Genomic DNA, 57,259 nt, shown 5'->3' on the forward strand with positions numbered 1-57,259 from the left:
GTGCGGCAGGTCCTTGAGGCGCTGGGCGGTGGCCACGCCCAGTTCGTCCAGCAACTCCCGGTGGTCGCCGAGGAGATGGCGCGAGGTGTCCATGCCGAGGATGCCCAGCTCGGCCCCGAGCCGCTCGACGTCGTCCAGGTCGGGCAGATGGGCGGGCGCGACCTCCGCCGGTGCGTCATCGCTCTCGCCCAGCGTCAACTGGCCCTGAGAGGCGCCCTTCTGGCCCTTCTGCAGTTCGGCGATGTGCAGCATCAGATCGCGTCGGTTGCGGCCGAAGGCGTCCAGCGCGCCGACCTGCGCGAGCCGTTCGGCGACCGGACGGGAGGGGCGGGCCCGCGACAGGAAGTCCTGGAGCGAGGTGTACGGACGGCCCGCGACGATCCGTGCGGCCTCGGCCTCGCTCATCCCGCGCACGTCGCTGAGCGCCAGCCGTACGCCGTGAGTGCCCTTCGGAACGCTCGGATCAGACACCAGTTCGATTAGATAGGCGGAGTCCGAGGCATTCACATCAAGGGGCAGGATCGGCACGCCCCTTCGCCGCGCATCCGCGAGCAGCAGCCGCTTCGGATACATCCCCGGGTCGTGCGTGAGCAGCCCCGCGTAGAAGGCCGCCGGGTGATGGGCCTTCAGCCAGGCCGACTGGTAGGAGGGCACGGCGAATGCCACGGCATGCGCCTTGCAGAAGCCGTACGCGCCGAAGGCCTCGATGATCTCCCAGGTCCGCTGGATCGCCTCGTGCGGGTAGCCGCGCCTGCCGGCCTCCTCCGCGAACCAGGCCCGCACCCGCCCGATCAGCTCGGGATTGGACAGCGCGCGCCGGGTGTAGTCGCCGAAGGCGAGCGAACAGCCGGTCATCACGTTCAGGATCCTGATGATCTGCTCATGGAAGACGACCACGCCGTACGTGTCCTCAAGGGCGTCCCTGAGGTCCTCGTGCGGGTAGTCGGGCTCCTGCTTGCCGTGCCGGGCCTTGATGAACGGATCGACCATGTTCGCCGCCACGGGACCGGGCCTGAAGAGCGAGATGTCGACCACCAGGTCGTGGAAGGTCTCCGGCTGAAGGCGCGCGATGAGGTCGCGCTGGCCGGGCGACTCGGTCTGGAAACAGCCCAAGGTCTGCGAGGACTTGATGAGTTGATACGTCTTGGGGTCGGCCGGCGGCACCTGTGCGGGGTCCTCCATGGCGATGTGTCGGCCGGTGGTGCGCTCGATCTCGGTGACGGCATGGGCGATCGCGGACTGCATCCGCACACCGAGCACATCGAGCTTGAGCAGGCCGAGATCCTCGACGTCCTCCTTGTCGAACTGGGACATGGGGAAGCCCTCGGTGCTGGTCGGCATGACCGGGGTGCGCCGAAGGAGCGAGGTGTCGGAGAGCAGCACGCCGCACGGGTGCATGGCGATGCCGCGCGGCAGCGCGTCCAGGGCCTCGACGAGGTCCCACATCTGCGGCCCGTACGCCCCCGGGTCGATGCCGCGCAGCTCCGGCAGTTCGGCCAGGGCGGCGCGGGCGTCGCGCGCCCGGATGTGCGGGAAGGACTTCGCGAGCCGGTCCACTTCGGCCGGGTCGAGCCCGAGCGCGAGACCTGTGTCGCGTACGGCATGACGGACGCGGTACGTCTCCGGCATCGACACGGTCGCGACCCGCTGCGGGCCGAAGCGGCCGAGGATCGCGCGGTAGACCTCCAGGCGGCGGGCGGATTCCACGTCGATGTCGATGTCGGGCAGCTCGGCGCGCTTGTCGGACAGGAACCGCTCCATGAGCAGGCCGTGTTCGACGGGGTCGGCGGTGGCGATGTTCAGGAGATGGTTGACCAGGGAGCCCGCGCCGGAGCCGCGTGCGGCGACCCGTATCCCCAAGTCCCTGGTGTCCTCGACGACTTGGGCGACCGTGAGGAAGTACGAGGCGAAGCCGAGCCGGTCGATCAGGCGCAGCTCGTCCTCCAGGCGGTCCCAGTACGCGTGCTTGCGGTCGTAGTGGCGCAGCACCATCCCCGCCGCGCACTTCGAGCGCAGCACCCGCTCCGGGGTGCGGCGGGAGGCCCCGACGAGGTCCGGCTCGGGGAAGTGGACACGGCCGATGCCCAGGTCGTCCTCGGGGTCGACCCGGCAGGCCGCCGCGGTGTCCTCGGTGACCGTGAGCAGTCGCTGTGCGGTGTTCTTCCGGTATCCGGCGGCCTCGGCGACCTGCTCGGCGATACGGGCCATCGCGGCGGACGGCTTGAGCCAGCGCTCGCCGGGGTCGAGCGTGCCGCGCCGGTCGATGGGGACGAGCCGGCGCGCGGAGTCGAGGACATCGGCGACCGGGCCCTGGCCCTCGTCGGCGTAGCGCACGGAGTTGGTGAGCACCGGGGTGATCCGCTGGTCGGCGGCGAAGCCGAGGGAGCGGGCGGCGTGCCGCAGGGAGCCCGTGCCGGTGCCGCTCAGCCCGTGCGAGACGACCTCGATCCGCAGCGCGGCGTCCCCGAAGCGCTCACGCCAGGGCGCGAGCAGCCGGGCCGCGCGGTCGGGGCGGCCCCCGGCCAGGGCACGGCCGACGTCGGAGGTGGGGCCGAGCAGGATCGTGAGGTGCTCGGCCGCTGCCGCGTCCCACGGCAGCAGCGGTCGCTGTGCTCCGGTGGCGTGTGCCGCCGTGACCAGGCGGCACAGCTCCGCCCAGCCGCGGGCGCCGTCCCGCGCGAGGAAGACCACGCGCTGGGCCGACTCGTCGACGAACGCGCCGCCGCGTACGGGGGTGCGGCGCCGCTCGGTCCGCTTCACTTCCTCGGCGGGGGTGGCCACGGCGAGATCCACCCCGAACAGGGGGCGCACCCCGGCCTTGCCCGCCGCCTTGGCGAACCGCACCGATCCGCCGAGGGTGTCCCGGTCGGTCAGCGCGATCGCGTCCATTCCGCGTTCGGCGGCCCGCTCGGCGAGCCGCTCGGGGTGCGAGGCTCCGTAACGCAGGGAGAACCCGGAGACGGTGTGCAGATGCGTAAAGCTGTGCATCCGTACCACCTCGCCACTGCTACCCCCTGCCTACCTGTCGACCACGCCCGCCTCGGTGACCTGGTCAGGCCACTGTATCGAACATTTTTGCGATTCGCCTGATGGCGCGCTGAGAGGAGGGGGAGCCCTTGGGGGAGGCGGTCCGGGGCGGGGTGCGGTGGTGCGCGGGGGCCGGGTGTGGGGCGGTGCTCGGGGCGAAGTGAGGGGCGGTGCTCCCGGTGGTGCTCAGGAGCCGTGAAAAGCCCCGCACCCCTGCCGGGAAGACAGGGGTGCGGGGGTCTCGGGGTGCCGGTGGTTCACCTGCGGGTCCTGCGGCGCCCTCCCGACCAGCCGGCGCCGATGCCCGCCACCTGGAGGGCGAGCAGCATCAGGCCGAGCAGCATGAGGTTCGTCGAGCTGAACACGTCGTTTCCGTCGAGGTCCGTCGCGTTGAAGAGGAACGCGAGGAAGAACAGCACTGCTGCGGCGATACCGAGCATGGCGGCCCCTCTGGTCGTCGAGCCCACCCCGGTGGTGCGGCTCGCTCTCCAGGACCGAGTTCCCCGCTTGGCGCCGACTACTTCAGGAGCCGTCTGAGCGCGTATCCGAACACCACGCGGCCCGCGCGGGCCGTCGCCTCGTCGAAGAGGCGGGGGAGCTTGGTGAGGCGCAGATCCTCGCGCCAGACGACGTACGAGCCGGGGCCGCGCACCGCCGGGTGGACCTCGATCTCGGCCCAGCCCGTCATCACCTTGCCCGTTTTGGTGAGGCGGCAGCGGGCCTCGGGGGACGGCGGCTGCCAGAGCGTGATCTCCATCGGGTCGTCGAAGCCGAGGGGGCCGAGGCCCGTGCGCGCGACGAAGCGGGTGCCCTCGCGGTTGGGGCCGTCGGTGAGCAGTCTCGTGCGCGTGAACGGGACCAGGGCCGCGTGGCGCTCCCAGTCCGTGACACGGCGCCAGGCCTCGGCGACGGGGAGCGTGCTGCGCTGGGCGATACGGAATTCGGGCACGGCGGGATCGTAGGGCCTCGGCCGCCGGGAACGGGTGTGGCTGGCCGCGGGGTCCGTACCGGGTCCCGACCTCAGATGTTGCTCAACAGGCGAATAAAAGATGTGCGCGCGGCCCGCACCACCGTGGATGATCGCTGAACTTGCTTGCCGTACAAGGGAACTGGGGTGGCGAATGGTGCGCTCGGCGCGCTCTGTGTACGTCTCCGCCCTGGCGGCGACCGTGCTTGCCCTGGCCGTGCTGTCGGCCTGCGAGGACGGGGCGGAAGGACGGCAGCGGGACGGCGGGCCTGCGAAGGTGAGCAAGGAGCAGGCCGTCGAGGTCCTTCAGCGGGTCGCGCGGCGCGCCCCCGCGGGCAGCGCACGGGAGTTCTGCAAGTCCGTACTGCAGCGGCAGGCGTGCGAGGACGCCTGGGAGGAGTCCGTACGGCAGCGCTGCCTGAAGCCGGGCGGCATGCCGCGCGTGCTCCGCGGCGCGGCCGTTCCGGACACGCGGACCTCGGACGGCGGGCAGGTGCTGCTGGTCGAGGGGCGTACGGCGGGTGGCGGCAGATACGTTTCGGAGTTCTTCGTCACCGCTCCGGAGGGCAGGCCGGTGGCATCGCTCGGGGTCTTCTGGTCGGGGCTCGGCCTGGGCAACTCCCCGTTGGGGGAAGGGGTTCAGGTCCTTCCCGGCGCGGAGTGTGCGCGGGACTGAGCAGCGCGCAGGCCGGACGGGGCTGGGCGTGCGCACAGGGCGGACGGTGCTGGGCGTGCGCACAGGGCGGAGGAGCCGGGCCGCACGCGCCGCCGCCACCGCTCCCTGAGGTGGGGGAGGAGCGGTGGCGGCGGGGCCGGCTCCGGGGGCCATGTCCCGTGGCCCCCGGATTCTGGATGCCGGAGCAGAGGTGCAGCAGAGGTGGGGCGGGGGTGGAGCAGGGGCCGGTCAGCGGCTGTGGCGGCCCGTCGAGGCGCGGCGGCGGACCGTGCCGAACAGCAGAGCCGCGCCGACGGCGAGCACACCCGCGCCGCCCATCGCGATGTACGGGGTGGTCGAGTCGCCACCGGTCTCGGCGAGGTTCTCGCCGGCGGTCACCGGCTGGTCGGCGGAGCCGGCCGCCTCGGGGGCGTTGGCCTCGGGCGCGGCGGACTCCTCGGCGCCGGTCTGCGCGTCCTGGTCGCCGTGGCCGTTGTGCTCGACGGTCGACTGGTCCTGGCCGTCGCTGATCTGCTCGTCGCTGGGCGCGGAGGCCTCGGCCGCCGGGGCCTGCTCGTCCGAGCCGCCCGAGCCCTCCGAGGGCGAACTGCCGCTGCCCGCCGAGCCGTTGTCGGCGCCGAAGACCACGTCGGAGCAGGTGTAGAAGGCCTCGGGGGAGTCCGAGCGCTGCCAGATCGAGTAGATCAGGTGGCGGCCGGACTTCTGCGGGATGTTCCCGGAGAAGACGTAGTCGCCGTTCTCCATCTTGGGGTCGGTGACCTTGGCGAACGGCGTCGCCTCCAGGTCCGACCACTTCAGCGGCTTCGACGGGTCGTAGCCGTCCTTGGTGATGTACAGCTCGAACGAGCCCTTGTGCGGGGCCGTGCCCTTGTAACGGAAGGTGTGGCTGCCCGAGGAGAGCTTCGAGGACGGCCAGTCGCCGCGGGCCAGGTCGAGGCCCTTGTACTTGTCGTTGCCCGCGCTGCACAGCTTGCCGTCGGGGATGATCTCCTTCGACTTGCCCGCGGCGTTGGCGATGTTGACGCCGTTCCAGTCGTAGAAGGCCTGGACGCCGGAGGCGGCGACGGCGGCCTTGCACGCGGCCGAGTCCGGCGACTCCGGACCCTCCGCGTAGCAGGCGGCGACACGGCTCACCGGGTCCGTCATCGAACCGTGCGCGGCGGCCGGGGATATCGCCAGCGCGGTCAGCGCGAGCGGGGCGACACCGGCGGCTGCGGCGTAGGCGACTTTGCGGCGAGCGGTCATGTGTGGATCTCCTTGAGCGACTTCTGGGGGGTGCGTGGGGGATACGGGGCGGGTACGTACCGTCGGTGCGGCCCCCCGAACAACTGCTGCACCGCCGGGTCGAACCCGCCCCGGCGAGACACGAAGCTAGCCCGTGAGATCCACGATTTCGCCTGCTGAGGCGGCCTGAAGGTGATCCTTATGGTCGCTTTAAGGAATCGATCAGAGGCGGTTAAGTGCGCGCCCGTGATGTCCGGTTCGGCGGAGCTGATCAGCGAGTGCGGCCTCGATCAGGGCGGCGTGCTACGCCCGTCGGGCGGCGAGACAACCCCTCGGCGGAGCCGAGGGCGGCAGCCGCACCCGAGCGGTCGTCTGATATGAGTTTGCGAGGTATCGCATCAACCGGGGGAAGCATGCGTTTGAGACCAACTGCCATCAGTGTGCTTGGTGTTGGCGTGAACTGGGAGTTCACGAAATCCGATCGCCGGTTGGCGCAGCAGCTCATGGACTTCCTTGCTGACAAGCGCGTCCTCACGATCGGGTGGGGCCGCCCCGAGAGCGAGGCCGGTGCGTGCCTCGCTTCCGCGGCCGACTGTCGTATGAAGCTGTCGGAGTACCTCGATCAGATCCAGAAGCCGAACAGCGACCTGCGCACCTGGGTCAGAGCCATCCGCCAGGCGTTCACCGATTTCATCGAGGCCGGCGGACACGATGGCGGCCGCTTCACGGACGAAGGTTCCGTTGGGCTCGATGGCCTGTTCAATCAGGCACTTCGCGACTTGCGCGAGCGGGTCCGCTGCGAAACGGATCTCGTTGCGAAGCGGTACAAGCTCATCGGGCTCGACCTGCCCCCGGAGTGTGAGCGGGCCTGAAACCATGCTGGTCGCACTTGTGCCCTCTGTATGGCAAGGGCCAACTCGCTCAGGGAAGAAGGGTTTTTGGGCCGGTGGAGTGGATCACTCTTGCTGCGACGTGCCTGGGGGCGCTCATCGGCGTCGGATCCACCTTGCTGGCGGAGCGGCTGCGTGCGTCCCGGGAGGAATCTCAGCGTCGGCAGGGCCTGCGACAGCAGCTGTATGCGGATTTCCTGGCTGCCCTCTCGCGCGTGGCCGATGACCTGTATGCGCTCGCGAGCAGCCCCGATCGCAATGAGCTGCCTGTTCGGGCGAGCGAGGCGTGGCGCCGAGGTGATTCCTATCCGCTCCGCTACCACATGACGATCTCCGCACCCGCAGGCATGGTCACCGCGTCGGACGCCTGTTTCCGCCGGCTGCGCGACTTCCGAGACGTCGTGGCGAATGGCGCTGTGAGCGGCACACCGGAATTTCGGGCAGCCCAGGCTGCCTACGACCAGTCGCTGACCAGGCTGCGCGAGCTGATGAGAACCGACCTCGGCCTTGCCGGTTGAGCAGCCTCACCCCACCCACCGATACCGCCGCTCCGGCCGCCCCGTCCCCCCGTACTTGAGGGTGACCTCCGCCCGCCCCGTATCCGCGAAGTACTCCAGGTAGCGGCGGGCGCTGACGCGGGACAGGGAGCCGGCCTGGGCGCATTCCGTGGCGGACAGGCCCGGTGGGTGGTCGCGCAGGACGCGTTCCACCAGTTCCGCGGTGTGCGCCGCGAGGCCCTTGGGGAGTTCGCGCGAGCCCGGCGGGCGGGTGCCGAAGATCTGGTCGACGTCCTCCTGGCGGGCCTCGTCCAGGGTGTCGAGCCGGGTGCGCAGGGCCGCCACATGCCGCAACTGCTCCTGCAGCGCCGCCTGGTTGAAGGGCTTGATCAGGTAGTGCAGCGCGCCCGCGCGCAGCGCGGAGCGGATGATCTCCGCGTCCCGTGCGGCCGTGATGAAGAGGGCGTCGACGGGAGGGCGGGAGGGGTCCTGCTCCTCCGCGGCACGCAGCTCCCGCAGGACCGAAATGCCGTCCATGTCCGGCAAGTACACATCGAGCAGGACCAGATCGGGGCGCAGTCGCTCGGCCGCGCGCAGGGCCTCCGCACCGTTGTGGGCCACGCCCACCACGGTGAAGCCCTCCATCGCGGCCACATAGCGGCTGTGCAGCTTGGCCACCATGAAGTCGTCGTCGACCACCAGGACGGTCGTGGGAGAGGGGTTCCGCGCGTTCATCGGCGCAGGTTAAGCACGCGACCACAACGACCACAACGTCCGTTGCTTGCGGAAGAGAGACAGCTTGTTAACGCGCAGGCAACATGTGGGCCACCTCACAACCCTTTAACAACCCCTTACAGACCGACAGGTGGTGGCACACGTGCGTCTGCGCACTCCCCTCGCCCTGCTCGGGGCCGCGCTCCTCGTCCTCGGGGCCCCGCCGCTGCTCTCGGCGGGCAGCGATGCCGATGACGGCACCAAGATCCCCAGGCTGCGCTTCATGGTCCCCAACACCCCCGGCGGCGGTTACGACGTCACCGCGCGGACCGCCGCCAAGGACGCCGAGGACGCCGGACTCACGCACGGCATCGAGGTGTTCAACATGCCCGGCGCCGGCGGCACCGTGGGCCTGGCCCGGATCGCCGAGGACAAGGGCAACGGCAAGCTCGCCATGTCCATGGGCCTCGGCGTGGTCGGCGCCGCGCGCTCCAACCACTCGCCGAAGACCCTCGCCGACACCACCCCGATCGCCCGACTCACCCAGGAGCAGGACGTCGTCGTGGTGGCCAAGGACTCCCCGTACAAGACGATCGACGATCTCGTCGGCGCCTGGAAGAAGAACCCGGGCAAGCTGCCGGTCGGCGGCGGCTCCTCGCCCGGCGGACCCGACCACCTCGCGCCGATGCTGATGGCGCAGGCCGCCGGGATCGCGCCCAAGGACGTCAACTACATCCCGTTCGACGGCGGCGGCGAACTGCTCGCCTCGATCCTCGGCAACAAGGTCGCCTTCGGCGTCTCGGGCGTCGGCGAGTACCTGGACCAGATCAAGTCCGGTGAGCTGCGGCTGCTCGCCGTGACCGGACCCGAGCGCGTACCGGGCCTCGACGGCCCGACCCTCATGGAGTCCGGATACGACGTGAACTTCACCAACTGGCGCGGCATCGTCGCCCCGCCCGGCCTCGACGAGGACGAGCGGAAGAAGCTCATCGAGTTCTTCGAGGAGCTCCATGACTCGCCCGAGTGGAAGAAGTCGCTGAAGACCAACGGCTGGGACGACGCCTTCCTCAGCGGCGACGAGTTCGGCGACTTCCTGGAGAGCGAGGACAAGCGCGTGGTGTCCGTACTGAAGGAGCTGGGGCTGTGACCACCACCATCGAACCCCCGAAGCCGGCGGAGCCGCGCAAGTCCTGGCTGCGCGAATACTCCGAACTCGGTGTCTCCGTCCTTCTGTTGGCGCTCGGCGTCCTCGTCCTCACCGACGCGCTGACGATGGAGGTGGACATCGAGCAGCGCGGCCCGATCGGGCCGAGGACCGTGCCGATCGTGGTCGGCATCGGACTGCTCGTCATCGCCATCCTGCTCGCGATCGACGTGCTGCGCGGCGGCCGCGGCGAGGCGGAGGGCGGTGAGGACATCGATCTGTCCGAACCGGCCGACATGCGCACGGTGTTGCTGCTCACCGGCGTCTTCCTCGGCTTCGCGGTCCTCATCGGCCCGCTCGGCTTCCCCATCGCCGGAGCGCTGCTCTTCTGGGGCGCGGCCTTCGCGCTCGGCTCACGGCGGATCGACCGCGACCCGCTGATCGCGGCAGTGCTCTCCGTCGTCACCTACGCCGTCTTCAACAACCTGCTCGGAGTCCCGCTCCCCGGCGGCCCGCTGATCGGAGCGCTGTGACATGAACGCTCTCAACTCCCTGATGGACGGCTTCGGTACGGCCCTGACGCCCATCAATCTGCTCTGGGCCGCCATAGGCGTGCTGCTCGGCACGGCGATCGGCGTGCTGCCCGGCATCGGCCCCGCGATGGCCGTGGCGCTGCTGCTCCCCGTCACGTACGGACTCGACCCGACCGGCGCGTTCATCATGTTCGCGGGCATCTACTACGGGGCGATGTTCGGCGGTTCGACCACCTCGATCCTGCTCAACACCCCCGGCGAGAGCGCCGCGGTGGTGGCCGCCATCGAGGGCAACCCGATGGCCAAGTCCGGCCGCGGCGCACAAGCCCTCGCGGCCGCCGCGATCGGGCACTTCGCGGGCGGCATGGTCGGCACGATCCTGCTCGTCGCGCTCGCGCCGAAGATCGCGGACCTCGCGGTGGACATCGGTGCGCCGGACTACTTCGCCATCATGGTGCTCGCGTTCATCGCCGTGACCAGCGTGCTCGGCTCGTCCCGTATCCGCGGGCTCGCCTCGCTGCTCATCGGTCTCACCATCGGCCTGGTCGGCCTCGACCAGATGACCGGACAGCAGCGTCTGACCTTCGGCTCGCTCCAGCTGGCCGACGGTGTGGACGTGGTGATCGTCGCGGTCGGCCTCTTCGCCATCGGCGAGGCCCTGTGGGTGGCCGCGCATCTGCGGCGCGGGAACCCCGAGGCGATCCCGGTCGGCCGGCCCTGGCTCGGCAAGGCGGACGTCAAGCGGTCCTGGAAGTCCTGGCTGCGCGGTCCGGTGATCGGCTTCCCGTTCGGCGCGATCCCGGCCGGCGGCGCGGAGATCCCGACCTTCCTCTCGTACGTCACCGAGAAGCGCCTGTCCAAGCACAAGAACGAGTTCGGCAAGGGCGCCATCGAGGGGGTGGCCGGACCCGAATCGGCCGCCTCCGCGTCCGCGGCGGGCACGCTCGTCTCGATGCTCACGCTCGGCCTGCCCACCACGGCCGTCGCCGCCGTGATGCTCGCCGCCTTCCAGCAGTACGGCATCCAGCCGGGCCCGCTCCTGTTCGACCGAGAGCCCGAGCTGGTCTGGGGCCTCATCGCCTCGCTGTTCGTCGGCATGGTGCTGCTGCTCTGCCTCAACCTGCCGCTCGCCCCGCTGTGGGCCAAGCTCCTGCGCATCCCGCGCCCGTACCTGTACGCGGGGATCCTGTTCTTCGCGGGAGTCGGCGCGTACGCGGTGGCCGGCGAGGCGATCGACCTGGTGATCCTGCTGCTCATCGGTCTGCTCGGGTTCGGCATGCGGCGCTACGGGCTGCCGGTCCTGCCCGCCGTCATCGGTGTCATCCTCGGCCCGGCCGCCGAACAGCAGCTGCGGCGCGCGCTGCAGATCAGCGACGGCAGCGTGACGGGCCTGGTGAACACGCCGTTCTCGGTCACCGTCTACGTGGTGATCCTGCTGCTGCTCGCCTGGCCGCTCCTGAAGAAGCTGGTGTTCCGGGGGCGCAGGGCGGAGCAGGACCGTGAGGACGCCACGGTCTGACCGTCCGGCGGAGAACCGGACGCTCTGATACGTGACGGGGCGCGGGGGATCAGCCCTCGCGCCCCGTCGGCGTATGTCTGAAGATACCCATGGGGCTCAGCCCTCTGGCCACCATGTCTTGTGAATGTCCTCGCGCACTTCCGGACGCGGGCCCACCCTGCGCTGGGCTTCCTCGGAGCGCTCACGCTCACGGCGGACGGCGGGCTTGGGGATCGGCTTGCGGATCGTCTGGCGGCGCATGGTGGCCTCCTAGCGTCGAGTCGCCCGGGTGCTGAGTACCGTTCATCCACTCGGTTAGACCCGGGCGAGGAGCCTTTCTCATCGCCGCCCGGTTTGTCAGTGGTGCTTCTCACTTCCTGTCGGGTTTCTTCCCTCCTGGACCAGGGTCCGACCCTCATGTTTCAGCATGTGGGACAGCACGTGAATTCCTTGCACCACAAGGGCGTTGAGGTCCCTCCACTGTGGCCGGGGGGATTGTCAGTGGCGGCTGCGAGGATCACGGCATGAACGATCACGCAGCCGACCGCCCCGACATCCGCGCGGCCTGGGCGGAACGCCTCGCGGACTGGCTGCCGCGTGCGCCCTGCGACGTGCTCGACCTCGGCTGCGGTACGGGGAGTCTGGCGCTGCTCGCGCGGGAGCAGGGTCACCGGGTCACGGGGGTCGACCTGTCCCCGGCCATGGCGGAGCGCGCGCGGGCGAAGCTCGGCCCCGAGGCGCGCGTGCTGGTCGGTGACGCCGCCCGGCCGCCCGTCGGCGAGGAGAAGTTCGACGTGGTCCTGGCCCGCCATGTGCTGTGCACCTTCGCCGACCCCGCGGCGGTCCTGCGGCACTGGTATGCGCTGCTGCGGCCCGGCGGGCGCCTCGTGCTCGTCGAGGGCGTCCGGGGCGGCAGCGGGCTGCCCGTGGAGCGGATCACGGAGGCGCTGGCCCCGCTCGCGGCCCGGGTGCACGTCCAGGACCTGGCGCAGGACAGCCGCCTGTGGGGCGAACAGGCCGACGATCTGCGGTACGCGGTGGTGGCGCGCCAGGAGCCGCGGCGCCATCGCGAGGTCGTCGACGTCCATCTCATCGTCCGCCGGGGCGACGAGGTGCTGCTCGCCCGCCGCGCGGGCACCGGCTATGCGGACGGCCTGTGGCATCTGCCGTCCGGCCATGTCGAGGACGGCGAGGACGTCCGGGCGGCGCTGCTGCGCGAGGCGGAGGAGGAGGTGGGCCTGCGGATCGCCGCGGCGGATGTGCGGACCGCCCTGGTGATGCAGCACCGCGGCCCCGGCGGCGCCCCGCGGATCGGCTGGTTCTTCGAGGCGGCCACGGACCAGACCCCGGTCAACTGTGAGCCGGACAAGTGCGACGCCCTGTCCTGGTTCCCGCTGACCGCCCTGCCGGAGGGCACGGTCGCGTACGCCCACGCCGGACTGGAGGCGTACGCAAGGGGCGAGCGCTTCCTGCTGCACTGGCACGAGGACGACGACGCCATCGCGTACGAGGAGGACCGCGACCGTTCCGTACGGCTGCCCGGCACGACGGCGGGCGCCCTGCACCACATCGAGCTGTGGGTGCCGGACCTGGACGCGGCCGCGGCCTCCTGGGCCTGGCTGCTCGGCGAGCTGGGCTACGTTCCGTATCAGAGCTGGGAGTTGGGCCGCAGCTGGCGGCTCGGCGACACCTATGTGGTGATCGAGCAGTCCAGGGACCTGGCCGGCGACCGCCATGAGCGCACCGCGCCCGGCCTCAACCACCTCGCGTTCCATGTGCGCGACCGGGCGGCACTGGACGCCCTGGTGGAGCGGGCCGCCGCCCACGGATGGTCCCTGCTGTACGCCGAGGACCATCCGTATGCGGGCGGCAGGCAGCACTGTGCCGCTTACCTCGAGGACTCCCTCGGATACGAGGTCGAGCTGGTGGCCGACGGCCGCCCGCTCAGTCCAGGATCGTCGTCAACCCCGTGACCTGGGCGACGACTTCGAGTTCGTCGAGGGCGCGCAGGGCCTCCTCGGCCGCCTTCGGATCCCGGTCCGCCAGGCCGCTCGCGGCGAACTCGTCCTCGTCCAGACGCAGCACCGTCGCACCGTCCGCGGACACCCACAGGTCCAAGTCCAGGTCCTCGACGACGAGTTCGCCCTCCTCGAGGACCGCGGGCCGGGTGATGTCGCAGTACCAGCCCTTCAGCGAGCCCTCCGCCGTACGCACCTCCTTGACCGCATACCAGCGGTCGCGCCAGAAGTGCTCGGTGAAGACATCGCCGGGCTCGAAGCGCACGAACCCGAAGTCCCGCACCCCGTCAGCCGCCCACGGCGCACGGACCGTCACCTGGGTGCCGTCGTCCGCGAGCAGCAGCGCGGGGTAACGGATCTTCGTACGGCCCGCCTTGGTGAGATGGACCTTGACCATGTCTTGCATGAGTACCTCAGCCGAGGTCGCGGACATAACGCACCTCCGTCGCGCAGATGTCGTATCCGAACCACTTGTTGATCGCCAGCATCGGACCGTTGCCCGAGTCGTTGCCCGTGAACGCCTCGGTGTACCCGGCTGCCCGTGCCCGGTGCAGCGAGTCGGTCTTCGCGAGTTTCGCCAGGCCGCGGCCGCGGAACGCCCGTGCCGTACCTGTCATGCCGGACGCGTAGCGGGTGCGGCCGTCCGTGCGGGCCGCGGTGAACGCGGCGGGTGTCCCGTCGACCAGCGCGACCGTGCTCAGCTCGCGGTCGAGCAGCGGATGACGCCAGGTCGAGTCGAGCCACTCGCCGAAGTCGTCGAGCGAGGCGTCCAGATCGCCCGGCTCGTCCGCCGTGCACTCCGCGTCGAGGGCGAACATCGGCCGGGGATCGTCCGCGAAGGACGACACCGGTACGAGCTCGACATCCGCGGGAAGCGCGGGCAGCGACGGCAGCGATCCCTCCGCCAGGTCCAGGCGCAGAAAGTGCGCCGAGCGGCTGGCGCGATAGCCGCGGCGCTCGGCGAAGGAACGGTTCGCCACCTCGTCGAGCACCCAGGAATAGACCGTGTCGGCCCCGGCGTCCGCCACGTACTCCTCCGCCGTGCGCAGCACCAGGGCGCCCACCCCGTGCCCGCGGTGCTCGGGACGGACGTAGACATTCGCGAAGGCCTGCCCGGGCGTGCTGCTCTCGTGCGCGATCCCGGCCTCGCCGCGCGCCACGATCTCACCGCCCCGCTCGGCGACGAAGAGCTGATAGCGGCTCGCGGGCGCGGCATGCGACGCGTCCCACAGCATCGCCTCGGGGGTGGTCACCATGAACGGCAGGGCGGCGCGGAGCACTTCGGTGGCGGCCGAAGCGTCCTCGGGGCAGAAGGCACGGACGATGACGGTCATGGTCAGGGACGTTACGTGCCATGCGGGAGGTGCGCCTCCGAATTACGGCGCGGTAGGTATACGGGACTTCGGCCTAGGTATGTGCGGCGGATGCGCAGTCGCCTGCGGACGGATGCGGAGGCGACGGGGAACTCGCACGGCACCGCACCGGGCCCGTGCCTTCGCCGCCCCGTGCCCGGCTGCCACAATCGGGCCCGTGACTTTGAAGCTCCGTATCGACCAGGGCGCAGCCGAAGCGCCGTATGAGCAGGTCCGCGCCCAGATCTCCGGGCAGGCACGTTCGGGAGCGCTGCCGGTGGGCTACAAGCTGCCCACCGTGCGCGGTCTCGCCGAGACGCTCGGGCTCGCCGCGAACACGGTGGCCAAGGCGTACAAGGCCCTCGAAGCCGACGGTGTGATCGAGACCCGCGGCCGCAACGGCACCTTCGTCGCGGCGGCCGGCGGCGCCGCCGAGCAGAAGGCCGCGGAGGCGGCCGCCGCCTACGCCGCCCAGGCCCGCCGGCTCGGCCTCGACCGGGCGGCTGCCCTCGCGGCGGCCGAGAACGCGGTGCGGGCGGCGTATTCCTGACAACGCCCCCGGAGGCCTACAGGTACAGCCCCGCATCCTCCCCGCCCCGAGGCTCCGGCAGCGCAGTCGGCGACACCCCGCGCCGCAGCGCGAACAGCTCGGCGAGCGTCGCGCCGCCCCGGCCCACGGCGGACTCGGCGTCCGGGAAGTCCGTGCCCAGCCAGTCCAGGGACTCGCGCCGGGTGAGTCCGCCCACCTCGATCCGGGCGAGACAGCGCCCGGGCCGTACGACCGCGGGGTGCAGCCGCTCCAGGTCCTCGTTGGTGGTGACACCGACGAGGACGTTGCGGCCCTGGCCGAGCAGTCCGTCCGTGAGGTTGAGCAGCCGGGACAGGGCCTGGCCCGCGGTGTGCTTGGCCTCGCCGCGGATCAGTTCGTCGCAGTCCTCGAGCAGCAGCAGCCGCCAGCGGCTCTTGCCGGTGCCGTCCTCCTCGCCGATCGCGATGTCCATCAGATAGCCGACGTCGCTGAACAGCCGCTCCGGGTCGAGCACGCAGTCCACCTGGCACCAGTCGCGCCACGAGCGGGCCAGGGTGCGCAGCGCCGAGGTCTTGCCCGTGCCGGGCGGCCCGTGCAGCAGGAGCAGCCGGCCCGCGATGTCCTCGGGCGTGGTCTTCATCAGCCGGTCCATCGCATCGGCCACGGGCGCCGTGTAGTTGGGCCGCACCTCGTCCCAGGAACCGGCGGAGATCTGCCGCGTCGTGCGGTACGGGCCGCGGCGCGGCGACACGTACCAGAAGCCCATCGTGACGTTCTCGGGCTGCGGCGCGGGCTCGTCGGCCGCGTCGGCGGTGACCTGCTTGGCGATGCGCTCGGCGAGGTCGGCCGAGGTGGCGGTCACCGTCACGTCGGCACCGCGGTTCCAGCGCGAGACGAGCAGGGTCCAGCCGTCGCCCTCGGCGAGGGTGGCCGAGCGGTCGTCGTCACGGACCGCGCGCAGCACCTTCGCCTCCGACGGCACCAGATCGAGCCCGGCCTTGACACGGTCGACCGACACGGCGTGCGAGTACGGCTGCTCGCCGGTGGCGAACCGCGCGAGGAACAGCGCGTCCACGACATCCGACGGTGAGTCGCTGTCGTCCATGTTCAGCCTGATCGGCAGCGAGTGCCGCGGGTCCTTTTCGGGCATGCGGTACATGATCCGTCACCGGGGGGCGCCCTGCACGGAATTTCGGGTGGCGCCTCGCCGGCCGGGTGCGCCGACCAGGGACGGTGTTACACACCCGTGGCACCGGAGTCTGTCATTCCGTCAACTGACCCGATTACCCTTGCCCGTTGATGGGACGTCATGGGTGGAAATCGGGGGCACGGCGGTGGCGGCTCACCGCGTTGCTCGGCGTGGGTGTGGCCGCACTGGCGCTGCTGCTTACGCTCAGCAGCCTGCCGGACGGCAACGGGTCGACCTCCGGCACGACGACGGACGGCGACAAGGTGTGGGGTTCTCCGACGATCCCCACCGGCCGGCCGGACGCCGAGCTCGGCTGGGGGTTCACCCATACCGAGCACAGCGCGGACGAGGGCGAGGACGGCGCGGTCGAACGTGCCGAGAAGACCCTGGCCGGGCCGCGCCTGCCGCAGCTGCAGCACCTCATGGGCTGGGGCTCGGACAACCCCGAACCCTCGCCGGGCCGTTACCGCTTCGGCGAGATGGACGCGCGGATGGACTTCATCCGCGCCACCGGCAGCACCCCCGTGGTGACGCTGTGCTGCGCGCCCGACTGGATGAAGGGCGGCAAGGCCGGTGTCGAGAACACCGACTGGGACAAGCTCGAAGTCCCGCCCGACCCCAAGCACTTCCAGGACTACGCCGATCTGGCGGCCACCGTCGCCAAGCGCTACCCCGACGTACGGCACTTCATCGTCTGGAACGAGTTCAAGGGCTTCTGGAACGACGCCGAGGAACGCTGGGACTACGAGGGCTACACGAAGCTGTACAACCTCGTCCACCGCGAGCTGAAGAAGGTCAACAAGGACATCCTCGTCGGCGGCCCGTACCTGGTGATGGACAGCCTCAACCCGCGCCAGCAGGAGAACGCCTCCGACGAGCTCAAGGGCGAGTGGGGGAGCGCGGACCAGCGGGTGCTCGACGCCTTCGACTACTGGAACGAGCACAAGGCCGGCGCCGACTTCGTGGTCGTGGACGGCTCCAGCTACACCGCCGACGACGAGCTGATCCCCGACGAGTTCGCCGCCACCGAGAAGTTCACGGACGTCAGCCGCTGGGTGAAGGAGCGGTCCGGCGGGCTGCCGCTGTGGTGGGCCGAGTACTACGTCGAGCTGGGCGACCACAACGACAACCGGGACGACTGGGCCGAACCGCACCGTGTCGCCGTGCAGGCCACCGGCATGATGGCGATGGCCGAGGGCGGGACGACCACGGCGTTCTACTGGAACCCGCAGAAGCAGGGCAAGGACTGCGCCGGCTGTCTGTGGACCTCCACCGAACTGGACGACGGCGGCGCGAAGTTGCCGATGCTCGCCCTGATCGAGCGTTTCCAGAAGGAGTTCCCGCCCGGCACCTCGTACGAGGACGTCACCGTCGCTCTCGACGAGGCACCGGTCCGCGTCCTCGCCGACGACAAGGCGCTCCTGGTGGTGAACACCGTCAACCGCCCCACACAGGTGACGGTCGACGGCAAACGCCTCACGCTCAAGCCGTACGAGGTGCACTGGGCCAAGCGCTAGCGCCGTTACGCCAGCGTCAGGAACCGCTGCACCAGTGAGGCCAGCAGCACCGCGAGCAGCGGCAGCGAGAACCAGTACGTGGACTGGAGCCACTGCAACTGCCGCACGCTCGGCGGCGATGCCACCCGGACCACCTCGCGGGTGGCGAGCAGCGCGATCAGGGCGATCGCCGCGAGCGCACCCACCACCGACCACGGGGTCCAGGTCACCTGGGGCCCGATCGGCCCGGGATCGGCCTTCCTGACCTCGTCGTCCGGCTGCTTGCGCAGCGTGTACAGCGTGGCGTCCTCGTTGCTGTACGCACGCTTCAGCTCCGGCCGGTCGTCGAGGTTGTTCATCAGGCGCCGGTCCCAGTTGCGGGGATAGCCGCCGTCCAGGTTGAGCGTGGTGGTCTGGCCGCGGTTCACCATCAGATACGAGTTGGGCCCGGCGTCCCTGAGCGCCTTGACCAGGGAGCCCACGAGGACCGGGTCGGGCGGCGCGAGCGTGGGCCGGTACTCGACCTTCTCCATGTCCTGCTTGCCCCAAGGAGCCGCGGGCGTCACGTTGTTGACCTCGTCGTCGGTCAGCCAGAGCAGCCGTACCGTCGGATCCGAGTGGTCGTAGACGTACTCCATCGCCGCGACCTCGCCGGGCCTGACCCGCTCGAAGGGCTCGTTGCCCCAGCGGGCGATCAGGAAGCCGCCGATCAGGACCAGACCGGCCATCAGGGCCGCGAGCGGTGCGAGCGAGACCCGGTCGCGGTCGCGCTCCTGTGCGGTGATCCCGGTACGCGGGAACAGGGCGAGACCGGCGAGCAGCGCCGCACCCGGCAGCGCGAACATGAACACGCGCAGCGCCATCTCGCCGCCGTACGACTGCATGCCGAACCCGAGGAACGGGACGAAGGTCAGGATGAGCAGCGAGCGTTCCGCGTACTGGTAGCCGCGCCGGCGCCACCAGCCCCAGACGGCGAGCGCCAGGACGAGGCCGGCCAGACCCACCCGCGAGTACAGGACCAGCTGGTGGATCGAACTGCCGCCCTCGATGCGCCCGGAGATGGAGGAGGTCACATTGCCGCCGACGCCGCCGACCCCGCCGAACAGCTCCTCGAAGTGCCCCGACCAGTAGGGCTCGGCGAGGAAGCCGACCCAGACCACGACGAGGATGCCGAAGAGGATCGGCAGCCCGCGCAGCTCGGAGCGGCCGAACACGACGAGCGCGGCGATCACCCCGAGCATCACGAACGGCGTGAGCTGGTGCGCGGGCACCGTCGCCGCGAACAGCGCTATCAGGACGAGGACCAGCGTGGCCCGCTGCCCCCGCGTGGTCTGAAGGACCTCCGCCTCGCCCGGGCGCCGCTTGGCCCACAGCACGCGCGGCGCACGGAACCACACAAGGAGGATCGCCACGAAGGCGATGTAGAGCAGATATGTGAAGCCCTGCGGCGAGAAGTAGTCCTGGCCCACCCAGCCGCTCAGGACGAAGATCCACACACCCGCCCACTTGGCCCGCCAGCTCGCCCGCATCGAGCGGATGAGCAGGAACATCGGGGCGAGATAGGCGAGTTGGATGGCGAGCGGCCACCAGCGGATGACCTCCCGCATATCGCTCACGCCGCAGGCCTCGGCGATGAACGTGGCCGCCGCGAAGAAGCCCGGCCAGCTCCAGCGTGCGTCCAGGTCGGGGACGGCGGAGCCGGTGCGGTCGATGTACTCCATGAAGCCCAGGTGCTGCCACGCCGTCGCGAACCGGGGCTCCGCCTCGATCACCGCGGGCAGGGCGTGCAGGGAGACGAGTGTCCCCAGCAACGCGAGTGTCAGGAGCAGCTTGTGGGGCCGCTCGTGCCACAGGAGCGAGGCGAACGTGACGACGAGCAGCGCCGCACCGAGCAGGGTCGCGGGCGGGAGCACGGAGATCAGCCCGAGCCCGTTCATCGCGTCGAGATCCGCGTCGTCCATGCCGAGCACCGGCACCCAGTACAGGCCGAGCGCGAGGATCAGGAGCAGCCCGAGACCGTACGAACGGGAGAGGCGGGGCGGCGTGGCCGCGGCGCCACGCGGTGGCTCGGTCGGCTCGGGCGGTGCGGGCGGTGCGGGCACACGGGCCGGCGGCGTCTGCGCCAGAGCCCGGGGCGCCGAGGAACTCGCCACCACCGAAGGGAACTTGGACCGCTGCTCCCGTGCCACGGGCGTCCGCTCGGCGCCCGGTTCCGCGCTCGCCTCCCGGGAGGGCTCGGATGCGGCGGCGGAGGCGGCCGAGGCGGATGACGCGGCGGCCGTGGAGGCCTCGGAACGGGCCGGCGGAAGCGCCGCGGGCAGCCGCAGCGCCCACGTGGGGCGGTGGTCCTCGCCGGAGTCCGGCGGGGGAGCGGAGGCACCGTCGCGCGGCTCGTCGCCGGGGTCCTCGTCCGCCGCGGCACGGGGTACGCGCGCCCCGTCGGCGGGTTCGTCGGCGGGTTCGTCGGCGGGTTCGTCGGCGGGTTCGTCCGCGGGTCCGTCGGCGGCTTCATCGGTGGGCCGCTCGTCAGAGGGCTCGTCCCGCGAGGACACGTCCTCTGCGGGCTGTTCCTCGCTCCCGGCTTCCTCCTCCCGGACGGTGTCTTCATCCTGAACGGAACGGACGGCCTCATCCCGAACGGAACGGACGGCCTCATCCCGTACGGAGTCGCTCTCTTCGTCCCGTACGGAATCAGCGACATCAGCCCGCACGGAATCGGCGCCCTCATCCCGTACGGAATCGCTGACTTCAGCCCGTACGGAATCAGCGGCATGAGCGCGTACGGAGAGGGTGTCCTTGTCCCGCACGGAGAGCGTGTCCTTGTCCCGCGCGGAACCGGCGTCCTCGTCCTGTACGGAGACCGCGTCCCCTTCCCGTGCGACCGGAGCGTCCACCACCGCGTCCTCGGCCATGTCCTCGCCCTCCGTCCGATCCGCCCCGGCCGGCGGTTTCCGCGCGCCGCCCCCGTCACCGGCCGCGCCCTTCACCGCCCACGACGGCCCGGCTCCCGGACCGGCGGGCGTCGGCCGCGTGCGCTGGTGCGGAGCGCGCGCGGCTTCGGGTACGACGATCGGCAGACCGCCGGCGGGCGTACCCGGGCCCGGCCGTACGTCCGGGCGGCGCTCCAAGTGGTCGAAGTCCAGAGGGAGTCCGAGCTGCAGCGTCTCCGAGTCGAGGGCCGCACGCAGCGCCCAGGTCGGGCGGCGCACCAGCGGGCCGAGGACCATCGTGGTCTCGCCGGCCGGCCGGCCCAGGTCGGACAGATCGCCGTCGGTGGCCACCGGCTGGGGTGTGCGCGCCACCGGGGCACCCGCGCCCCGCACGACCCCGAACAGCTTGTACGCGGCGATCGAGGCGATCACCGCGAGGCTGCAGACCTCCGCGACACCGGCGCCGGTGAGCCCCATCCGGGGCAGCAGCACCAGCGTGAGGCCGAGCACCAGAACGCAGAGCGCGCCCTGCAGATAGGCGAGCGGAGAGGTGCGGCTCTGGGCGCGGAGCACCGCGAAGTAGGTCTCGATGATCACGCGGAGCAGCGCACCGACCGCGAACCAGCGCAGCAAGGGCGTGGCCGCGTCCGCGTAGCCGCTGCCGAAGACCGCGAGGATGTAGGGCGCGCCGAAGAACATGATCGCGCAGACCGGCAGCATGATCCGCGCCATCCGCTTCAGCGCGGCACGGCAGTTGGCGGCCAGCCGGCCCGGATCGTGCGCGCCCTCGACGGTCAGCGAGGCGCCCATGTTGATGGCGAGCAGATTGACCGTGCCGCCTATGGTCGTGGCGATGTAGAAGTACGCGTTGTCCGCGGAGCCGACCTGAGCGGCCACGATCACGGGGATCAGGTACACGACAGCCAGCGAGAACAGCGAGCCGGTGTAGTCGCCGGCCAGGAAGCGGCCCATCTCGCGCAGCGACGGCGGCTGCACGGTGTCCTTGGTGGCCTGCACATGCCGGGGCACGAGCCGCCGGAACACCAGCCAGCCGAGCGGGAGCACCGACACCGCGATCGCCGCGACCCACGAGACGAACACGCCGGCCGTCGGGATCGCCGCCGCGAACGCGATCAGGAGCCCCAGCTTGACCACGGAGAACACGGTGTTGCCCACCGGCACCCACAGCGCGTTGCGCAGCCCCGTGAGCACCCCGTCCTGCAGCGTGAGCAGCGACCACGCGACCACGGAGAGGACGAAGCCGATGCCGGGCCAGGGCCCGTCGAGGAACGCGTACGAGGGTCCCCACAGGTCGAGCGTGAGCAGGAAGATCCCGGCCGCGCAGGCCACCGCGAGTGAACTGCCCGCGTACGTCCGCAGGATGAGCTTGCCGGTCGTGCGTCCCGCGACCGGGATGAACCGGGCCATCGCGCCGGTGAGCGTGAGCGCCGCGAGACCGGCGATCAGCTTCATCGCCGCGATCGCCGCCGAGCCCTGGCCGACCGCCGCATCCGAGTAGTACCGGGCGGCGGCCAGCCAGAAGCCCAGGCCGAGCACGGCGGAGATCCCGGTGTTCAGCATCAGCGCATACGCGTTGCGGAACAGCGGGCTGCCGCCGCCCGAGGGCAGCCTGAGTCTGCGCCCGTCGGGCTGCTGCTGCCGCGCGGGAGTCTCGTTCACCTCGGAGGCTGCCTGGGCGGTGGACGTGTCAGACACGGGTGAGGCCGGCCTTTCGGCGGAGCTTGCGGGTTCTTCGGACGAGGGCGTACCCCTTGGTCAACGCACGGTCCTTCGCGAAGGTTCGGGCCACACCCCGGCCCTCCACGGAGCGCGCGAACTCCTCGGCCGTGGTGGTGCGGCGCACGGTGAGCCGCTGCAGTGCGTACGGGCCCTGCGGGCGGCGCGCCAGGTGGTTGCCGACCGCGAGTGCCTGCCCGTAGCCGGATGCGCGGACGAGCCGGCGTACCGCCGCGTCCGAGTAGCCGTAGGGATACGCGAAGGACTCCGGCCTGCTGCCGAGCTCGTCGCCGACGATCTCGCGGCAGCGCAGCAGCTCGAACCACAGCGCGTCCTCGGCGAGTTGGTCCAGCTGGGGGTGGGTGTGGCTGTGCCCGCCGATCTCGAGGCCCGCCTGCGCGAGAGCCCTGACCTGGGACCAGTCCAGCATGGTGTCGAGCGCGCCCCCGGTGTCGTACGCGCCGCGCAGCCAGCCGGTCGTGACGAACACCGTGGCCGCGAAGTCATGCCGGGCGAGCGCCGGCAGCGCATGGGAGTGCACGCCTTCGTAGCCGTCGTCGAAGGTGATGAGCACGGGCCTGGGCGGCAGGGGTGTGCCGTCGCGCCAGGCGGCGGCCAGGCGCGCCGTGGTGAGGGGCGTGAAGCCGCCCGCCGCCAGGATGTCCATCTGCTCGGCGAACGCCTCCGGTGCCACGGACAGATCCCGGGTCGCGGGCGCGGGTGCGTGCGCGACCGCGTGGTACATCAGTATCGGCACAGCCTGGCTGCTCATCCCGCGGCCCCCTGACCCTCCGCGCTCCCGCGTCTCATGCCGCCTCCTCACCGTCCGCGGCGTGCTGCGCCGGCATGGAGATCTCGGCAACGCGGAAGGACCCGCCTCCCCTGCGGGCCCGAACGCTCCCGAGTACGTACCCACCGGCGGCCGTGACCACTCCGGTCACGATGGCCCCGGCGCGGCCCGCGCCCCCGCGCCGGCCGAGCACCGCGTCCCGCAGCCCGCGGGCCACGCCCGCCGGCAGGACGCGGGTGGTGTAGCGGCGCTCGGACTCAAGTCCTTTGTCACTGCCCACACTTCGCGCCACGAGGGCTTTCGACAAGCCCTCCGCGTACGTACGCGTACGGAAGTAGCCGAACCGTTCGCGCGCCGCGGGCACCCGGTGGTGGATCACCGCGCGGTCGTCGATGAGCAGCACGGCCGACGGCATCGCCCGCGTGAGCCGGATGCACAGCTCCGTCTCCTCGCAGCCCAGCGGCCGCTTGTCGCCGTCACGGCCGATGCCGGTCGCGAAACCGCCCGCGACCGAGAAGGCCTCGCGCCGGAACGAGGCATTGCCGCCCAGGACGTTGCGCACCCGCACCAGGCCTTCGGGCAGGCCCTTGTACGTACAGCCCACGACCCAGTCGAACTCGGCCGGAAACCAGTCGGGCCTGCGCCCCGAAGCCCAGATGGGCATGGTGCGCCCGCCGACCGCCATCACGTCCGGATCGTCGTACGCCTCGGCGAAGTGGAGCAGCCAGTCGCGCTCGGCCACCGCGTCGTCGTCGAGGAAGGCGATCACCTCGCCGTGCGATGCGGCGATGCCGGTGTTGCGGCCCGCGGACAGGCCGCGGGGGCCCGCGTTGGCGAGCACCCGCACCGTGCTGCGGTCGTCCTTGTACTCCTTGGTGAGCCGGTCCAGGAGCGCCTCGTTGTGATCCACCACGAGCAGCGTCTCGAGGGCCGGCCGTGACTGCGCGCGCACCGAGGCGACCGCTGCGAGGATGTCCTCCCAGCGGTCCTCGGTGTACACGCAGATCACCACGGAGATGCGTGGTTCGCTCAAGGCCGTTCGCCCTTCTCGGAGCGGTCACCGCCGTGTCCGCGCACCTCGTTGAGGCCGACGAACTGGGCGCGCCTGCGCCGCTGTTGGCGGTCGGCGCGCTCCTTGAGTATCACCTTGAGCACCCTGAATCCGTCGCGGACGGCCCGCAGATTGCTCGCGCCGTGGATCCGCACGTACTCATGGCTGGGGATCTCCTGGACCCTCAGGCCCGCCTTGACGACCCGGATGTTCATCAGGGTCTCCACCTCGAAGCCGGTGCAGTCGAGGTCGATCTTGTCCAGGCAGTAGCGCCAGAAGGCGTTGTAGCCGTAGCAGAGGTCGGTGTAGCGGGCGCCGAACTTGCGGTTGACCACCGCGCACAGCGCCCAGTTGCCGAGCTTGCGGATCGGCGTCATGTCGTCGGTGCCGCCGCCGTTGGCGAAGCGGGAGCCCTTGGCGAAGTCGGCGCCGGAGACGAGCGCGGAGACATACGAGAGGATCTCGTGGCCGTCGGCCGAGCCGTCCGCGTCGACCATCACGATGATGTCGCCGGTGCAGGCCGCGAAGCCGGTGATCAGGGCATCCCCCTTGCCCTTGCCCTGCTGCGTGACGACCTTGACGTCCGGCCAGAGCTTCTTGGCCACGGCGACGGTGTCGTCCGTGGAATTCCCGTCGACCAGAACCACTTCATGGATCCAGTCGGGCAGGGTCTCGAAGACGTACGGGAGATTCTCCGCCTCGTTCATGGCGGGAATCACGACACTCACCGGCGGAGCTATCGCGAGATGAGTGGAGACCGGACGGTACTGGTCGGGTATGCGTCCGGCCCTTGTCGAGTGGCCGTTCTCGGACGGCGCGATTAATGGATCTTTACCCGGTACCGCCGGGCGCAGGAAAGAACTCATGAGTCAGGTCCCTCTCGTCCGGTGGACCGCCCGCCCCCGGGCAGTCCGGATGAGTTTCCGGTTCGAAAGGGGGGTTCTCATCCGAAGGCATGACGGCATGAACTCCCGGCACACCGGATGAGCTGGCTGTACTGCCGCGCGGCGCGTGATTCGGCATTGTTGCGTAGACCGAGCACGGCACCCCCCTACCGCGCCCCGTACCGGAATGCATCGCGGCCCCTGGCCCTCCCCTGGTGCCGTAGTGCGTGATGTTCCGGTGCGGGTGGATGTAAGACGGTATTGATGTTTATAACTATATGGCAAGACCTGGAACATGGTCCCGCATTTTTCCTCTATTGCCGGAGTTTTCTGCTTCGCCCCTGTGCGAGCTGTGATCTCAGTCGTCCGGCTGTTTTGAGCAATTTGTCGGCCGAGGCAAACCATTCCGGCCTGCTGTGCACGGTGTTCCGCAGCGCACGCACGGGGGCGCGGCGCGCCCGGTGTCCGTACGCCACCGGGTGACGACGTGTCACCCAGCCCTCGGACACGGTGAGTTCCCGTGTCTTGAGGGAGTCCTTGTATTCCTTCTGTCCGCGGCCGAGGTCGAGATACGCGATGCCTTCCGCGGCCGCGGCCTCGGCCATCCGTAAATGCAGCAGAAGTCCTGGTGAGTACTTCGCGAAATCCGGGTCGTACGCGGGGAACCAGCAGGCGAGCACCCGCTCGGACCGCAGTCCGAAGTGTGCGGCCACCGGCCGGTCCGCGGCGTAGAGCACCGAGAGCTGGGCGGCGAAGGTGTCGGAGCGGGTGTGGAAGAGCCGCTCCACGAGATCGTTGATCCATGGTTTGGCGAATCGGTCGCTGCGGCCGGTCCTGCGGTACTGGGCCGACTTCCAGGTCTTGAGTGTGCGCAGTGCGGCGGGATCGCGCTCGTCGTGCACATAGCGCACGGTCGGGTGGTCGCGCCCCAGCTTGCGGTCCTTGGCGAGGGTGCGGCCGGTGAACTTCGGTGAACGCACGCGGAGTTCGGCCAGATAGGTCTCGTACCCCTGGTCGATGTCCACCACGGGGGAGGCGAAGCTCCCGGTGCGGGTCGCCTCGAACGCGGGCTGCCCCTGCACCAGATGGTCGTACTCCCAGACGGAGAGCGAGCACGCCTTCAGGAACTCCTGGGCCTCCCAGGTGAACCCGGGCGCATGCACCACGCCCTGGCAGTCGGAGAGGCCGAGCCCCACGGCTCGGCCCACGCCGGCGGCCGTCCGCTCGTACGGGAAGAAGGCGACGGGCTCGCCTCCCTCGCGGGCCACCGCGATGCGCACCCCGCGCCGCGAACGGCCCACGGCGAGCGCGAACTCGGGCGACAGGAACGGGTTGCCCAGGCCGGGCAGGCCGTGCAGATGCGCCTTGGACTGCATCGCCGTCCAGGCCGCCCGGTCGGCGCCGGTCAGTTCGCCGGGGCGGTACACGCTGATGTCCATGTCGGCCCTACTTCTCGGAGCTCTTCGTCGTGCGCCGCAGATGTACGGGATGTCTCCGTGTGAGCAGTGCGAGTGCCCAGATCGCCAGGGACAATCCGCACACCGCGATCATTCCGCCGCGGACCGACCACATGTGCATGGCCAGCATCGCCTGCGCCACAAGGAGGTTGAGTGCTGCTCCACCCATAAGAGACGCCACAACACGGCCCCACGGTTGCAGCCCGTTCAAAGCGATGGCGATGGCTCCGGATGGAGCGCCGAGCAGCAGGGCGAGCGTGAGCGGTCCGCGTAACGGAGAGTCCAGATCGCCGAAGGCGAGAATCGCGCCGACCGCCACCAAAGCGGTGGCCGCGCCCGCGAACAGCAGGGCCAAGTCGCCCGAACGCGGGCGCTCCTGGGCCGCTCTGCCGTCCGCCGATGAGTTGTCGCTGTCGTTCCTGATCGTCTGCATTGGCGACTTTGCCCCCCGACGCGCCGGATGCCGGGCTTCACTCTGGACCGGCTCCTGGCGGCCCGTCAAGACGCCTCAGCACTCTGTGATCTGACTGTGTGTGAACCTGTCTGCGCGGAATATTCATGGCATGCACACTCCCGGTGACGTATGGGGGCTGGTACGACAGATGTGGCAGAGATCCTGCTAAGGGAGGTTCCATGAGACCAGCCCGTATCACGGCCTATGTCGCGTCACTCCTCCTCGCTCTCGGCCTCGCCCTCACCGGGGCGGGTTCCGCGGCCGCAGCGCAGGCGGCCGGAGAGCACTATGTGGCCCTCGGCGACTCCTACTCCTCGGGTGTCGGGGCCGGCAGTTACGACAGTGCGAGCGGCAACTGCAAGCGCAGCACCCGTGCCTATCCGCAGCTGTGGGCGAACGCCAACGCCCCGGCATCCTTCGCCTTCGACGCCTGCTCGGGCGCCACCACGGACAATGTCCGCAACTCCCAATTGGGTCACCTGAGTTCGACGACCACCCTCGTGTCGCTCTCGATCGGCGGCAACGACGCGGGCTTCGCCGATGTGATGACCACCTGCGTCCTGCAGTCGGAGAGCTCCTGCATCAACCGCATCAACCAGGCCAAGGCCTACGTCGACACGACCCTGCCGGGCCGGCTCGACGCCACGTACAGCGCGATCCGCTCCCGCGCACCCGGCGCCCACGTCGTGGTGCTCGGCTACCCCCGCTTCTACAAGCTGGGCGGCTCCTGTCTCGCCGGTCTCACCGAGAACGAGCGGGCCGCCATCAACTCCGCCGCCGACCATCTCAACGCCGCCACGGAAAAGCGCGTCGCCAACGCCGGCTTCACCTGGGCCAGTGTGGTGCCCGCCTTCACGGGCCACGAGATCTGCTCCGGCAGCCCCTGGCTGCACAGCGTCAAGTGGACCAACATCGGCGAGTCCTACCACCCGACGGCTTCCGGCCAGTCGGGCGGCTATCTCCCCACGTTCAGCGCCGTCGCATAACACCCGCCTGTTCGGCGTTCGGTGTGTACGTGCCCCCGCCCCCATCGGCCGGGGGCACGTCCTCGCAGGTGATCGTGTACGACACGGTGTCCGACTCCGTGGTCACGGGCTTGCGCACCTCGACCTTGAGCGTGCCTTCGTAGGCACCCGCCGCGGGGTGGCTCACTTCGACGTGGTTGATCTGCTGTGTCTTGTCGCCGGAGAACTCCAGGCTCTTCCAGCCGGCGTCGGTGGTACCGCCGGGCTCGGCCACCCACCGGTACTCGACGGTCACGGGCACGCTGCCGACGGTGAACGTCGCGGTGAAATGGGGGTAGGCGTCGTCGGGCGGCGGACAGGTGCCGGTGTAGTCGTCGTTCGTGCGCTCCAGGGTCACCGTCACGGAGTGGTCCGGGGGCGGGGTGGTCGTCGTGCCGCCGTTTCCTCCGTCGCCTCCTCCGTCACCTCCGCCATCGCCTCCGTCGCCGCCGCCGGAGTCGTCGCCGGTGCTGTCCTCGGTGGTCGGGCCGCCGCTGCCGGCGTTGTCGGTGGAGCCTCCGTTGCTGCCCTGCGAGCTGCTTCCGCCCTCGGTGCCGCCGCTCGAACCCCCGTTGTCGTCCCGGTTGACCAGGGCATACGTGAGTCCGCCGAGCGCGAGGAGCAATGCGACGACCCCGGCGACCAGAACGGCGGCGGCCCGTCGCGGTCGGTCACCGGACGGGGTGGCGGTGGTGGGGCCGAATCCCGCGGTGGTGGCCGGTGACGAACTCAGCGGTACGGAGGAGACAGGAGTGGTGGGCTCGCGCAGCGGTGGTGGAGGGGTGGGCGACGCGACCGTCGGCAGGTACGGGATCTGGGACCCCCTGGTGGGCTGGCCGCCCGCGCCCACGATCCGCAGATCGCGTTCCGCGTCGGCGGCGGAGAGCCGCTCGGCCGGTTCCTTGCGCAGCAGTCCCTGGATGACCGGGGTCAGCGCACCGGCCCGCCGCGGCGGCGGCAGCTCCTCGTCGACCACGGCGCGCAGCGTGGACAGCGGGGTGTCCTGGCGGAACGGCGAATACCCCTCGACGGCCGCGTACAGGAGCACCCCGAGGGACCAGAGGTCCGACTCGGGTCCGGGTGTGCGCCCCAACGCCCGCTCGGGGGCGAGGAATTCGGGGGAGCCGATCACCTCGCCGGTGATGGTGAGCGCGGAACTGCCCTCGACCATGGCGATACCGAAGTCCGTGAGGACGACCCGGCCGTCGTTGGAGAGCAGCACATTGCCGGGCTTCACATCGCGGTGCAGCACTCCCGCCTCGTGCGCGGCCCGCAGCGCGCCGAGGATCTCGGCGCCGATGTGCGCGGCGCGCTGCGGCGGCATCGGGCCCTCGGCGTCCAGGACTTCGGCCAGCGACAGGCCGCGGACGAGCTCCATCACGATCCAGGGCCGGTGGTCCTGTGTGGCGACGTCGTACACGGTGACCACGCCGCGGTGCGAGATCCGGGCCGCGGCCCAGGCCTCGCGCTCCAGGCGCGCGTACATCCGCTCGACGTCCCGCGCGGGCAGCCCGGCCGGCGCGCGGACCTCCTTGACGGCGACCTCGCGGTGCAGCACTTCGTCGCGTGCCCGCCACACCGTGCCCATGCCGCCTTCGCCGAGGCGGTCGAGCAGCCGGTAGCGGCCCGCGATCAGCGGCTGACCCCCTGCGCCGCCTCCTGTAGCGCCCGGCACATCACTCATGGGCTAGCCCCCCATCCGCAGCCGAGCCAATCCGTACCAAACTATCTCAACCAAGCGCAGTTGCCGCCCCCTTGAGCAGCAATCCACTCCCGAGGGCGAGGACCACCAAGGCGCTTGTGAAGGGGGCTGTGCGGTGTGCGACGGCCGTGAGACGCCCTGCCCGCCGGGATCGGTTCCGCTTCCCCAGCCGTTCGACTGCGCTGCCTCCCACTCGTACGACGAGAAGGCCCGCGGCGCTCAACGTGAGGGCCAGACCCATCCCGTACGCGAGAACGAGCAGCAGTCCGAACCACACCTGTCCCAGGGCGGCGGCACCGACCAGGACGACGACGGCGGAGGGGCTGGGGGCGAGCCCGCCGGCGAAGCCGAGGAAGAGGGTGGTGCGCAGGCGGAGGGTCGGGGGGTGGGTGTGGGTGTGGCCATGGCTGTGTGAGTCGCCGTGGCCGTGGTCGTGGTGGTGCCCGTGACCGTGGTGGTGTCCGCGCGCGTGGGCCCGTGTGGCGCGGCGGCGCCAGGCCCGGCGCAGGAGCAGGGCGCCGGCGGCGGTCACCAGGACTCCGCTGACGACTCCCAGCCAGGAGACCACCGAAGGGCCGGCCGCGGAGCCGGTGGCCACGAGCGCCCCGAGCGCGAACACCCCGAGCGTGTGCGTCACGGTCACGGAGGCGCCGAGGGCGAGGACTTGGCGCAGGGAACGGTGGCCGCCCGCCGCGGCCGTGGCGGCCATCAGGGTCTTGCCGTGACCGGGTGCCAGCGCGTGCAGGGCGCCGAGACCGAGGGCGATGGCCAGGGCGAGCGCGGCGAAACCGGCGGTGAGGTCGTGGCGGGCGACGAGGTCGGTGAGGGCCTGCGTCCAGCGGTCGGCGCCGCGCGGCAGGACCGAGGCGGCGGGCGGCTCCTGTTCCTTGTCGGCGAGCGCGGAGCCGCCGGGCACGGCCCGGACGGTGGCCTCGGTCTGCTCGGGCGGGGAGTCGAGCAGGCGCTGGGGATACGTGGTGAGGCGCTCGGACGGCGAAGTGGCGCGCACGTCCGGGGACTTGAGCGTCATACGGTCGCCGCGCGCGGTGATCTCGCGCCAGGCGGGGGTGTCCGCCTGTCCGGTGCGGTAGGTCAGGTTCACCGCGCGATCCCGGGGGAGCGGCGCGGTGAACCGGCACTCGACGCGCAGGGTGTCGAGCCCGGCCTGGCCGGGCCGCACCTCGACGCCGCTCTTCGTGAGAGCGAGCTCCACGCCCCGGCCGTCGACTTCCAACCGCCTGCTGTCCACGGCCTCACGGCATCGCTGCCGGGCCCAACTCGCTTTCCCAGCCCGCTCGATGTTCTTCTGCTCCTGGGTGGCGGGGATCTCGGCGAGGTCCTGAAGGTGGTCGACTCGCACCTGTCCGGGTGCGAGCACGATTCCGTCGTACGTGCTGACCGTGAAGTTGCCCAGGGGGTGGGCCACCGCGCCTTGGGCCGGGAGGAGAAGCAGCGCGAGGACGGCGGCCAGAAGGGCGCCGACGGCGGTCAGTTTGCGTCGCACCCTCATTTCGCACCCCCCACCCGCGCGAGCAGCTCCCGCGCGTCCCGTGCGCCCGTGGGCGAGAACCCCGGGTCCAGCTCCAAAGCGGCCGACAGGGAGCGCCGGGCCATCGCGTCCCTGTCGGTCGCGGCCTCGATCGCGCCTCGGTGGTAGAGGAAGGACGCGTCCTTGAAGCCCGTCGCCGTCGCGCGTCGTGCATACGGAAGGGCTTCCTGGGAGCGGCCGTTGGCGTGCAGGGCCCAGGCCAGGGCGTCCGCCGTGTGGACCGTCTCGCGGTGGTCCCATTCGGCGCGGGCTGCCGTCAGGGCTGCCTTCCTGTCGCCGTGGTCCGCGCCCGCGAGGGCCACCTCCAGGTCGGTGGCGACGCCGTTCGCGCGGGCCAGGGCGACCCAGGCGTCGACCAGGGCGTACTGCTCACGGGCCGCGTCGGTGCGCCCCGTGACCTCGTACAACTCGCCCAGCATCACCAGGGAACCCGGGAGCGGAGCCTTGCGGACGACCTCGCGCAGGTCCCGTATCGCCGCGTCCGTGCGACCGCTCGCGGCCGAGGCGCGTGCCCGGCCCTCCAGGGCGGGGAGGTATGCGGGCGCAGCCTGCAGAGCTGTTCCGTAGTGGGCCAGGGCCGCCTTGTAGTCGCCCTGACGGCGGGCCAGTTGCCCCAGTTCGGTCGCCACGTACGCGCGGTCCGCGGGCGAGGATGCCGAGGCGAGGGCGCGGGTCAGGACCGAGCGGGCCTGCTTCGTGTCGCCGCGCAGTTCGAGGACGTAGGCGTAGCGCGTGAAGACCGGGATGCCGGGGCGGCGAGCGTCCGCCTGCCGGGCCGCCGACCAGGCCTCGTCGTCACGGCCGAGTTCGACGAGGGCGTCGATGCGCAGGGCCAGCGCGCGTTCGTTGTACGGGTTCGCGGTCAGCGCCGACCGTACGAGACGTAAGGCGTCCTCGAAGTCATGGCGGGCCGCAGCCAGCGCGGCCTGGCCGGCGAGGGCCGCGTCGTAGCCGGGCCGCAGGTCGAGGGACCGGGCCAGGGCCCGCTGGGCGAGCGGATAGCGGGACGGGTCGCCCTTGAGGCGGGCCTGCTCCACATACGCCGTGCCGAGCGCCGCCCAGGATCCGAAGTCCTTCGGCTGTGTGTGCAGTTGGGTCTGCAGCGATGCCACCGCGCGGTCCAGATCCGCACCGCCGAGCCGTGCGGGATCCGCCACCGCGGTCCGGGCCGGCGGCGGCGCGGGATCCGATGGACCCGCGGTCAGTGAACCGACCGTCAGCGCGACGGCCAGGACGACCACCGCGCCTAACGACTTGCCGAGCCTGCTGGCCGCCATGGCCGTCCTTTCGAGGAGGAGGAAAGAGGAGAAGGAAAGTGGTGGGCGTGACCCGCTCGGGGGGAGCACGAGCGGGCCACGCCGGTAGGGAGGGGTCAGATCACCCGGCGGCGCATCCGCCACCAGGTGAGCCCGAGCCCGATGAGCAGGACGCCCGCGCCGGCCGCCGCGGCCGAGCCGATGAGCAGCGCCGAGTCGTCCTCGGTGGCCGAACCGGCCGGTGCCGTACCGCCGTTGAGGGCGTTGCGCGGTGAGCTGCCGGCGCCCTGATCGGCGGTGTCGCCTCGCGAACCCGAGGTGGGCAGCGCCACGTACGGGAAGGTGTCGCCGAACTTCATGTCGTTGGCGTCGACCGCGTCGCCCAGATCGTTCTTCTGGCCGACCAGTTCGCCCTCGACGACCTGCAGCGAGATGTCCACCACGTCGTCGGCGAGCCGGCGTCCGTTGGGGTAGCCCGCGTTGTCCCCGTCGAGCACCCCGAGCCGCTTGGGGTCGGCGGACGGCGGGATCGAGGTGTTGAGGCGCAGGGCCTCCGCGGGACGGACGTTGGGCGGCATGTTGAGGCCCTTGACCCCGGTGAGGAACACCGACACCAGGTCCTTGCGGGGCTCGGCCGGCGCCTTGATCTTGTAGATCGCCTCGATCAGCTTGGGCAGTTCGGGCTTGGTGACGTACGGCAGGAAGTCCGCGTCGTTCCAGGGCGAGGACGCGTTGAACTTGTCCTTGTCCTTGCGCGGCACGACCACCTCGTTGACCAGCGGCATCCCGAGCCGGGACACCTGGGTCCACTTGCCGCTCGCGTTCTTGCGGCTGGTCGTCGACCACACCGAGATCACCGGCTGCTTCTTGGACTGCACGAGCTTCGCGGTCGGCACCTGCAGGGCCACGGTGTTGACGTTGTAGCCCTTGAGCGTGTCCCGGCCGACCTCGGACAGGTCACCGCCGTAGAGCAGGTCGAAGACCCTCAGATCCAGGAAGAACGGGTCGTCCGCCTGGCCCACGTACGAAGTGGAGCCGTCGCCGAGCTGCCGGGCCGCCTGGTCGCGCAGCTTCTTGTAGTCGGGCATCGAGGCCTTGCCGACGTGCGAGGGCGCGATCGGCAGATCGTCGGCGATCTTCGTCGTCGACACGATGCGCTGCTTGTCCAGCTTCAGGACGTCGATGTCGTACGTCTGGTTCACATTCAGGTCGGGGTCGTCGAGAGACGTCACCGGGCCGGTGTTGTACAGGAACGTGTTGCCGTTCCTGATCTTGGTCTTGAAGGTCCAGCGGTACAGCAGATCGCCCTGGGCGTCGCCGTCGCTGTCTATGTGGATGTCGTAGCGGCCGTCCTCGGGGAACGGGTAGAAGTTCGGGCCGCCCGCGGGCTCCTCGAACGGCACCCAGTTCGCCACGAGCGTGGTGGTGTCCGGCTTGTCGGGGCTCACGAACGCGTACACGTCCGTGTTGTCGTACTCGGGCTGCCCCGAGATCAGCGGCGCCTCGCGGTGGCTCGAGGCGCTGGCCCGGCTCGGTTCGAGCAGGCTCACACCGGCGGCCGCGAGTCCCCCGGCCGCCAACGCACCACAGAGCAGAGCGGCCAGGCCTTTGCGCCCCGGCAGACTCCCGGTGAGTGCTGTCATCGCGTCCGTCCTCTTGGTCTGGCCCCGCGCCGGCCGGCACGGGGCGTTCCGTCGGAGGCCATTCGGGGCCCGGTGCGCGGCGGATTGGCCCGGTACGGATCCGTGACAAAGCCACAAAGCCACTGAGCCGCAAAGTCACAAAGCCCTCGGTGCCGAAGCCATCCGTTCCGCGCCCTGTGACGAATCAGGGCGACGGACGACAACGGGGGGAGTCACGGTGACGAGGACGCAAGGAAGGGCCCGCATGGGGGCGGACGAACTGCTGCCGCGGGTGGCGGACGGCGACCAGGGGGCGTTCGAGGATCTGTACGGCCTGGTGTCGGGACAGGTCTACGGCCTGGTGCGGCGGGTCCTGCGCGACCCGGCGCAGTCCGAGGAGGTGGCCCAGGAGGTGCTGCTCGAACTGTGGCGCGGCGCCGGACGTTTCGACCCCGAGCGGGGCAGCGCCCTCGCCTGGATCCTGACGCTCGCGCACCGCCGCGCCGTGGACCGGGTCCGCTCCGCACGCGCCGCGAGCGACCGAGAGGAGCGGGTCGCGCGCCGTGCGCAGACGCCCCCGTTCGACCAGGTCGCCGAGGAGGTCGAGGCCGGTCTGGAACGCGAGTGGGTGCGCCGTTGCCTGGACCGCCTCACCGCCCTGCAGCGCCAGTCGGTGACGCTCGCGTACTACGACGGCTATACGTACCGGGAGGTCGCCCACCGCCTGTCCGTGCCACTGGGCACGGTGAAGACCCGGATGCGCGACGGTCTGATGCGGCTGCGCGACTGCCTGGGCGGGGGAGCGGCGTGAACCTTCCCTTACGGCCGCACTCCTTGGCGGGCCCCTACGCCCTCGACGCCCTCGACGGACGCGAACTGCACCGGTTCGAGCGGCATCTGTCGCGCTGTGCCCGCTGCCGCGATCAGGTGCGCGCCCTCCAGACGGACACACTGCGGCTGGCCCGCGCCGCCTCCGGCACGGCGCCGGCAGGGATGCGGGAGCGTGTGCTGACCGCCGTACGCATCACCGCACAGGAGACCGTGCCGCGACCGGCCGGCGCGAGGCGCGCTCCGCGCCTGGTCCCCGTCGCGGCCGCCGCGGCGACGCTCGCCCTGATCGCCGCCGCGCTCCTGGGTGTACAGCTGTCTCGCACACAGGAGCGTCTGGACCGGGAGCAGGCGCAGGCCCGTGCGATCGCACAGGTACTCGCGGCGCCGGATTCCCGTGCGACGGGTGAACGGTTTCCGGACGGGAGCACGGTCGTCGTGGTCTCCTCACCGAACCTCCGCAGGGCGGTAGTGACCGTCACCGGACTTCAAGATCCACCGAGTGGCAAGGATCACCAATTGTGGCTCGCGGGAGCGGGAAAACCCCGGTCACTGGGCCTGCTGAACGGCGAAGAGCCCCTGGTGGCAAGGGATCTGGGCGGTCCTGGCGGAGCCCTGGCCGTGACCGCGGAACCCGACGGCGGATCCCCCTCGCCCACCGGTCGGCCCCTGGTCCAACTCGCCCTGGAATCAACCGTATTCGGTAAGTAATCGTCAACCCCCTTATCGGGCAGGTGAATCATGCGACCGGGATACACGAGTGTCATGGGAGGGCGATAGGGTTAACCTGCCCGGGCCGGGTGCCCTCGTATGGGTGGGGAGTGACATGGAACAGATAACAGTGCGCAGCAGGGCGCGAGTCCCTGCCATCACGTGTGGGGGCAGCGCGACCAGCTCGCGCCTCGACCGCCATCTCGCCGTGCTGGGCGGCCCTGCCGTCCCGCAGCGCGAAGTGGCCGAGGCGACGTCGCTGATGCGCGAGCTCACCTCGCGTGAGGTGCCGCGCGAGCGCACGAGCAGGGGCGCCCGGGTGCGCCGGGTCTCGTTGTTCGCGCCGCTGCGCAGGCTGACCCGCTCGCTCTTCGGCGGCCACTGAGCCGGCGAGCGGCCGGCTCCTCGACGGCCATGGAGCCGGCGGGCAGTCGACAGGTCACCGTTCTGCACGGGCCCGCGGGCTCGTGAACAGGCCCGCGCTCAGGCGATCACACCCTCCCGGCGCAATGCTGCGATTTCGGCGTCCGACATCCCCACGGCACGCAGCAGCGCCTCGGTGTGCTCCCCGAGCGCGGGCACATTCCCCAGCCTGGGCTCCGTCCCCGGCAGTGTGATCGGCGGCAGCAGGGTCCGCAGCGGCCCCGCCGGCGATCCCATCTCCCGCCAGCGCCCCCGCGCCGCGAGCTGCGGATGCCCGGCCACCTCGGACAGATCGCGCAGCCGCGCACAGGCGATCCCGGCCGCTTCGAGCCGCGCGACCGCCTCATCCGCCGTCAGCTTCCCCAGGGCCTCGCCCACGAGGGCGTCCGTCGCGCCGCGGCGTGCGGTCCGTTCGGCGTTCGTCGCGAATTGTGGGTCGGTGCCCAACTCCGTTCGCTCCAGGACCTGTTCGGCCAGCCGCCGCCACTCCCGGTCGTTCTGCACCGACAGGAGCACGCGGGCGCCGTCCGCCGTCGTATAGGCGTCGTACGGGGCGATGACGGCGTGCGCGAGGCCCGTCCGCGCAGGGGGAGTGCCGTCGTGCATCGTGTGGTGCAGCGGATGCCCCATCCACTCCGCGAGCGCCTCCAGCATCGAGATCTCCACCGCACCGCCGCGCCCCGTGGTGCCGCGCCGTACGAGCGCCGCGAGCACCCCCGAGAACGCGTACATGCCGGCCGCGATGTCCGCCGCCGGAATCCCCGACTTGACCGGCTGCTCCGGGGTGCCGGTCACCGAGACGAGACCGGCCTCGCACTGCACGAGCATGTCGTACGCGCGCTTGTCGGCGTACGGGCCGCCGGCGCCGTATCCCGAGATGTCCACCGCGATCAGCCGGGGGTGCGCGGCGCACAGGGCCGCCGCGTCCAGGCCGAGGCGGGCCGCCGCGCCCTGGGCGAGGTTCTGCACGAACACATCTGATTCCGCGACGAGTTGACGTACGACGGCGAGGCCGCGCGGGTCCTTGAGGTCCACGGCGAGGGACTCCTTGCTGCGGTTGGCCCAGACGAAATGCGAGGCGAGACCGCGCGCGGCGGTGTCGTAGCCGCGGGCGAAATCGCCGCCGTCCGGGCGCTCGACCTTGATCACGCGGGCGCCCAGATCGGCCAGCTGACGGGTGGCGAAGGGAGCGGCGACGGCCTGCTCGACGGCTACGACGGTGATGCCGTCGAGGGGCAGAGGGCCGGCCGAAGGTGACGATGCGGAGAACATGGGGCTGATCCTGAACCCCGCGTAACACCTTTGTCATCCGGGGATGTTGACGAAGCAACCTTTCGGGTCCATGGTCCTAGCTGATCAGTTGCCTGTTACACCCATCCTCGTCCCCCCTCGGAGGTACGCGTGTGTGACCTGCACGACCAGCATGAACACCAGACTCTCGCCGGAGAGGGGCAGCCCGTACTCGGCCGCAGACGGATCATGCAGCTGCTCGGGGCCGCGGGCGTGACGGCCGCGGCGATGACCGCGGAGGCCGACCCGGCGATGGCGGCGGCCGCGGACACCGCGGCGGAAGAGGCCGCGGAAGGCGCCGCGTACACCGCGCCCGAAGGCCTCGCCGAGGACAGTCCCGCCAAGCGCGCGGCGCTCGGCTGGATCGAGGGCAACGCCTCCCGGATCACCGGGCTCAACTCCGAGATCTGGGAGAACGCCGAGCTGTCGCTGCGCGAGTGGAAGTCCTCGCTCGCCCAGGCCGAGTTCCTCGAACGGGCCGGATTCGAGGTCGAGTTCGGCACCGCGGGCTTCCCGACGGCGTTCACCGCCACCTTCCGGCAGGGCAAGGGCGGCCCGGTGCTCGGCTTCAGCGGCGAGTACGACGCACTGCCCGGGCTCTCGCAGAAGAAGGGCGTCGGCCACCACGACCCCCTGGAGTACGTCCACGACCCCTTCGCGCCGGGCTATGGCCCCGGCCACGGCTGCGGGCACAGTGCGCTCGGCACGGCGGCCGCGGCCGCCGCGGCGGCGCTCGCCCGGGCCGCACGGGAGCAGAAGGTGCCGGTCACGGTGAAGTTCTTCGGCTCGACGGCCGAGGAGACCCTGATCGGCAAGACGTACGCGGTCAGCAAGGGCGTCTACGAGGGCCTCGACGCCTTCCTCGACTGGCACCCCTCGACCGCCAACGCCACCGGATGGGGCACCACCACGGCGATGACCGCGGTCACCTTCACCTTCCTCGGTGTCGCGGGCCACGGCGGCACTCCGCTCGGCAACAAGTCCGCACTCGACGCGGCCGTGATGATGGCGACGATGTCGGAGTTCCTGCGCGAGGAGAACCTCGCCCCCAGCGGCCGGCTGCACTGGGTGATCAACAACGGCGGCGACATCCCCAACGTCACCCCGGAGATCGCCGAGATCTCCTATTACGTACGGGAGGGGAGTCCCGCACGGGTCCAGGTGCTGCTCGACAAGGTGATCGCGGTGGCCGAGGCGGCCGCGAAGGCCTCGCAGACCAAGGTGCAGCACAAGATCACCTCGGCCTGCTGGAACCAGCTGCCCAACAAGGCCTTCGCCGAACTGCTGCACGACAACATGCAGCAGATCGGGCCGCCCGCGTTCGGTGCGGACGCCCACAAACTGGCCAAGGAGCTCCAGGAGTCCCTCGGCCTGCCCGCCAAGGGCATGCACGCCGAGATAGCCCCCCTCACCCCGCCCAACCCGGTGTTCATGGGCGGCGGTTCCACCGATGTCGCCGACATCAGCTGGAACGTGCCCACCGTCTCGATGGGCGCCGCCCTCGCCCCGGTCGGCACGAAGATGCACACCTGGTCCACGGCCGCGTGCGCGGCAGCGGCGCCCGGCCAGGCCGCGGTCATCGCTGCGGCCAAGTACCTGGCGGCGACCGCGGTCGACCTGGTCACGCAGCCGGAGCGGCTCAAGGCGGTCAAGGACGAGTTCGCCGAGCGCACCAAGGGAGTCGAGTGGAGGACGGCCCTGCCCGAGGGATACGAGCCGCCGATGTACGAACCGCCGTCCTGGTTCCTCAAGCGCACCGGCCAGAAGTGGCCGCCGTCCAACATCACCTGGCCGCCGAAGCGGGTGGTCTCGCAGGAGACGTTCGCCTCGCTGGGGCCGGAGCTCGCGCCGCAGAAGTAGCGGGCCGCAGAAGTAGCCGGCGACAGATGTAGCCGGTGGCAGAAGGCGCCGGCGGCGGATCGGATGTGCGCAACAGCCGGGGCACCCCTCTCTTAGGGTGACTCACGTGTCCGAGTCCGCCGCCTCCGCCCTTCTGCCCGTCGACACCACGCTCGGCGTCCTGCTCGCCGTCCTGCTCGTGGTGGCCGTGGCGGTGGCCGCGTACGCCCGGCTCTCCCCGGACGACAGCGCGAGCCGGGCACGGGAGATCGCCGTGGCCGGGGTGCGGGCGACGGTCCAACTGGCCGTCGTCTCGCTGCTCATCGGCTGGGTGGTGCGGTCCGTACCGCTGCTCCTGGCCTTCGTGCTCCTGATGTTCTCGGTGGCGGTCCGCACCGCGGGCCGCCGTATCACCGACAACGCGACGTGGTGGTGGGCCGCCGCCCCCATCGCGGCCGGTGTCGTCCCCGTGGTCGTGGCCCTGCTGGTCACCGGGCTCGTACCGCTCAAGGGCATCACGCTGATCCCCATCACGGGCATCCTCATCGGCGGCGCCCTCACCGCCACGGTGCTAGGCGGCCGGCGCGCCCTCGACGAACTCCACACCCGCCGCGGCGAGGTCGAGGCCGGTATGGCGCTCGGCATGCTGGTGGCCGACGCCCGCCTCGAAGTCGCCCGCCCGGCGGCCTCCGACGCCCTGCTGCCCGGCCTCGACCAGACCCGTACGGTCGGCCTGGTCACGCTCCCCGGCGCCTTCGTCGGCATGCTGCTCGGGGGCGCCTCGCCCGTCCAGGCGGGCGCGGTCCAGCTGTTCGTCCTGATCGCGCTGCTCGCCGTACAGGCGGTGGCGGTGGCCGTAGTGCTCGAACTGGTGGCGCGGGGGCGGCTGTACAGGGGCGAGCCCGCGGCTCCGTGAGCCGCCGGGCGCCGCCAGGTCTCAGTACTCGGGATACCAGCCGAGGAAGGCGCCCACCGCGACCGTGACCGTGGCCGCGGTGACCAGGAGGCCGAAGAAGAGAACGGCCAGGGCGGCACCCGCGCCGCGTACCCGGGCGGCCCGCGAGGTGCACACGGTCACGATGTCCGGCCGGTCGGGACGGTAGGCGACCTGGAGCGTCGCGGATCTGCTCCGGTCGTACACGCTGCGGTGCACTCCGTGCAGATCGGTGTACACGAAGACCCGGAACGCCCCGCCGAGGATGCGGGTCTCCCCGGCCTGTCCGGCCTCGACGGTGACGCCGTGCCGGGGCAGCTGCCAGGCGAGGTACTCCAGACGCGCCAAGTCGGCCCCCACCACGGTCAGGAACCCGCCGACAGGCCCGACCAGCACGATCGCGGGCACGAGGGACCACTCGCCGTGCAGCCCGACGGCCACGGCCAGCACCAGGCACACGAAGGCGATCACCGCGGTCAGGATCCTGCGTCGGCGCCTGTCCTTCTCCCGCGGGGACTCGGTGATCGCGCGGACGGTGACGAGCGCCGAGCCATCGGTCCCGTCGCGGGGCTCGGGCAGGAGCGCGTCGACCGCTTCGGCGAACAGTTTTGCGGCCGCTTCGCTCACGTCCTCGACGCGGTGCACGACCGGCACCGCGCCCGCCGCTGCGGTGAGTCCGACGGCCAGGGAGCGGCCCTCAATGTGGAGGCGTGCGATCGCCGCGAGGGGGATCCGGAGCTCTTCGGTCTTCCGGTGCAGCAGCAGCGCGTCCCCGTCCAGGCGCAGCTGGGTCCCGTCGGCGGCGCGCAGGACGGGTATCGGCGAAGTGATCGACATGCGCCCGATCGTACGGCTCGCGCGGGGTGCTCAGCCCAACGAGCGGGTGTACCAGGCGACTTCGCCGGCCTTCTCCTCCGTGACCACGCGGTCCCGGTGGAAGCCGAGCTTCTCCACGACGCGCAGCGACGGGCCGTTCCAGGTGCCGATGGTGGACCACAGCCGCTCCCGGCCGGTCACGGCCGCCGCTTCGAGCACCGCGCGGGCCGCCTCCGTGGCGTAGCCGTTGCCATGCACGCGCTGGAACAGCTCGTAGGCGATCTCGGGCTCCTCCAGGGTGGACCGGCCGACGATCAGCCCGCAGTAGCCGATGAAGTCGCCCTCCACACGGCGCTCGATGGCAAGGAGCGCGATCCCCGTGGTGCGGGTCGCGTCGAGCATCTCCTCGATGTCGTCCCGTACGGACTGCACGGTGAGGGTCTTGGCGTTCGGACGCTCGCCGACGAGGTCCCGCAGCTCCTCGGCGTCGGACTCCTGCCACGGCCGCAGGATCAGCCGCTCGGTCTCCAGGTGGTACGGCATGGTCGCGTACGTCGTCATGCGTCCACTGTGCCCCACAGGCCCCGCGCCCCTCACAGCAGGGCGAACTGGCCCCCAGGACCCTCCTCGTGGTGATCCAGGACGGAGGCGGGACGGCGGGAGGCCTCGGGGACCGGCAGTACACCGGCGCGGCGCAGCGCCTTCGTGCCGAGCGGATCGGCCTCCGCAGCGGCCGTCAACTCCTCCTGTCGGGAGCGCAGTTCTGCGAGCAGGGCGAGGATCGTGATCAGTTCGAGCAGCTCCGAGGTGCGTTCCTGCGGCCAGGCGCGCGGCCCGATCGCACCCAGCTCGCCTGGCTCCGCGAGCTGGGTGCGTCGCGCGAACCACAGCTCGAGGACCCGGACACCGCTGACGTGGAAGTCCCAGGCCTCGGCCGGCACGGGCGCGATCCGGCCGTCGCCGATGTGCAGGGTCTCCTCGTCGCGGTCGTAGAGCAGCTCCGTGGGGTTCGCCGGAAGCGCGGCGCGGACGTAGGGGCGGCGGCCGCCCGGCAGCTTGGGGCGTTCGCCGGTGCGCAGGTGCAGCCACAGGATCCGGTGGCCGAGCTCGACGCCGTGGGCCCAGATGTCCGGGTCCGCGGGCAGCGGGACACGGACGCCCTCGGGGCCGGGGCGGGCCGCGGCCAGGGCCCAGGTCAGAAGGTGCTCGGCGGGGATCTCCCGGCCGTACGTGCGCTGCAGGAAGTCGGCGAGGCCGGGGGCGAGGTTGGGCTCCCTGCCGCCGGGCCTGCGGTAGAGCGGCAGGATGCGGCCGGGGCGGCCGGCCGGTGAACGGCCGTCCGGGATCAGGGCGGTGGCCAGCAGCGCGGGTCCGCTGCCTTCGGGCACGTATCCCTGCTCGACGAGGAAGAGCTGCTCGGGTCCGGCGACCCGCCACAGCTCGGGCCGTGCCACGTCGATCAGGCGGTGGTCGGCTATCAGCCACTGCTCGTCGAACGGTCCGTGCAGGATCCGTACGGGCTCGGCGCACGGGCCCGAGGCGGAAGCGAGGGGACCGGTGCCGGCGGGGTGGCCGGGGAGCTGGGCGACGGCGGTGCGCAGGGTGCGCGCTCTGCTCGGCCTGAACAGCGCCTCGCGCGCGGCCCCTTCGGCCCGTACGAACGCATCCCAACGCGCCTTCAGCGACGGGGAATCGGGCGCCAACGGCCAGTCGCGCCCGATCCGCAGGGGCGCGACGGACCAGGGCATGAGGTCCTTGAGTAGCGGCGCTTCTTCTTGCGTCACGGTCAGCATCGTACTCACGCGCTACCCGGCGCGGCCCGGCCGTCTAGTGGGCGTCCAGCGTCACCGTGAACGAGAACCGGTCGCCCCGGTACAGGATCCGTGCCACGTCCAGGGCGCAGCCCTCCTCGTCGAAGGTCACGCCCGTGTAGTGCAGGATCGGGCTGAGCAGCGGGACTTCGAGCAGCCGGGCCGTCTCCGGGTCGGCGAGGCGGGCCTCGACCGTGTCCGTGATCCGGCTGATCTGCACGCCCACGCCGTCCCGCAGGACCTTGGTCATCGGCCAGCGCTGCAGATCGTCCGGATCGATCCGCTCGGCCAGTTCGGGGCGCACGAAATTGCGCGCGTGATTCGTCGGTTCACCCGTCGACTCGTCGCTGCGCAGCCGGTGGTACGTGGCCACCTCGGTGAACTCCGGGAAGAACTCCGCCAGTTCGCTGTCCACGGGCGCCTTGCCGTGGTCGAGCAGCCGGGTGGTCATCCCCGACTGCTGCGCCACGATCGCGTCCACCGAACCGAGCAGCCGCACCGGCGCACTGCGCGTGGCGCTCGGCTCGATGAACGTGCCGCGCCGCCGGTGCCTGCTGATCAGCCCCTCGTCCTCGAGCTCCTTGAGCGCCTGCCGCATGGTCAGCACGCTCACCCCGTAGTGCAGGGCGAGCTGCTCCTCGGTCGGCAGGCGCAGCGGCGCCTCCGGGGAACGGCCCAGTATCGAGGCCCGCAAGGACTGCGAGACCTGATACCACAGCGGCAGCTTGCGGTTCAGGACGATCGAGTCGGGCGCGAAAGCGGTCACTGGCTACTCCGATCCGGTCGCGGCTACGGCTGGGCACGGCCTGAACTGCCGTGCGGCTTGGGGCCCTTCTGACGGGTCAGCGTTGCCCTACGGCCTGAAGTGCCGTTCGAGACCCTGCCACACATCGTCGTAGGACGTCTGCAGATGGTCCGCGTCCCGCGCCTGCTCGGTGAGCGTCACCGGCCACCGTGTCTCGAACATGAACGCAAGCCCGTCATCGATCTTCTGCGGCTTGAGCTCCGCCGCCGAGGCCTTCTCGAAGGTCTCCCGGTCGGGCCCGTGCGCGGACATCATGTTGTGCAGCGAACCGCCGCCCGGCACGAACCCTTCCGCCTTCGCGTCGTACGCGCCCTCGATGAGGCCCATGTACTCGCTCATCACATTGCGGTGGAAGTACGGCGGCCGGAAGGTGTCCTCGCCCACCAGCCAGCGCGGCGCGAAGACCACGAAGTCCACGCCCGCGAGTCCCGGGGTGTCCGTGGGCGAGGTGAGCACCGTGAAGATGGACGGGTCCGGGTGGTCGTAGGAGATCGTGCCGATGACATTGAAACGGCGCAGGTCGTAGACGTACGGGACGTAATTGCCGTGCCAGGCGACGACATCGAGCGGCGAGTGGTCGTACGTGGCGGTCCAGAGGTTGCCGCAGTACTTGTTGAGCACCTCGACAGGGCCCTCGACGTCCTCGTACGCGGCCGTCGGCGCCTGGAAGTCACGGGCGTTGGCCAGGCCGTTGGCGCCGATCGGGCCGAGGTCGGGGAGCTGGAACGGGGCGCCGTAGTTCTCGCAGACGTATCCCCGTACGGCATCGGCGAGGGGCTCCACGCGGAAGCGGACCCCGCGCGGTACCAGGGCGACATGGCCAGGCTCGGCGTGCAGCAGACCGAACTCGGTGCGGATGAGCAGGCCGCCCTGTTCGGGAACGATGAGCAGTTCTCCGTCGGCGCTGCTGAACACCCGCCGCTGCATGGGGGAGTTGGCGTGGTAGAGGTGCACCGCCATACCGGTGCGCTGGGTGGCGTCACCGTTGCCGCCGAGCGTCCACAGGCCCGCGACGAAGTCGGTGCCGGGCGCCGGGTCGGGCAGCGGGTTCCAGCGCAGCCGGTTGGGGTCGGGGGCGGTGTCCGTGAAAGGTGCCGTGCGGATCCCGCCGTTGTCGGTCCGCGTGAAGGCGGGGTGCTGGGCCGAGGGGTGGATGCGGTAGAGCCAGGAGCGGCGGTTGTGCGCCCTGGGCTCGGTGAACGCGCTGCCGCTGAGCTGCTCCGCATACAGACCGAGCGGTGCGCGCTGCGGTGAGTTGCGCCCGATGGGCAGCGCACCCGGCACCGCCTCGGAGCTGTGCTCATTGCCGAAGCCGGTGAGATACGTGAGCTCCTGGGCCGTCTTCCTCGCCTGCTCGATGCCGTTCATGGTGGCGCTCCCGGTGCCTTAAGGAATCCTATGGTCAACCGTAGGATTCCCGGGGGCGGGCGTCAACGGGGCCCCGGCAGGAGTGGCTGAGAAAGTTGCCGCCGGAGGGGATCCGAAAAGGTGAACAATCCTCTACTCTCTCGCGCATGCCATGGACCCGAAGGCTCCTTGCCGTCCTCGTCGCGCTGTGCGCGACGCTCCTCATAGCTCCCGGCGCCCAGGCGCACGAGGAGCGGCCGGTGACGTTCCCGGACGGTTCGGGCAGCGTGCCCGCCTACCGCGACGGACCGCCGGACCTCATCGTCTGCAAGACGGACCGGGCGGACTTCGAGCGCCGGATATCCGGCTTCCCCGCCGCGCTGCGCAAGAAGAACCTCGACCTCTTCGCGCGCTGCCAGGACAAGGGATTCCGGCATCTGCAGGAGGCGGTGGACGCCGTCGACAGGCCCGGCATGAACATCGCGATCCTGCCCGGCCTGTACGAGGAGGAGCCCTCGCAGCCGAAGCCCACGGGGGAGTGCACCAAGCTCAAGGCCAAGGACTCCGCGCTCGGCTACCAGATCCTGTCGTTCGCGCAGCAGAAGCAGTGCCCGCACAACCAGAACCTCGTCGCGATCCTCGGCAAGAAGGATCTGCAGATCGAGGGCACGGGCGCCTCACGGCTCGACGTGGTGATCGACGCCAAGTACTCCAAGCTGAACGCGATCCGCGCGGACGAGAGTGACGGCATCTACTTCCGCAACTTCACCGCCCAGCGCACCACGTTCAACTCGCTGTACGTCCTGGCCGGCGACGGCTTCGTCATCGACGACGTCCTGACCCGCTGGAACGACGAGTACGGCTTCCTGACCTTCGCCAGCGACCACGGCCTCTACAAGAACTGCGAGTCGTACGGCAACGGCGACTCCGGCATCTACCCGGGCAGCGCCTCCGACATCAACAACGGCCGCGGCTACGACGTCCCGCGCTACTCCATCGAGATCACCGGCTGCCGCAGCCACCACAACATGGTCGGCTACAGCGGCACCGCGGGTGACTCCGTCTATGTGCACGACAACGAGTTCGACCACAACATGGGCGGCGCCTCGATGGACTCCGCCTTCCCCGGACACCCCGGACTGCCGCAGAACCACGCCCGGTTCGAGCGCAACGACATCCACGACAACAACGCGGACTACTACAAGTACATCGCCGACGGGACCTGCGCGAAGGCCCCGGTCGACCGCGGCTACGAGGACGGGGTGGTCTGCCCGCAGATCTCCATGCCGCCCGGCACCGGGATCATCACCGCCGGCGGCAACTGGAACCTGTACGAGAACAACTGGGTGTACGGGCACGACCGTGCCGCCTTCTTCCTGAGCGCCGTGCCCGCCTTCATCCGCGGGGAGTCGGCCTGGTCCAAGCAGGCGGACACCTCGCACCACAACCGGTACGCGGGCAACAAGCTCGGCGTCGACAAGCAGGGCAAGTCCCGGCCGAACGCCACCGACGTGTGGTGGGACGGTCAGGGCGAGGGCAACTGCTGGCAGGGCTCGGCGGGGGCGTCGACGCCGCGGGCGCTGCCTGAGTGCGGGTCTTCGCGAGGCGATGTATCCGGCGGTGCGGACCGGCTCGCGGGCGAACCGTCCAAGCTGGCCGCGCTGTTGGTGTGCGCCGACTACGACGCGCGGGCGGCGCGGCTGCCCGCGGGCTGCGACTGGTACGGGGCTACGGGGCTCGAGCGCGTCGAGGTGCAGCTCGCGCTCGGCATCGCCGTCGTTCTTGCGCTCGTCGGGGGAGTGCTGTGGTGGCGCCGGCTGCGGACGCACCGCTGGGCGACGGTGGCCTGCGCGGCGGGCCTCGTGGGGCTCGTGCTCGATGTGGCGGGGGCGACGAAGAGTTTCGAGTCCGGGTATCTGCCCGCCCTGGCACTGCTGTTGACGGGCGCCTGGTGGGTCGGTGCGGGCTGGGTGCTGCGCGCGGAGCGGCCGTGGTTCGGCTGGGTCACGGTGGCCCTCGGAGTCCTCACCCTCCTCGACGCCTTCGACAAGGCCGTGGTGATGCTGCCGTGGATCCCGCTGGGTCCGGCCTGGATCCGTGGACTGCTCGGGGTGGTGTGGGTCGTGTGGGCGGTCGCCGTGGCCGCCTCGCGCAAGGGGGAGACCCCGGCGGCCGCCGAGGAGGAGGAACCGCCGTCGACGGTGGACGAGGAAGAGGTACGGGCGTGAGGGGATTCCTCCGGGGGCGCGGGGCGACCGGTGGCCGGTCGGGGGCCCGGGCCCTGCGGGTCCCGCGGGCTGCACGGGTACCACAAGCGGCACGGGTGCCACGGGCCGCATGGGTGTCTCAGGCTGCACGGGTGCCGCAAGCCGCATGGGTGCCCCAGGCCCCACGGGTGCCGCAAGCCGCATGGGTGCCCCAGGCCCCACGGGTGCCGCAAGCCGCATGGGTGCCCCAGGCCGCGTGGGTTCCCCAGGCCGCGTGGGTTCCCCAGGCTGCACGGGTTCCCCAGGCCGCGTGGGTGCCCCAGACCCCACTGGCTGCCCGAGGCATCGGTGCTCGGCGGGGTGGGCGGGCGCTCGCCGTGGTGCTGCTGCTGACCGTCGTCGCGGCGGGCTGCAGCGACCGGCCGACCACGCACCACAAGCCGGGCACCAGCCACGAGGAGGCGAGCGGTACGGCCGGGCGGCTGCTCGACCGGAAGGACGAGTCGGGGCACCGCCTCCGGCAGGTGGCCGCCCAAGGCGCACCCTCCGTCGAGCTGGCCGTGCGCCCGGACTCCGTGGACGGCTGGAACATCCAGCTCTCCGTACGGGAGTTCCGGTTCACACCCGACAGTGTGGGCGGGGGAGCGCTGCCGGGGCGCGGCCACGCCCATCTGTATCTGGACGGGCGCAAGCTCGCCCGGGTCTACGGCGAGTGGTACCACCTTCCCGCATCCGCCGTCCCCGAGGGCGGCCACACGCTGACCGCCCGCCTGTACGCGGACGACCACACCGCCTGGGCGGTCGACGGGAAGCCGGTCGAGGCGACGGCCGAACTGGCGCAGACGGGGAAGGCGAGCGGGCACGACGACGGGGACGGGCACGATCATGAGGCGGGTGGCTCGGGTGGCTCGGACGGGACGGGTGGCTCGGGCGGGTCCGGAAGCTCGGGCAGCTCCGGTGGCTCGGGCGACCCGGACGAGGGCAGCGTCGACCGCACCGTGACGATCACCGTCGACGGCGATGAGGTTCAACCTCCGCCCGGGCGCATCGAGTTGAAGAAGGGCCAGCGCATCCGCCTCTCGGTGACCAGCGACCGAGCGGACACCCTCCACGTCCACGGCTACGACAAGGAGGCCGACCTCCCGGCGGGCCGCGCGGGCACGCTGACGCTCGCCCTGGACCGCACCGGCCTCTTCGAGGTCGAGACCCACGGCTCAGGTCTCGTCCTGACCCAACTCGTGGTGCGGTGACGGGCGGTGCCCCTCGCCCACGGCCGCGTACCGGCCCAGGACCCGCACACCCTGCCCACGACCGCTCTCGGCCCGGACACCTTGCCCGCGACCGGTCTCGGCTCGGACGCGTTGCCCCCGACCACTCTCGACCAGGACACCTCACCCTTGGCCGAACTCGACCCGGGTACCTCACTCTTGGCCGAACTCGACCCGGGTACCTCACTCTTGGCCGAACTCGACCCGGGCACCTCACCCTTGGCCACCCCCGTCCCCGACACCTCACCCTTCGCCGAACTCGCCCACGGCATCGGCTCCCAGCACGACCTCCCCCTCTCCCCCTTCTACGCCTACGCCGGAGCCTTCGCCGCGCTGCTCGTCTCCTTCCTCGCGCTCGGTCTGCTCTGGTCCACCTCCCGTTTCCGCGGAGACCGCTCCGGTCTCGCGCTGCCCCGCCCCTTCCAGCGCGCGGCCGACGCCCGCGCCACCCGCCTCGCCCTGCGCGTACTCGGCCTGGCCGCCGCCCTGTTCGTCCTCGCCCACCTCCTCTTCGGACCCGACGACGCGGAACGCAATCCGGCCCCCGGCGCCGTGCACGTCCTGTTCTGGGTCGGGCTCGTCCCCGCCTCCCTCCTGTTCGGCCCGGTCTGGCGGCTGCTCAACCCGCTGCGCACCCTGCATGCCGCCGGCTGCCGCGCGCTGAAGCGCAACCCGGCGGCCGGGCGCCCGCTCCCGCAGCGGCTCGGCATGTGGCCCGCCGCGGCCGGCCTCTTCGCGTACACCTGGCTCGAACTCGCCTCCCCCGACCCGGCCTCCCGCATCGCCCTGCTCGTCTTCCTCCTCACCTACGCCGCCGTCCACCTCGCCGCCGCGGCCCGGTTCGGAGCGCGTTGGTTCGCGCAGGGGGATGCCTTCGAGGCGTACTCGACCCTGTTCGCCCGCCTCTCCCCGCTGGGCCGCCGCCGCGACGGACGCCTCGTGCTCCGCAACCCCTTTCACGGTCTCGACGCGACCCCGCCCGTCCCGGGGCTCGTCGCCACTGTGTGCGTGATGCTCGGCTCCACCGCCTATGACGGCTACTCGGACTCCCCGTCCTGGATCACCACTCTCCAGACCTCCTCCCTGGGTCGCACCCCCACGGCCACACTCGGACTGCTCGGCGCCGTCGTCCTGGTCGCCGCCCTCTACTCCCTGTGCGCCTTGGCGACCCGCGCCTTCACCACCCGCTCCACCCCCGCGCCTGCAGTTGCCCCCACCGTCACCTCTCGCACCACGCCCACAAAGCCCACGTCCACCCCCACCAAGCCCACGTCCACCGCCACAGAGCCCACCCCCACCAAGCCCCCCGCCCCCCAAGCGGCCTTCGCCCACTCACTGATCCCGATCGCCCTCGGCTACCTCATCGCCCACTACTTCACCCTCTTCGTGACGGAAGGGCCACGCACAGTCATCGTGGCATCCGGCACTGACAATCCCGTCCCGCCCGAACCTCTCCTCGGCCCCGGCGGTACCGCCGCCCTCCAGGTCGTCGCGATCATCGCCGGACACGTCCTCGGCGTCGTGGCCGCCCACGACCGTGCCGTACGGCTGCTGCCGCCCGAGAAGGCGATCGTGGGCCAACTGCCCCTGTTCGCGCTGATGATCGCGTACACCCTGGGCGGCCTCGGGCTCCTGATCGCCTGAGCCGACGAGCCCCGGGCAAGAGGCAGCAGCCGACGAGCCCCGGGCAAGAGGCAGCAGTCGCCGGGCCGCCCCGACCGACAGACAGCCGCCGCCGGTCCCCGTCCCAGAGACACCCGGTCCCCACCCCACAGACAGCCGCCGCCGGTCCCCACCCCAGAGACACCCGCCCCCCACAGACAGCCGGTCCCCGCCCCACGGACAGAAGAGGCGAGCACTGCATCATGGACCCCGTGACCACGACGCCTTCCCTTACGGACCAGTCGGCCGGCGCCCTGCGCCGCGTGCCCGTGCAGGAGCGCAGTGCCGAGCGGCTCGGCCGGATACTCGACGCATGCGCCGCGCTCCTCGACGAGGTCGGATACGACGGTCTGACGACGCGCGCCGTGGCGGACCGTGCGGGCGTGCCGATCGGGTCGGTCTACCGCTTCTTCGGCAACAAGCGGGCCCTCGCCGACGCCCTCGCCCTGCGCAATCTCGACCTGTACGTCGAGCGCACCGCGACCCGTATGGAGACGCTCGAAGCCCCGGACTGGCGGGCGGCGGTCGATGCGGCTCTTGATGAGTACCTGGCCATGAAGCGCTCCGTGCCCGGCTTCGCCCTCGTCGACTTCGGCGTCCCGTCGGGCGGTGCGGACGCCAATCACCAGGTGGCGGGCCGCCTCGGCGAGGTGCTCGCCGGTCACCTCGGCAAACCGCTCGACGTCGAGGTGCGACGCGCCCTGCTGGTGGCCGTCGAGGCGACGGACGCGCTGCTCCAACTCGCCTTCCGCACCGACCCGTCGGGGGACGAGGACCTGATCGCGGAAACCCGCAAACTGCTGCACGCGTACCTGAGCCCCACCTTCGACTGAGAACCTGTTTCTGACCCCCGCCTGACCCCCGCCTGACCCCCGCCTGCGCCCCGGCGCCCGGCACGCACTCTCGCCGCGCAGCGCCCCAGGACAGGTGGCTCCGACTCATGGCCTGACACGTCGAATTCATGGCCTGACACGTCGACCGATCCGCTCCAGCCCCTCCCCACCGTGCATACCGGTCGGTATGCTCGCGTCGTACGCGCCCGCGCCACTTTCGCGGCCACGACCGCACGACCACCGCGCACCGACGACCGCCGCCCCGGGAGGGCCCGTGTCCGACGCCCATGCCAACGACCGCCGTACCGCCCTGCGCATCTGCCCCCTCTGCGAGGCCACCTGCGGCCTGGCCCTCACCATCGAGGGCACCCGCGTCACTTCCGCCCGCGGAGATCAGGACGATGTGTTCAGCAAGGGGTTCATCTGCCCCAAGGGCGCCTCGTTCGGCGAGCTCGACGCCGACCCCGACCGGCTGCGCACCCCGCTCGTCCGCAAGGACGGTCGGCTCCAGGAGGCAACCTGGGACGAGGCGTTCGACGCGATCGCGCAAGGCCTGCGGCCGCTGATCGAGGCCCATGGCTCCGACGCGCTCGGCGTCATGCTCGGCAACCCGAACGTGCACACCATGGCCGGCGGCCTGTACCCGCCCGTGCTCCTGACCTCGCTCAAGGTCCGCAAGCTGTTCACGGCGAGCACCCTCGACCAGATGCCCAAGCACGTCTCCAGCGGACTGCTCTTCGGCGACCCCTTCGCCATCCCGGTGCCCGATCTCGACCACACCGACCATCTGCTCCTGATCGGCGCCAACCCCCTGGAGTCCAACGGCAGTCTGTGCACCGCCGCCGACTTCCCCGGCAAGCTCAAGGACCTCAAGAAGCGCGGCGGCACCCTGACCGTCGTCGACCCGCGCCGCACCCGCACGGCCAAGATGGCCACGCGGCACCTCGCCGTACGGCCGGGCAGCGACGCCCTGCTGCTCGCGGCCCTCGCGTACACCCTCTTCGACGAGGGGATCGTCGAGCTCGGCGACCTCGGCGCGTACGTGGACGGGGTGGACCAAGTCCGGTCGGCGCTGGGCGAGTTCAGCCCGGAGGCCGTGGCGCCCGCCTGTGACATCGCGGCGGACGAGATCCGCGAGGTGGCCCGCGAGCTCGCCGGTGCGCAGACGGCCGCCGTCTACGGCCGGATCGGCTCCAGCACCGTCGAGTTCGGCACCGTCACCAGCTGGCTGGTCGATGTGCTCAACGCGCTCACGGGCAATCTCGACCGGCCCGGCGGTGCGCTCTTCCCGCTCTCGGCCACCGACAAGGCGCCTCGTCCCGCCGCCCCGGGCAAGGGCTTCGCGCTCGGCCGCTGGAAGAGCCGGGTCTCCGGACACCCGGAGGCCAAGGGCGAGCTGCCGGCCGCCGCGCTCGCCGAGGAGATCGACACCCCGGGCGAGGACCGGATCCGGGCCGTGATCACCATCGCCGCCAACCCCGTCCTGTCCGCGCCGGACGGCCACCGTCTCGACGAAGCCCTTGACGGCCTCGACTTCATGGTCAGCGTCGATCCGTATCTGAACGAGACCTCACGCCACGCGGACGTCGTGCTGCCCCCGCCGCCGCCCGCGCAGAGCGCCCACTTCGACTTCGCGTTCAACGCGCTCGCCGTACGCAACCAGGTCCGCTACACGCGCGCCGCCGTCCCCCTGGAGGAGGGCCTGCTCCAGGAGAGCGAGATCCTCTCGCGCCTCATCCTCGCCGCGACCGGCATGCACGGGATGCCCGCCGAGGCTGTCGACCGGATGGTCATCGAGCGCGCGCTCGGCAAGGCCGTGGAGGACCCGCACGGCCAGGTCCACGGACGCGATCCGAAGGAGCTCGCCGAGCAGCTCGCCGGGGACAGCACCGTGGAGCAGCGGCTCGACATGATGCTGCGCCTGGGCCCGTACGGCGACGGCTTCGGCGCCCACCCCGAGGGCCTCACCCTCACCAAGCTGCTCGCCCACCCGCACGGCATCGACCTCGGCCCGCTGCAGCCGCGGATCCCGCAGCTCCTGAAGACCCGCAGCGGCAAGGTCGAGCTGCTGCCCGAGCCGATCGCGGGCCAGCTGCCGCGCCTCGCGGCGACCGTGGACCGCCCGCACGACAGCCTCGTCCTCGTCGGCCGCCGCCATCTGCGCTCCAACAACAGCTGGATGCACAACGTGCACACCCTCGCCGGCGGCACCAACCGCTGCACCCTCCAGATCCACCCCGACGACGCCCGGCGGCTCGGCCTCCACGACGGCGCGCAGGCGCGCGTGAAGGGCGACGGCGGTGAGATCGAGGTGCCGGTGGAGATCACCGACACCGTACGGACGGGAGTCGTGAGCCTTCCGCACGGCTGGGGACACGACCGGCCGGGCACCCGGATGTCCGTCGCCCACCGCACCCCCGGCGCCAACTACAACCAGCTGCTCGACGGCACCCGGCTCGACGTGCTCTCGGGGACGGCGGTGCTCAACGGGCTGCCCGTCCAGGTGGCTCCGACCGGCGCAAGCCTGTGACCTGGAGTTTTGCGCTTATTGCTCACGCGTCAACATCTTGTTAACGCGAGTTCGCGGCACCTAACGTCGTCCGGACCGCCGCCTCTGGTGGGAGATCACACCGCCTCCGGTGGAAGTTCAAGGGCGAACGTTAGGTGTCCATATGCTGACCATCCTCGGCTTCGCCATGATCGCGACCTTCCTGGTCCTGATCATGCTGAAGAAGATGTCGCCGATCGCGGCGCTGGTCCTCATCCCCGCGCTGTTCTGCGTGTTCGTCGGGAAGGGAGCCCATCTCGGGGACTACGTCCTCGAAGGCGTCACGAGCCTCGCGCCCACCGCGGCGATGCTGATGTTCGCGATCGTCTACTTCGGCGTGATGATCGACGTCGGTCTCTTCGATCCGATCGTCCGGGGCATCCTGCGCTTCTGCAAGGCCGACCCGATGCGCATCGTCGTCGGCACGGCGGTGCTCGCCGCGATCGTCTCGCTCGACGGTGACGGCTCGACCACCTTCATGATCACGGTCTCGGCGATGTACCCGCTGTACAAGCGCCTGGGCATGAGCCTGGTCGTGATGACCGGTGTGGCCGCGACCGCCAACGGCGTGATGAACACGCTGCCCTGGGGCGGCCCGACCGCTCGCGCCGCGACCGCCCTGAAGCTGGACGCGTCCGAGATCTTCGTGCCGATGATCCCCGCGCTCGCCGTCGGTCTGCTCGCCGTCTTCCTGCTCTCGTACGTGCTCGGTCTGCGCGAGCGCAAGCGCCTGGGTGTGCTGACCCTGGACGAGGTCCTGGTGAAGGAGCAGGAGCCGGAGACCGTGCTCGTGGGCGCCGGCGGTGGCGACGACAGGCTGAAGAAGCCGACGGGCGGCGCGGGTTCGGGCGTCTCACACGACGGCGCCTCCGACAGCGAGGACGACTTCCAGGGCCTCGACCCCAACCGGCCCACCCTGCGCCCCAAGCTCTACTGGTTCAACGCCGGTCTCACCGTCGCGCTCCTCGCCGCGATGATCATGGAGATCCTGCCCATCCCGGTCCTGTTCCTGCTCGGCGCGGCCCTGGCCCTCACGGTCAACTTCCCGCACATGCCCGACCAGAAGGCCCGGATCGCCGCCCACGCGGACAACGTCCTCAACGTCTCGGGCATGGTCTTCGCCGCCGCCGTGTTCACCGGTGTGCTGCAGGGCACGGGCATGGTCGACAGCATGGCGCGCTGGCTGGTCGACACCATCCCCGCCGGCATGGGTCCGCACATGGGCCTGGTCACCGGACTGCTCAGCCTCCCGCTGACGTACTTCATGTCCAACGACGGCTTCTACTTCGGCGTCCTGCCCGTACTCGCCGAGGCCGGCGCCGCCCACGGGGTCTCCTCGCTGGAGATCGCCCGCGCCTCCCTCGCCGGCCAGGCGCTGCACATGTCCAGCCCGCTGGTGCCCGCGGTGTACGTGCTCGTCGGCATGGCCAAGGTCGAGTTCGGCGACCACACCCGGTTCACCGTGAAGTGGGCGGCGCTCACCTCCCTGGTGGTGCTGTTCTCCGGCATCCTCTTCGGGATCATCTGACCCGATGCCCGCGGACACAGGCACCCGAGAGCCCGGCAGGGGCTGGCTGCTCCGTCTCGTCATCGCCTTCGGCTTCGCGCAGGCGGCGGTGTCGATGGCGCGGCCGGCCGTCTCCTACCGGGCTCTCGGCCTGGGCGCCGACGAACGCGCCATCGGTGTGATCGCCGGTGTCTACGCACTGCTTCCGCTGTTCGCCGCCGTACCGCTCGGCCGCCGCACCGACCACGGCCGGTGCGCGCCCCTGCTGCCCGTCGGCGTGGTCCTCATCGCGGGCGGCTGCGCGCTGAGCGGTACGGCGAACTCCCTTGCGGCGATGGCTGCCTGGAGCGGCGTGATGGGCCTCGGTCATCTCGCCTTCGTGATCGGCGCACAGTCGATCGTCGCCCGGCAGTCCGCGCCGGCCGAACAGGACCGCAATTTCGGCCACTTCACCATCGGCGCCTCGCTCGGCCAGCTGATCGGCCCGATCGCCGCCGGCGCGCTCGTCACCGGCGGCACGCACGGCGACGCCATGGCCCGTACGAGCGCAGTGGCCCTGCTCGTCTCGGCGGGCGTGGCCGCGGTCTCGTTCACGTCACTGTGGCGGATCGAGCACAGGGCGCCCGCGCAGCAGCGCCGTACGAAAGAAAAGGCCCCCGTCCACCGCATCCTGCGCACCCGGGGCGTGCCCGCCGGCATCCTGATCAGCCTGGCCGTGCTCTCGGCCACCGACATCCTCACCGCCTACCTGCCGGTGATCGGCGAACACCGCGGTATCGCGCCGTCCGTCATCGGACTGCTGCTCAGCCTGCGCGCGGCCGCGACCATCGCCTGCCGTCTGGTGATGACCCCGATGATCCGGCTGATCGGCCGCACTGCTCTGCTGGTGTCGACCTGTCTGGTCGCCGGTCTGCTCTGTGCCGGAATCTCCCTGCCCGTCCCCGTCTGGGCACTTGCCGTCATGCTCGCCGTCCTCGGTTTCTGTCTCGGGGTGGGCCAGCCGCTGTCCATGACCACGGTCGTCCAGGCCGCGCCCGCCGAGGCCCGCTCCACGGCGCTCGCCCTGCGGCTGACCGGCAACCGTCTCGGCCAGGTGGCCACCCCGGCCTCGGCCGGGCTGATCGCGGGAGCGGCCGGTATCGGCGCCCCCTTTGTCATGCTTGGTGTGCTTCTGGTGGGCGCGGCGGCACTTGGACTGCGTCGTCCGGCGCCATCCCCTTCGCAGCCGGGATCAACTACCGTCACGGATCGGGACGTTCGGACCCCCCTGGCGCGCGAAAACTAACAGCGCTAGTTTGGGGCCCTGTGCAGGCCCTCTGCCTGTACGGCTCCCGTGCGACCACTTCGTACGGGTGGTCCGGACGCGACCCGTACGCGGGCTGCGTACGCCGGTGAACGTCAGGGAGGTCGAGGCATGAAGCCGCACGAGGGGCTCTACATCAACGGCGCGTGGACGCCCGCCGCGTCCGCGGAGACCATCGAGGTGGTCAACCCGGCCGACGAGCAGGTGATCGGCCATGTCGCAGCGGCCGGCTCCGAGGACGTCGACACGGCGGTACGCGCCGCCCGCGCCGCTCTGCCCGCCTGGGCCGCGACCCCGCCCGCCGAGCGCGCGGCCAGGCTCACCGCGCTGCGCGACGCGCTCGCCGCCCGGCACGAGGAGATCGCCGAGACCGTCACCGCCGAACTGGGCGCGCCGCTCGCCTTCGCCAAGGCCGTGCACGCGGGCCTGCCGATCGCGGTGGCCGGTACGTATGCCGAGATGGCGGCCACGTACGCCTTCGAGGAGAAGATCGGGAACTCGACCGTCCTGCACGAGCCGGTCGGCGTCGTGGGCGCGATCACGCCCTGGAACTACCCGCTGCACCAGATCGTCGCCAAGGTGGCGCCCGCGCTCGCCGCCGGCTGCACCGTCGTGCTCAAGCCCGCCGAGGACACCCCGCTCGTCGCGCAGCTCTTCGCCGACGCCGTGCACGAAGCGGGCGTACCCGCCGGTGTGTTCAACCTGGTGACGGGCCTCGGCCCGGTCGCCGGACAGGCGCTCGCCGAGCACCCCGGCGTGGACCTGGTCTCCTTCACGGGCTCGACCGCCGTCGGCAAGCAGATCGGCGCCACCGCGGGCTCCGCGATCAAGCGCGTCGCCCTGGAGCTCGGCGGCAAGTCCGCCAACGTCATCCTGCCGAGCGCCGATCTCGGCAAGGCGGTGAACGTCGGCGTCGCCAACGTGATGTCCAACTCCG

The 57,259-nt window shown here is 71.1% G+C and carries 48 protein-coding genes (2 of these 48 running past the window's edge); 23 read left to right on the forward strand and 25 right to left on the reverse strand.

Annotated features, from left to right (window positions below):
• The 3 genes from H9Y04_RS22585 to H9Y04_RS22595 all read right to left on the reverse strand — a co-directional run.
• Positions 1-2,988: the 5' portion of a DNA polymerase III subunit alpha gene (locus H9Y04_RS22585; RefSeq protein WP_187815805.1), read on the reverse strand. 471 nt of this gene lie to the left of the window's left edge; 2,988 of the gene's 3,459 nt are visible here — the first part of the coding sequence; its start codon is at positions 2,986-2,988; the stop codon falls past the left edge of the window.
• Positions 2,989-3,284: 296 nt separating this feature from the next.
• Positions 3,285-3,467 carry a hypothetical protein gene (locus tag H9Y04_RS22590; RefSeq protein WP_187815806.1) on the reverse strand — a complete coding sequence of 61 codons (183 nt, stop codon included), beginning with the start codon at positions 3,465-3,467 and terminating at the stop codon, positions 3,285-3,287.
• 77 nt (positions 3,468-3,544) lie between these two features.
• Positions 3,545-3,976, reverse strand: coding sequence for an SRPBCC family protein (locus H9Y04_RS22595; RefSeq protein WP_187815807.1), 432 nt, complete (start codon positions 3,974-3,976; stop codon positions 3,545-3,547).
• A 172-nt stretch (positions 3,977-4,148) separates the two neighbouring features.
• On the opposite strand from H9Y04_RS22595, the gene H9Y04_RS22600 reads away from it, so the two are divergent.
• Entirely contained in the window at positions 4,149-4,670 is a 522-nt protein-coding gene (locus H9Y04_RS22600; RefSeq protein ID WP_187815808.1) for a hypothetical protein, read from the forward strand.
• 228 nt (positions 4,671-4,898) lie between these two features.
• On the opposite strand, the gene H9Y04_RS22605 is transcribed toward H9Y04_RS22600, so the two are convergent.
• The gene (locus H9Y04_RS22605; protein ID WP_187815809.1) at positions 4,899-5,915 is read right to left on the reverse strand and encodes a lytic polysaccharide monooxygenase; all 1,017 of its coding nucleotides are present in this window, start codon (positions 5,913-5,915) and stop codon (positions 4,899-4,901) included.
• Between the two features lie 392 nt (positions 5,916-6,307).
• On the opposite strand from H9Y04_RS22605, the gene H9Y04_RS22610 reads away from it, so the two are divergent.
• Both H9Y04_RS22610 and H9Y04_RS22615 read left to right on the forward strand, forming a co-directional pair.
• Positions 6,308-6,766: a DUF6650 family protein gene (locus H9Y04_RS22610; RefSeq protein ID WP_306660167.1), complete on the forward strand. Its 459-nt coding sequence runs from the start codon at positions 6,308-6,310 to the stop codon at positions 6,764-6,766.
• Positions 6,767-6,840: 74 nt separating this feature from the next.
• Positions 6,841-7,302 carry a hypothetical protein gene (locus tag H9Y04_RS22615; protein WP_187815811.1) on the forward strand — a complete coding sequence of 154 codons (462 nt, stop codon included), beginning with the start codon at positions 6,841-6,843 and terminating at the stop codon, positions 7,300-7,302.
• Between the two features lie 6 nt (positions 7,303-7,308).
• On the opposite strand, the gene H9Y04_RS22620 is transcribed toward H9Y04_RS22615, so the two are convergent.
• A complete protein-coding gene (locus H9Y04_RS22620) occupies positions 7,309-8,016 on the reverse strand; it encodes a response regulator (RefSeq protein WP_187815812.1) in 708 nt (235 codons plus the stop codon).
• A gap of 142 nt (positions 8,017-8,158) precedes the next feature.
• Between H9Y04_RS22620 and H9Y04_RS22625 the strand changes: the two genes are divergently transcribed.
• From H9Y04_RS22625 to H9Y04_RS22635, 3 genes are read left to right on the forward strand one after another with little or no spacing between them, the layout of a single operon-like run.
• The gene (locus H9Y04_RS22625) at positions 8,159-9,142 is read left to right on the forward strand and encodes a Bug family tripartite tricarboxylate transporter substrate binding protein (RefSeq protein ID WP_187816162.1); all 984 of its coding nucleotides are present in this window, start codon (positions 8,159-8,161) and stop codon (positions 9,140-9,142) included.
• Complete coding sequence (locus H9Y04_RS22630) at positions 9,139-9,672, forward strand: tripartite tricarboxylate transporter TctB family protein (protein WP_187815813.1); 534 nt, start codon at positions 9,139-9,141, stop codon at positions 9,670-9,672. Before H9Y04_RS22625 ends, H9Y04_RS22630 begins: the two co-directional genes overlap by 4 nt.
• Before the next feature lies 1 nt (position 9,673).
• Positions 9,674-11,191 (forward strand): tripartite tricarboxylate transporter permease, encoded by a 1,518-nt coding sequence (locus H9Y04_RS22635; RefSeq protein ID WP_187815814.1) that lies wholly within the window; start codon positions 9,674-9,676, stop codon positions 11,189-11,191.
• 96 nt (positions 11,192-11,287) lie between these two features.
• Here H9Y04_RS22635 and H9Y04_RS22640 read toward each other — a convergent pair whose 3' ends face one another.
• The gene (locus H9Y04_RS22640) at positions 11,288-11,431 is read right to left on the reverse strand and encodes a hypothetical protein (RefSeq protein ID WP_187815815.1); all 144 of its coding nucleotides are present in this window, start codon (positions 11,429-11,431) and stop codon (positions 11,288-11,290) included.
• A 263-nt stretch (positions 11,432-11,694) separates the two neighbouring features.
• On the opposite strand from H9Y04_RS22640, the gene H9Y04_RS22645 reads away from it, so the two are divergent.
• Positions 11,695-13,143 carry a trifunctional class I SAM-dependent methyltransferase/NUDIX hydrolase/VOC family protein gene (locus H9Y04_RS22645; RefSeq protein WP_187815816.1) on the forward strand — a complete coding sequence of 483 codons (1,449 nt, stop codon included), beginning with the start codon at positions 11,695-11,697 and terminating at the stop codon, positions 13,141-13,143.
• Here the strand turns inward: H9Y04_RS22645 and H9Y04_RS22650 are convergent.
• Both H9Y04_RS22650 and H9Y04_RS22655 read right to left on the reverse strand, forming a co-directional pair.
• Positions 13,115-13,621, reverse strand: a complete 507-nt coding sequence (locus tag H9Y04_RS22650; RefSeq protein WP_187815817.1) for a ribonuclease FAU-1 family protein — start codon at positions 13,619-13,621, stop codon at positions 13,115-13,117. The genes H9Y04_RS22645 and H9Y04_RS22650 overlap by 29 nt on opposite strands.
• Positions 13,602-14,522 (reverse strand): GNAT family N-acetyltransferase, encoded by a 921-nt coding sequence (locus tag H9Y04_RS22655; protein ID WP_187815818.1) that lies wholly within the window; start codon positions 14,520-14,522, stop codon positions 13,602-13,604. The genes H9Y04_RS22650 and H9Y04_RS22655 overlap by 20 nt, the downstream gene beginning before the upstream one ends.
• Positions 14,523-14,718: 196 nt before the next feature.
• Between H9Y04_RS22655 and H9Y04_RS22660 the strand changes: the two genes are divergently transcribed.
• On the forward strand, positions 14,719-15,090 hold the full coding sequence (locus H9Y04_RS22660; RefSeq protein WP_187815819.1) for a GntR family transcriptional regulator: 372 nt from the start codon (positions 14,719-14,721) through the stop codon (positions 15,088-15,090).
• 16 nt (positions 15,091-15,106) lie between these two features.
• Here H9Y04_RS22660 and H9Y04_RS22665 read toward each other — a convergent pair whose 3' ends face one another.
• Positions 15,107-16,219: a DUF5925 domain-containing protein gene (locus H9Y04_RS22665; RefSeq protein ID WP_187815820.1), complete on the reverse strand. Its 1,113-nt coding sequence runs from the start codon at positions 16,217-16,219 to the stop codon at positions 15,107-15,109.
• A gap of 149 nt (positions 16,220-16,368) precedes the next feature.
• Between H9Y04_RS22665 and H9Y04_RS22670 the strand changes: the two genes are divergently transcribed.
• Positions 16,369-17,775 (forward strand): GH39 family glycosyl hydrolase, encoded by a 1,407-nt coding sequence (locus H9Y04_RS22670; protein ID WP_187815821.1) that lies wholly within the window; start codon positions 16,369-16,371, stop codon positions 17,773-17,775.
• A gap of 5 nt (positions 17,776-17,780) precedes the next feature.
• Here H9Y04_RS22670 and H9Y04_RS22675 read toward each other — a convergent pair whose 3' ends face one another.
• The 6 genes from H9Y04_RS22675 to H9Y04_RS22700 all read right to left on the reverse strand — a co-directional run bounded on the left by H9Y04_RS22675 (position 17,781) and on the right by H9Y04_RS22700 (position 27,036).
• Positions 17,781-22,400, reverse strand: coding sequence for a lipopolysaccharide biosynthesis protein (locus H9Y04_RS22675; RefSeq protein WP_187815822.1), 4,620 nt, complete (start codon positions 22,398-22,400; stop codon positions 17,781-17,783).
• A complete protein-coding gene (locus H9Y04_RS22680; protein WP_187815823.1) occupies positions 22,393-23,193 on the reverse strand; it encodes a polysaccharide deacetylase family protein in 801 nt (266 codons plus the stop codon). The genes H9Y04_RS22675 and H9Y04_RS22680 overlap by 8 nt, the downstream gene beginning before the upstream one ends.
• A gap of 34 nt (positions 23,194-23,227) precedes the next feature.
• Positions 23,228-24,244 (reverse strand): glycosyltransferase family 2 protein, encoded by a 1,017-nt coding sequence (locus H9Y04_RS22685; protein WP_187815824.1) that lies wholly within the window; start codon positions 24,242-24,244, stop codon positions 23,228-23,230.
• Positions 24,241-25,128, reverse strand: coding sequence for a glycosyltransferase family 2 protein (locus H9Y04_RS22690; protein WP_236071251.1), 888 nt, complete (start codon positions 25,126-25,128; stop codon positions 24,241-24,243). The genes H9Y04_RS22685 and H9Y04_RS22690 overlap by 4 nt, the downstream gene beginning before the upstream one ends.
• 332 nt (positions 25,129-25,460) lie before the next feature.
• Positions 25,461-26,585 carry a GNAT family N-acetyltransferase gene (locus H9Y04_RS22695; protein WP_187815825.1) on the reverse strand — a complete coding sequence of 375 codons (1,125 nt, stop codon included), beginning with the start codon at positions 26,583-26,585 and terminating at the stop codon, positions 25,461-25,463.
• 7 nt (positions 26,586-26,592) lie between these two features.
• The gene (locus H9Y04_RS22700; protein ID WP_187815826.1) at positions 26,593-27,036 is read right to left on the reverse strand and encodes a hypothetical protein; all 444 of its coding nucleotides are present in this window, start codon (positions 27,034-27,036) and stop codon (positions 26,593-26,595) included.
• Between the two features lie 200 nt (positions 27,037-27,236).
• Here H9Y04_RS22700 and H9Y04_RS22705 point away from each other — a divergent pair, with 200 nt between their 5' ends.
• The gene (locus H9Y04_RS22705; RefSeq protein WP_187815827.1) at positions 27,237-28,043 is read left to right on the forward strand and encodes an SGNH/GDSL hydrolase family protein; all 807 of its coding nucleotides are present in this window, start codon (positions 27,237-27,239) and stop codon (positions 28,041-28,043) included.
• Here the strand turns inward: H9Y04_RS22705 and H9Y04_RS22710 are convergent.
• The 4 genes from H9Y04_RS22710 to H9Y04_RS22725 all read right to left on the reverse strand — a co-directional run bounded on the left by H9Y04_RS22710 (position 28,027) and on the right by H9Y04_RS22725 (position 34,211).
• A complete protein-coding gene (locus tag H9Y04_RS22710; protein ID WP_187815828.1) occupies positions 28,027-29,745 on the reverse strand; it encodes a serine/threonine-protein kinase in 1,719 nt (572 codons plus the stop codon). The genes H9Y04_RS22705 and H9Y04_RS22710 overlap by 17 nt on opposite strands.
• Positions 29,746-29,791: 46 nt before the next feature.
• Positions 29,792-31,273, reverse strand: coding sequence for a nickel transporter (locus H9Y04_RS22715; RefSeq protein WP_187815829.1), 1,482 nt, complete (start codon positions 31,271-31,273; stop codon positions 29,792-29,794).
• A complete protein-coding gene (locus tag H9Y04_RS22720) occupies positions 31,270-32,589 on the reverse strand; it encodes a tetratricopeptide repeat protein (protein WP_187815830.1) in 1,320 nt (439 codons plus the stop codon). Before H9Y04_RS22720 ends, H9Y04_RS22715 begins: the two co-directional genes overlap by 4 nt.
• A 95-nt stretch (positions 32,590-32,684) precedes the next feature.
• Positions 32,685-34,211 (reverse strand): DUF4331 domain-containing protein, encoded by a 1,527-nt coding sequence (locus tag H9Y04_RS22725; protein ID WP_187815831.1) that lies wholly within the window; start codon positions 34,209-34,211, stop codon positions 32,685-32,687.
• Between the two features lie 244 nt (positions 34,212-34,455).
• Here H9Y04_RS22725 and H9Y04_RS22730 point away from each other — a divergent pair, with 244 nt between their 5' ends.
• The 3 genes from H9Y04_RS22730 to H9Y04_RS22740 all read left to right on the forward strand — a co-directional run bounded on the left by H9Y04_RS22730 (position 34,456) and on the right by H9Y04_RS22740 (position 36,114).
• Entirely contained in the window at positions 34,456-35,001 is a 546-nt protein-coding gene (locus tag H9Y04_RS22730) for a sigma-70 family RNA polymerase sigma factor (RefSeq protein ID WP_187815832.1), read from the forward strand.
• The gene (locus H9Y04_RS22735; RefSeq protein WP_187815833.1) at positions 34,998-35,729 is read left to right on the forward strand and encodes an anti-sigma factor; all 732 of its coding nucleotides are present in this window, start codon (positions 34,998-35,000) and stop codon (positions 35,727-35,729) included. Before H9Y04_RS22730 ends, H9Y04_RS22735 begins: the two co-directional genes overlap by 4 nt.
• Before the next feature lie 115 nt (positions 35,730-35,844).
• The gene (locus tag H9Y04_RS22740; protein ID WP_187815834.1) at positions 35,845-36,114 is read left to right on the forward strand and encodes a hypothetical protein; all 270 of its coding nucleotides are present in this window, start codon (positions 35,845-35,847) and stop codon (positions 36,112-36,114) included.
• Between the two features lie 98 nt (positions 36,115-36,212).
• On the opposite strand, the gene H9Y04_RS22745 is transcribed toward H9Y04_RS22740, so the two are convergent.
• Positions 36,213-37,424: a CaiB/BaiF CoA transferase family protein gene (locus tag H9Y04_RS22745; RefSeq protein ID WP_187815835.1), complete on the reverse strand. Its 1,212-nt coding sequence runs from the start codon at positions 37,422-37,424 to the stop codon at positions 36,213-36,215.
• Between the two features lie 129 nt (positions 37,425-37,553).
• Here H9Y04_RS22745 and H9Y04_RS22750 point away from each other — a divergent pair, with 129 nt between their 5' ends.
• Positions 37,554-39,302: an amidohydrolase gene (locus H9Y04_RS22750; protein ID WP_308801070.1), complete on the forward strand. Its 1,749-nt coding sequence runs from the start codon at positions 37,554-37,556 to the stop codon at positions 39,300-39,302.
• 106 nt (positions 39,303-39,408) lie between these two features.
• Positions 39,409-40,197 carry an ABC transporter permease gene (locus H9Y04_RS22755; RefSeq protein ID WP_187815836.1) on the forward strand — a complete coding sequence of 263 codons (789 nt, stop codon included), beginning with the start codon at positions 39,409-39,411 and terminating at the stop codon, positions 40,195-40,197.
• 21 nt (positions 40,198-40,218) lie between these two features.
• Here the strand turns inward: H9Y04_RS22755 and H9Y04_RS22760 are convergent, their stop codons facing one another.
• The 5 genes from H9Y04_RS22760 to hmgA all read right to left on the reverse strand — a co-directional run bounded on the left by H9Y04_RS22760 (position 40,219) and on the right by hmgA (position 45,015).
• Positions 40,219-41,052, reverse strand: a complete 834-nt coding sequence (locus H9Y04_RS22760) for a hypothetical protein (protein WP_187815837.1) — start codon at positions 41,050-41,052, stop codon at positions 40,219-40,221.
• Between the two features lie 30 nt (positions 41,053-41,082).
• A complete protein-coding gene (locus H9Y04_RS22765) occupies positions 41,083-41,592 on the reverse strand; it encodes a GNAT family N-acetyltransferase (protein WP_187815838.1) in 510 nt (169 codons plus the stop codon).
• 32 nt (positions 41,593-41,624) lie between these two features.
• The gene (locus H9Y04_RS22770) at positions 41,625-42,824 is read right to left on the reverse strand and encodes a type ISP restriction/modification enzyme (protein WP_187816164.1); all 1,200 of its coding nucleotides are present in this window, start codon (positions 42,822-42,824) and stop codon (positions 41,625-41,627) included.
• A 34-nt stretch (positions 42,825-42,858) separates the two neighbouring features.
• Positions 42,859-43,608: a GntR family transcriptional regulator gene (locus H9Y04_RS22775; protein WP_187815839.1), complete on the reverse strand. Its 750-nt coding sequence runs from the start codon at positions 43,606-43,608 to the stop codon at positions 42,859-42,861.
• An 87-nt stretch (positions 43,609-43,695) separates the two neighbouring features.
• Positions 43,696-45,015, reverse strand: coding sequence for a homogentisate 1,2-dioxygenase (gene hmgA / locus H9Y04_RS22780; RefSeq protein WP_187815840.1), 1,320 nt, complete (start codon positions 45,013-45,015; stop codon positions 43,696-43,698).
• A 146-nt stretch (positions 45,016-45,161) separates the two neighbouring features.
• On the opposite strand from hmgA, the gene H9Y04_RS22785 reads away from it, so the two are divergent.
• The 8 genes from H9Y04_RS22785 to H9Y04_RS22820 form a co-directional block, all read left to right on the forward strand.
• Positions 45,162-47,222 carry a right-handed parallel beta-helix repeat-containing protein gene (locus H9Y04_RS22785; RefSeq protein WP_187815841.1) on the forward strand — a complete coding sequence of 687 codons (2,061 nt, stop codon included), beginning with the start codon at positions 45,162-45,164 and terminating at the stop codon, positions 47,220-47,222.
• Positions 47,223-47,515: 293 nt separating this feature from the next.
• Positions 47,516-48,451, forward strand: a complete 936-nt coding sequence (locus H9Y04_RS22790) for a cupredoxin domain-containing protein (protein ID WP_438818133.1) — start codon at positions 47,516-47,518, stop codon at positions 48,449-48,451.
• Positions 48,452-48,688: 237 nt separating this feature from the next.
• Positions 48,689-50,113, forward strand: coding sequence for a hypothetical protein (locus tag H9Y04_RS22795; RefSeq protein WP_187816166.1), 1,425 nt, complete (start codon positions 48,689-48,691; stop codon positions 50,111-50,113).
• Between the two features lie 221 nt (positions 50,114-50,334).
• Positions 50,335-50,964 carry a TetR/AcrR family transcriptional regulator gene (locus H9Y04_RS22800; protein ID WP_187815842.1) on the forward strand — a complete coding sequence of 210 codons (630 nt, stop codon included), beginning with the start codon at positions 50,335-50,337 and terminating at the stop codon, positions 50,962-50,964.
• Between the two features lie 274 nt (positions 50,965-51,238).
• Entirely contained in the window at positions 51,239-53,494 is a 2,256-nt protein-coding gene (locus H9Y04_RS22805) for a molybdopterin oxidoreductase family protein (RefSeq protein ID WP_438818134.1), read from the forward strand.
• A gap of 142 nt (positions 53,495-53,636) precedes the next feature.
• Positions 53,637-55,040 (forward strand): CitMHS family transporter, encoded by a 1,404-nt coding sequence (locus tag H9Y04_RS22810; protein ID WP_187815844.1) that lies wholly within the window; start codon positions 53,637-53,639, stop codon positions 55,038-55,040.
• Positions 55,041-55,044: 4 nt separating this feature from the next.
• Complete coding sequence (locus H9Y04_RS22815) at positions 55,045-56,304, forward strand: MFS transporter (protein ID WP_187815845.1); 1,260 nt, start codon at positions 55,045-55,047, stop codon at positions 56,302-56,304.
• Between the two features lie 129 nt (positions 56,305-56,433).
• Positions 56,434-57,259, forward strand: partial view of an aldehyde dehydrogenase family protein gene (locus H9Y04_RS22820; protein WP_187815846.1) — the 5' portion only. Its footprint extends 587 nt past the window's final position; only the first 826 of its 1,413 coding nucleotides appear in the window; it begins with the start codon at positions 56,434-56,436; its stop codon lies beyond the right edge, outside the window.

Source organism: Streptomyces polyasparticus, assembly GCF_014493765.1.
GTDB classification, from domain to species: domain Bacteria; phylum Actinomycetota; class Actinomycetes; order Streptomycetales; family Streptomycetaceae; genus Streptomyces; species Streptomyces polyasparticus.

Bases quoted from the DNA above. Each gene is read 5' to 3' on its own strand.
- H9Y04_RS22590 (WP_187815806.1), bottom strand. From the start codon at position 3,467: ATGCTCGGTATCGCCGCAGCAGTGCTGTTCTTCCTCGCGTTCCTCTTC.
- H9Y04_RS22600 (WP_187815808.1), top strand. From the start codon at position 4,149: ATGGTGCGCTCGGCGCGCTCTGTGTACGTCTCCGCCCTGGCGGCGACC.
- H9Y04_RS22605 (WP_187815809.1), bottom strand. From the start codon at position 5,915: ATGACCGCTCGCCGCAAAGTCGCCTACGCCGCAGCCGCCGGTGTCGCC.
- H9Y04_RS22610 (WP_306660167.1), top strand. From the start codon at position 6,308: ATGCGTTTGAGACCAACTGCCATCAGTGTGCTTGGTGTTGGCGTGAAC.
- H9Y04_RS22620 (WP_187815812.1), bottom strand. From the start codon at position 8,016: ATGAACGCGCGGAACCCCTCTCCCACGACCGTCCTGGTGGTCGACGAC.
- H9Y04_RS22635 (WP_187815814.1), top strand. From the start codon at position 9,674: ATGAACGCTCTCAACTCCCTGATGGACGGCTTCGGTACGGCCCTGACG.
- H9Y04_RS22640 (WP_187815815.1), bottom strand. From the start codon at position 11,431: ATGCGCCGCCAGACGATCCGCAAGCCGATCCCCAAGCCCGCCGTCCGC.
- H9Y04_RS22645 (WP_187815816.1), top strand. From the start codon at position 11,695: ATGAACGATCACGCAGCCGACCGCCCCGACATCCGCGCGGCCTGGGCG.
- H9Y04_RS22650 (WP_187815817.1), bottom strand. From the start codon at position 13,621: ATGTCCGCGACCTCGGCTGAGGTACTCATGCAAGACATGGTCAAGGTC.
- H9Y04_RS22655 (WP_187815818.1), bottom strand. From the start codon at position 14,522: ATGACCGTCATCGTCCGTGCCTTCTGCCCCGAGGACGCTTCGGCCGCC.
- H9Y04_RS22665 (WP_187815820.1), bottom strand. From the start codon at position 16,219: ATGCCCGAAAAGGACCCGCGGCACTCGCTGCCGATCAGGCTGAACATG.
- H9Y04_RS22670 (WP_187815821.1), top strand. From the start codon at position 16,369: ATGGGACGTCATGGGTGGAAATCGGGGGCACGGCGGTGGCGGCTCACC.
- H9Y04_RS22680 (WP_187815823.1), bottom strand. From the start codon at position 23,193: ATGAGCAGCCAGGCTGTGCCGATACTGATGTACCACGCGGTCGCGCAC.
- H9Y04_RS22690 (WP_236071251.1), bottom strand. From the start codon at position 25,128: ATGAGTTCTTTCCTGCGCCCGGCGGTACCGGGTAAAGATCCATTAATC.
- H9Y04_RS22695 (WP_187815825.1), bottom strand. From the start codon at position 26,585: ATGGACATCAGCGTGTACCGCCCCGGCGAACTGACCGGCGCCGACCGG.
- H9Y04_RS22700 (WP_187815826.1), bottom strand. From the start codon at position 27,036: ATGCAGACGATCAGGAACGACAGCGACAACTCATCGGCGGACGGCAGA.
- H9Y04_RS22705 (WP_187815827.1), top strand. From the start codon at position 27,237: ATGAGACCAGCCCGTATCACGGCCTATGTCGCGTCACTCCTCCTCGCT.
- H9Y04_RS22710 (WP_187815828.1), bottom strand. From the start codon at position 29,745: ATGAGTGATGTGCCGGGCGCTACAGGAGGCGGCGCAGGGGGTCAGCCG.
- H9Y04_RS22715 (WP_187815829.1), bottom strand. From the start codon at position 31,273: ATGAGGGTGCGACGCAAACTGACCGCCGTCGGCGCCCTTCTGGCCGCC.
- H9Y04_RS22720 (WP_187815830.1), bottom strand. From the start codon at position 32,589: ATGGCGGCCAGCAGGCTCGGCAAGTCGTTAGGCGCGGTGGTCGTCCTG.
- H9Y04_RS22725 (WP_187815831.1), bottom strand. From the start codon at position 34,211: ATGACAGCACTCACCGGGAGTCTGCCGGGGCGCAAAGGCCTGGCCGCT.
- H9Y04_RS22730 (WP_187815832.1), top strand. From the start codon at position 34,456: ATGGGGGCGGACGAACTGCTGCCGCGGGTGGCGGACGGCGACCAGGGG.
- H9Y04_RS22740 (WP_187815834.1), top strand. From the start codon at position 35,845: ATGGAACAGATAACAGTGCGCAGCAGGGCGCGAGTCCCTGCCATCACG.
- H9Y04_RS22745 (WP_187815835.1), bottom strand. From the start codon at position 37,424: ATGTTCTCCGCATCGTCACCTTCGGCCGGCCCTCTGCCCCTCGACGGC.
- H9Y04_RS22760 (WP_187815837.1), bottom strand. From the start codon at position 41,052: ATGTCGATCACTTCGCCGATACCCGTCCTGCGCGCCGCCGACGGGACC.
- H9Y04_RS22765 (WP_187815838.1), bottom strand. From the start codon at position 41,592: ATGACGACGTACGCGACCATGCCGTACCACCTGGAGACCGAGCGGCTG.
- H9Y04_RS22770 (WP_187816164.1), bottom strand. From the start codon at position 42,824: ATGCTGACCGTGACGCAAGAAGAAGCGCCGCTACTCAAGGACCTCATG.
- hmgA (WP_187815840.1), bottom strand. From the start codon at position 45,015: ATGAACGGCATCGAGCAGGCGAGGAAGACGGCCCAGGAGCTCACGTAT.
- H9Y04_RS22785 (WP_187815841.1), top strand. From the start codon at position 45,162: ATGCCATGGACCCGAAGGCTCCTTGCCGTCCTCGTCGCGCTGTGCGCG.
- H9Y04_RS22800 (WP_187815842.1), top strand. From the start codon at position 50,335: ATGGACCCCGTGACCACGACGCCTTCCCTTACGGACCAGTCGGCCGGC.
- H9Y04_RS22810 (WP_187815844.1), top strand. From the start codon at position 53,637: ATGCTGACCATCCTCGGCTTCGCCATGATCGCGACCTTCCTGGTCCTG.
- H9Y04_RS22815 (WP_187815845.1), top strand. From the start codon at position 55,045: ATGCCCGCGGACACAGGCACCCGAGAGCCCGGCAGGGGCTGGCTGCTC.